Source organism: Microbulbifer sp. SE14, assembly GCF_059834885.1.
The window spans coordinates 1-56,427 of sequence record NZ_JCBAJA010000032.1 but is presented as its reverse complement, the minus strand read 5'-3'; the positions used below and the strand labels follow the sequence as shown (position 1 = coordinate 56,427).

The 56,427-nt window shown below is 60.3% G+C and carries 49 protein-coding genes; 14 read left to right on the top strand and 35 right to left on the bottom strand.

All coding sequences use genetic code 11. The annotated features are described in order from the left end of the window. Positions 1–138: 138 nt before the first annotated feature. Together AC6R19_RS18925 and metH are read right to left on the bottom strand one after the other, a co-directional pair. On the bottom strand, positions 139–357 hold the full coding sequence (locus AC6R19_RS18925) for a DUF2970 domain-containing protein (RefSeq protein ID WP_500581416.1): 219 nt from the start codon (positions 355–357) through the stop codon (positions 139–141). 4 nt (positions 358–361) lie between these two features. Continuing rightward, entirely contained in the window at positions 362–4,057 is a 3,696-nt protein-coding gene (gene metH, locus AC6R19_RS18920; protein WP_500581415.1) for a methionine synthase, read from the bottom strand. Between the two features lie 160 nt (positions 4,058–4,217). Between metH and curR the strand changes: the two genes are divergently transcribed. The 4 genes from curR to nfuA all read left to right on the top strand — a co-directional run bounded on the left by curR (position 4,218) and on the right by nfuA (position 7,379). Further along, entirely contained in the window at positions 4,218–4,811 is a 594-nt protein-coding gene (gene curR, locus AC6R19_RS18915; protein ID WP_500581414.1) for a TetR family transcriptional repressor CurR, read from the top strand. Between the two features lie 125 nt (positions 4,812–4,936). Continuing rightward, on the top strand, positions 4,937–5,971 hold the full coding sequence (curA, locus tag AC6R19_RS18910) for an NADPH-dependent curcumin/dihydrocurcumin reductase (RefSeq protein WP_500581413.1): 1,035 nt from the start codon (positions 4,937–4,939) through the stop codon (positions 5,969–5,971). Between the two features lie 28 nt (positions 5,972–5,999). Next, positions 6,000–6,680, top strand: a complete 681-nt coding sequence (locus AC6R19_RS18905; protein WP_500581412.1) for a type 1 glutamine amidotransferase domain-containing protein — start codon at positions 6,000–6,002, stop codon at positions 6,678–6,680. A gap of 108 nt (positions 6,681–6,788) precedes the next feature. Then, positions 6,789–7,379, top strand: coding sequence for a Fe-S biogenesis protein NfuA (gene nfuA / locus AC6R19_RS18900; protein ID WP_500581411.1), 591 nt, complete (start codon positions 6,789–6,791; stop codon positions 7,377–7,379). 74 nt (positions 7,380–7,453) lie between these two features. Here nfuA and AC6R19_RS18895 read toward each other — a convergent pair whose 3' ends face one another. The 4 genes from AC6R19_RS18895 to hrpB all read right to left on the bottom strand — a co-directional run bounded on the left by AC6R19_RS18895 (position 7,454) and on the right by hrpB (position 13,621). Beyond that, complete coding sequence (locus AC6R19_RS18895; RefSeq protein ID WP_500581410.1) at positions 7,454–7,753, bottom strand: antibiotic biosynthesis monooxygenase family protein; 300 nt, start codon at positions 7,751–7,753, stop codon at positions 7,454–7,456. 205 nt (positions 7,754–7,958) lie between these two features. Next, positions 7,959–9,473, bottom strand: a complete 1,515-nt coding sequence (locus tag AC6R19_RS18890) for a family 16 glycosylhydrolase (protein WP_500581409.1) — start codon at positions 9,471–9,473, stop codon at positions 7,959–7,961. A 241-nt stretch (positions 9,474–9,714) separates the two neighbouring features. Next, the gene (locus AC6R19_RS18885) at positions 9,715–10,710 is read right to left on the bottom strand and encodes a hypothetical protein (protein WP_500581408.1); all 996 of its coding nucleotides are present in this window, start codon (positions 10,708–10,710) and stop codon (positions 9,715–9,717) included. 364 nt (positions 10,711–11,074) lie between these two features. Further along, on the bottom strand, positions 11,075–13,621 hold the full coding sequence (gene hrpB, locus AC6R19_RS18880; protein ID WP_500581407.1) for an ATP-dependent helicase HrpB: 2,547 nt from the start codon (positions 13,619–13,621) through the stop codon (positions 11,075–11,077). Between the two features lie 107 nt (positions 13,622–13,728). Here hrpB and AC6R19_RS18875 point away from each other — a divergent pair, with 107 nt between their 5' ends. Continuing rightward, positions 13,729–14,172, top strand: coding sequence for a MarR family winged helix-turn-helix transcriptional regulator (locus tag AC6R19_RS18875; RefSeq protein WP_500581406.1), 444 nt, complete (start codon positions 13,729–13,731; stop codon positions 14,170–14,172). 19 nt (positions 14,173–14,191) lie between these two features. Continuing rightward, positions 14,192–14,935 carry a siderophore-interacting protein gene (locus AC6R19_RS18870; protein WP_500581405.1) on the top strand — a complete coding sequence of 248 codons (744 nt, stop codon included), beginning with the start codon at positions 14,192–14,194 and terminating at the stop codon, positions 14,933–14,935. 177 nt (positions 14,936–15,112) lie between these two features. On the opposite strand, the gene ccoG is transcribed toward AC6R19_RS18870, so the two are convergent. After that, positions 15,113–16,504 carry a cytochrome c oxidase accessory protein CcoG gene (gene ccoG / locus AC6R19_RS18865; RefSeq protein ID WP_500581404.1) on the bottom strand — a complete coding sequence of 464 codons (1,392 nt, stop codon included), beginning with the start codon at positions 16,502–16,504 and terminating at the stop codon, positions 15,113–15,115. Positions 16,505–16,617: 113 nt separating this feature from the next. Here ccoG and AC6R19_RS18860 point away from each other — a divergent pair, with 113 nt between their 5' ends. Then, positions 16,618–18,021, top strand: a complete 1,404-nt coding sequence (locus tag AC6R19_RS18860; RefSeq protein ID WP_500581403.1) for an aminotransferase-like domain-containing protein — start codon at positions 16,618–16,620, stop codon at positions 18,019–18,021. A 59-nt stretch (positions 18,022–18,080) separates the two neighbouring features. Here AC6R19_RS18860 and AC6R19_RS18855 read toward each other — a convergent pair whose 3' ends face one another. The 4 genes from AC6R19_RS18855 to AC6R19_RS18840 all read right to left on the bottom strand — a co-directional run bounded on the left by AC6R19_RS18855 (position 18,081) and on the right by AC6R19_RS18840 (position 21,838). After that, the gene (locus tag AC6R19_RS18855) at positions 18,081–18,224 is read right to left on the bottom strand and encodes a DUF3096 domain-containing protein (RefSeq protein WP_500581402.1); all 144 of its coding nucleotides are present in this window, start codon (positions 18,222–18,224) and stop codon (positions 18,081–18,083) included. A 292-nt stretch (positions 18,225–18,516) separates the two neighbouring features. Continuing rightward, positions 18,517–20,655 (bottom strand): prolyl oligopeptidase family serine peptidase, encoded by a 2,139-nt coding sequence (locus tag AC6R19_RS18850; protein ID WP_500581401.1) that lies wholly within the window; start codon positions 20,653–20,655, stop codon positions 18,517–18,519. A 168-nt stretch (positions 20,656–20,823) separates the two neighbouring features. After that, on the bottom strand, positions 20,824–21,279 hold the full coding sequence (gene trxC / locus AC6R19_RS18845) for a thioredoxin TrxC (protein ID WP_500581400.1): 456 nt from the start codon (positions 21,277–21,279) through the stop codon (positions 20,824–20,826). Positions 21,280–21,304: 25 nt separating this feature from the next. Next, positions 21,305–21,838: a hypothetical protein gene (locus tag AC6R19_RS18840; RefSeq protein WP_500581399.1), complete on the bottom strand. Its 534-nt coding sequence runs from the start codon at positions 21,836–21,838 to the stop codon at positions 21,305–21,307. 269 nt (positions 21,839–22,107) lie between these two features. Between AC6R19_RS18840 and AC6R19_RS18835 the strand changes: the two genes are divergently transcribed. Continuing rightward, positions 22,108–23,532 carry a hypothetical protein gene (locus AC6R19_RS18835; protein ID WP_500581398.1) on the top strand — a complete coding sequence of 475 codons (1,425 nt, stop codon included), beginning with the start codon at positions 22,108–22,110 and terminating at the stop codon, positions 23,530–23,532. A 430-nt stretch (positions 23,533–23,962) separates the two neighbouring features. Then, a complete protein-coding gene (locus tag AC6R19_RS18830; protein ID WP_500581397.1) occupies positions 23,963–24,199 on the top strand; it encodes a hypothetical protein in 237 nt (78 codons plus the stop codon). A 153-nt stretch (positions 24,200–24,352) separates the two neighbouring features. Here the strand turns inward: AC6R19_RS18830 and AC6R19_RS18825 are convergent, their stop codons facing one another. The 14 genes from AC6R19_RS18825 to murI all read right to left on the bottom strand — a co-directional run bounded on the left by AC6R19_RS18825 (position 24,353) and on the right by murI (position 40,901). Next, a complete protein-coding gene (locus tag AC6R19_RS18825; RefSeq protein WP_500581396.1) occupies positions 24,353–24,862 on the bottom strand; it encodes a DUF3592 domain-containing protein in 510 nt (169 codons plus the stop codon). A 224-nt stretch (positions 24,863–25,086) separates the two neighbouring features. Beyond that, positions 25,087–25,506: an acyl-CoA thioesterase gene (locus AC6R19_RS18820; protein ID WP_500581395.1), complete on the bottom strand. Its 420-nt coding sequence runs from the start codon at positions 25,504–25,506 to the stop codon at positions 25,087–25,089. 229 nt (positions 25,507–25,735) lie between these two features. Further along, positions 25,736–26,311 carry a hypothetical protein gene (locus AC6R19_RS18815; protein ID WP_500581394.1) on the bottom strand — a complete coding sequence of 192 codons (576 nt, stop codon included), beginning with the start codon at positions 26,309–26,311 and terminating at the stop codon, positions 25,736–25,738. A 3-nt stretch (positions 26,312–26,314) separates the two neighbouring features. Next, entirely contained in the window at positions 26,315–27,028 is a 714-nt protein-coding gene (locus AC6R19_RS18810; protein WP_500581393.1) for an AHH domain-containing protein, read from the bottom strand. Positions 27,029–27,144: 116 nt separating this feature from the next. Then, positions 27,145–28,140 carry a hypothetical protein gene (locus tag AC6R19_RS18805; protein WP_500581392.1) on the bottom strand — a complete coding sequence of 332 codons (996 nt, stop codon included), beginning with the start codon at positions 28,138–28,140 and terminating at the stop codon, positions 27,145–27,147. A gap of 395 nt (positions 28,141–28,535) precedes the next feature. Then, a complete protein-coding gene (locus tag AC6R19_RS18800; RefSeq protein ID WP_500581391.1) occupies positions 28,536–30,248 on the bottom strand; it encodes a hypothetical protein in 1,713 nt (570 codons plus the stop codon). After that, positions 30,245–30,571, bottom strand: coding sequence for a hypothetical protein (locus tag AC6R19_RS18795; RefSeq protein WP_500581390.1), 327 nt, complete (start codon positions 30,569–30,571; stop codon positions 30,245–30,247). The genes AC6R19_RS18800 and AC6R19_RS18795 overlap by 4 nt, the downstream gene beginning before the upstream one ends. Before the next feature lie 348 nt (positions 30,572–30,919). Next, positions 30,920–31,372, bottom strand: coding sequence for a dsDNA nuclease domain-containing protein (locus AC6R19_RS18790; protein ID WP_500581389.1), 453 nt, complete (start codon positions 31,370–31,372; stop codon positions 30,920–30,922). Between the two features lie 296 nt (positions 31,373–31,668). Then, a complete protein-coding gene (locus tag AC6R19_RS18785; protein ID WP_500581418.1) occupies positions 31,669–32,742 on the bottom strand; it encodes a 3-deoxy-7-phosphoheptulonate synthase in 1,074 nt (357 codons plus the stop codon). Between the two features lie 461 nt (positions 32,743–33,203). Then, the gene (locus AC6R19_RS18780; protein ID WP_500581388.1) at positions 33,204–36,647 is read right to left on the bottom strand and encodes a UvrD-helicase domain-containing protein; all 3,444 of its coding nucleotides are present in this window, start codon (positions 36,645–36,647) and stop codon (positions 33,204–33,206) included. 91 nt (positions 36,648–36,738) lie between these two features. After that, a complete protein-coding gene (locus AC6R19_RS18775; RefSeq protein WP_500581387.1) occupies positions 36,739–39,432 on the bottom strand; it encodes a PD-(D/E)XK nuclease family protein in 2,694 nt (897 codons plus the stop codon). Positions 39,433–39,443: 11 nt separating this feature from the next. Further along, positions 39,444–39,761, bottom strand: a complete 318-nt coding sequence (locus tag AC6R19_RS18770; protein WP_500581386.1) for a CcdB family protein — start codon at positions 39,759–39,761, stop codon at positions 39,444–39,446. Further along, positions 39,761–40,006, bottom strand: a complete 246-nt coding sequence (locus AC6R19_RS18765) for a type II toxin-antitoxin system CcdA family antitoxin (RefSeq protein ID WP_500581385.1) — start codon at positions 40,004–40,006, stop codon at positions 39,761–39,763. The genes AC6R19_RS18770 and AC6R19_RS18765 overlap by 1 nt, the downstream gene beginning before the upstream one ends. 76 nt (positions 40,007–40,082) lie before the next feature. Further along, on the bottom strand, positions 40,083–40,901 hold the full coding sequence (gene murI / locus AC6R19_RS18760) for a glutamate racemase (protein WP_500581384.1): 819 nt from the start codon (positions 40,899–40,901) through the stop codon (positions 40,083–40,085). A gap of 57 nt (positions 40,902–40,958) precedes the next feature. Here murI and AC6R19_RS18755 point away from each other — a divergent pair, with 57 nt between their 5' ends. The 3 genes from AC6R19_RS18755 to AC6R19_RS18745 are packed head-to-tail and all read left to right on the top strand — an operon-like array spanning position 40,959 to position 43,771. Beyond that, complete coding sequence (locus AC6R19_RS18755) at positions 40,959–42,371, top strand: DNA recombination protein RmuC (protein ID WP_500581383.1); 1,413 nt, start codon at positions 40,959–40,961, stop codon at positions 42,369–42,371. A gap of 6 nt (positions 42,372–42,377) precedes the next feature. Next, positions 42,378–43,307, top strand: coding sequence for an AEC family transporter (locus tag AC6R19_RS18750; RefSeq protein ID WP_500581417.1), 930 nt, complete (start codon positions 42,378–42,380; stop codon positions 43,305–43,307). Next, positions 43,307–43,771, top strand: a complete 465-nt coding sequence (locus tag AC6R19_RS18745) for a DUF2489 domain-containing protein (RefSeq protein ID WP_500581382.1) — start codon at positions 43,307–43,309, stop codon at positions 43,769–43,771. Before AC6R19_RS18750 ends, AC6R19_RS18745 begins: the two co-directional genes overlap by 1 nt. A gap of 87 nt (positions 43,772–43,858) precedes the next feature. Here AC6R19_RS18745 and trmA read toward each other — a convergent pair whose 3' ends face one another. Beyond that, positions 43,859–44,947 (bottom strand): tRNA (uridine(54)-C5)-methyltransferase TrmA, encoded by a 1,089-nt coding sequence (gene trmA / locus AC6R19_RS18740; protein ID WP_500581381.1) that lies wholly within the window; start codon positions 44,945–44,947, stop codon positions 43,859–43,861. A 65-nt stretch (positions 44,948–45,012) separates the two neighbouring features. Between trmA and AC6R19_RS18735 the strand changes: the two genes are divergently transcribed. Beyond that, positions 45,013–45,417, top strand: a complete 405-nt coding sequence (locus AC6R19_RS18735; protein ID WP_500581380.1) for a secondary thiamine-phosphate synthase enzyme YjbQ — start codon at positions 45,013–45,015, stop codon at positions 45,415–45,417. Between the two features lie 136 nt (positions 45,418–45,553). On the opposite strand, the gene AC6R19_RS18730 is transcribed toward AC6R19_RS18735, so the two are convergent. The 9 genes from AC6R19_RS18730 to AC6R19_RS18690 form a co-directional block, all read right to left on the bottom strand. Beyond that, positions 45,554–45,889, bottom strand: a complete 336-nt coding sequence (locus AC6R19_RS18730) for a TusE/DsrC/DsvC family sulfur relay protein (RefSeq protein WP_500581379.1) — start codon at positions 45,887–45,889, stop codon at positions 45,554–45,556. Beyond that, positions 45,889–46,170 carry a sulfurtransferase complex subunit TusB gene (gene tusB, locus AC6R19_RS18725; RefSeq protein WP_500581378.1) on the bottom strand — a complete coding sequence of 94 codons (282 nt, stop codon included), beginning with the start codon at positions 46,168–46,170 and terminating at the stop codon, positions 45,889–45,891. Before tusB ends, AC6R19_RS18730 begins: the two co-directional genes overlap by 1 nt. Before the next feature lie 2 nt (positions 46,171–46,172). Beyond that, the gene (gene tusC, locus AC6R19_RS18720; protein WP_500581377.1) at positions 46,173–46,535 is read right to left on the bottom strand and encodes a sulfurtransferase complex subunit TusC; all 363 of its coding nucleotides are present in this window, start codon (positions 46,533–46,535) and stop codon (positions 46,173–46,175) included. A 4-nt stretch (positions 46,536–46,539) separates the two neighbouring features. Next, positions 46,540–46,932 (bottom strand): sulfurtransferase complex subunit TusD, encoded by a 393-nt coding sequence (tusD, locus tag AC6R19_RS18715; RefSeq protein WP_500581376.1) that lies wholly within the window; start codon positions 46,930–46,932, stop codon positions 46,540–46,542. A gap of 65 nt (positions 46,933–46,997) precedes the next feature. Next, positions 46,998–47,675: a Bax inhibitor-1/YccA family protein gene (locus tag AC6R19_RS18710; RefSeq protein ID WP_500581375.1), complete on the bottom strand. Its 678-nt coding sequence runs from the start codon at positions 47,673–47,675 to the stop codon at positions 46,998–47,000. 76 nt (positions 47,676–47,751) lie between these two features. After that, a complete protein-coding gene (locus AC6R19_RS18705) occupies positions 47,752–50,196 on the bottom strand; it encodes an endonuclease/exonuclease/phosphatase family protein (RefSeq protein WP_500581374.1) in 2,445 nt (814 codons plus the stop codon). A 10-nt stretch (positions 50,197–50,206) separates the two neighbouring features. Then, positions 50,207–51,481: a glycosyltransferase gene (locus AC6R19_RS18700; RefSeq protein WP_500581373.1), complete on the bottom strand. Its 1,275-nt coding sequence runs from the start codon at positions 51,479–51,481 to the stop codon at positions 50,207–50,209. 8 nt (positions 51,482–51,489) lie between these two features. After that, positions 51,490–53,760, bottom strand: a complete 2,271-nt coding sequence (locus AC6R19_RS18695) for a glucosidase family protein (RefSeq protein ID WP_500581372.1) — start codon at positions 53,758–53,760, stop codon at positions 51,490–51,492. After that, complete coding sequence (locus tag AC6R19_RS18690) at positions 53,760–54,443, bottom strand: TVP38/TMEM64 family protein (RefSeq protein ID WP_500581371.1); 684 nt, start codon at positions 54,441–54,443, stop codon at positions 53,760–53,762. Before AC6R19_RS18690 ends, AC6R19_RS18695 begins: the two co-directional genes overlap by 1 nt. A 736-nt stretch (positions 54,444–55,179) precedes the next feature. Here AC6R19_RS18690 and AC6R19_RS18685 point away from each other — a divergent pair. After that, positions 55,180–55,920, top strand: a complete 741-nt coding sequence (locus AC6R19_RS18685; protein ID WP_500581370.1) for a TorF family putative porin — start codon at positions 55,180–55,182, stop codon at positions 55,918–55,920. The last annotated feature ends 507 nt before the right edge of the window (positions 55,921–56,427 follow it).

Below are 56,427 nucleotides of genomic sequence, written 5' to 3'. Positions count from 1 at the left end.
GCCTTGAGCGACCACGTAGAGAAGCCTGAAACTCAGTAATGGTTGGACAGCGGAAACCAGATTAGTGGTTGACATCAGGAGCCGCTTTAGAGAAGCGGCCCATGGCCGCGAACGGGGTAGGGGGTATTATCCAGAAGCTCAGCCCATACTGCCGAGCACCGTCTTGACCACCAACACCAGCGTCAACACAAACAGCCCGGTAAAGATAATTCCCGCGGCGATATAGGCCTTGATACTGCCGCCCTTGAAATCCCGTTCGCGGTTCCTGCTGCTCTGCACGCCGATGGCGGCGGCCAGGGTGCTGAGCACCACCTGGCCGAAAGAGGGTTTCTCGTTTTTATTGTTCTCTTTGCTCACCGATTCAATCCTCCAGGTTCGGGCGCAGCCAGCGCTCCAGTTCCTGTTCGCTGACACCCTTGCGCTCGGCCAGGCTCTGTAGCTGGTCGCGGCCTATCTTGCCCACATTGAAATACTTGGCCTGCGGATGGGCGAAGTACCAGCCGCTGACTGACGCCGCCGGCAGCATCGCGAAGTGTTCGGTCAGGCGCACACCGGCATTCTGCTCCGCATCCAGCAGTTTGAACAGGGTCGATTTCTCCGAGTGATCCGGGCAGGCCGGGTAGCCGGGGGCGGGGCGGATGCCGCGGTAGGCCTCCCTGATCAACTCCTCGTTGCTGAGCTGCTCGTCCGGCGCGTAGCCCCAGTAGTCCCTGCGCACCTGCTTGTGCAGGTATTCGGCGAAAGACTCCGCCAGGCGGTCCGCCAGCGCCTTGACCATGATCGCGCTGTAGTCGTCGTGCCGGGCCTCGTACTCGGCTGCCAGTTCGTCGGCGCCCAGTCCGGTGGTTACCGCGAAACCGCCCACGTAATCGGCAACACCGGAGTCCACCGGGGCGACGAAGTCCGCGAGCGACCGGCACAGGCCGTCGCCGCCGCGCTTTTGCACCTGCTGGCGCATATGGTGCAGCCGCGCCAGCTCCTCGGTGCGACTCTCGTCGGTGTAGACGATGATGTCGTCGCCGTCGCTGTTGGCCGGCCAGAGGCCGAAGACGGCGCGGGCCTTGAGCAGCTTTTTATCGATAATCTGCTGCAGCATCAGCTGCGCACTCTTGTACAGGTCGGTGGCCGCCTCGCCGACCACTTCGTCGTTCAGGATGGCCGGATATTTGCCGGCCAGGTCCCAGGAGATGAAGAAGGGCGTCCAGTCGATGGTGTCGACGAGTTTTTCCAGCGGGAAGTCGTCGATTGCGGTCACGCCCATTGTGTTCGGCACCGCCGCCGTATAGCTCTGCCAGTCGAACTGCGGTGCCGCCGCCAGCGCCTCCTCGTAGCTGAGGCGGGTGTCGTTGCGCTTGCGGTTGGCGGTGCGTTGGCGCACCTTCTCGTACTCTTCCTGGATGTTTTTCACAAACGCCGGGCGCAGCTCATCGGAAATCAGGCTGCTGGCCACGCCCACCGCGCGGGAGGCATCGGCCACGTAGACCGTCTGGTTGCGCTTGAATTGCGGATCGATTTTCACTGCCGTGTGCGCCTTGGAGGTGGTGGCGCCGCCGATCAGCAGGGGTATGTCGAAACCCTGGCGCTCCATCTCCGCGGCCACGTGCACCATCTCGTCCAGGGACGGGGTGATCAGGCCGGACAGGCCGATGATGTCGCACTGCTTTTCCCTGGCCGTCTGCAGAATCGTCTCCGCCGGCACCATCACGCCCAGGTCGATCACCTCGTAGTTGTTGCAGGCCAGCACCACGCCGACGATATTCTTGCCGATATCGTGCACGTCGCCCTTGACCGTCGCCATCAGGATGCGGCCGTTGGGTTTGCTCGCCTCGGTTTTCTCCGCCTCGATATAGGGCTGCAGGTAGGCCACCGACTGCTTCATGACCCGCGCGGACTTCACCACCTGGGGCAGGAACATCTTGCCGGCGCCGAACAGGTCGCCGACCACGTTCATGCCGTCCATCAGCGGGCCCTCGATCACGTCCAGCGGGCGCGTCGCCGCGGCGCGGGCCTCCTCGGTATCCTGCTCGATATAGTTGTTGATGCCCTTGACCAGCGCGTGCTCGAGGCGCTTGTTCACCGGCAGCTGGCGCCAAGCCAGGTCCTCCTTGCGTTCAGCGGCGGCGCCGTCGCCGCGGTATTTCTCGGCGATATCCAGCAGTGCCTCGGTGGCATCCGGGCTGCGGTTCAGGATCACGTCCTCGACCTTCTCGCGCAGCTCCGCCGGCAGCTCGTCGTAGACCGAGAGCATGCCGGCGTTGACGATACCCATGTTCAGACCGGCCTCGATGGCGTGGAACAGGAATACCGAGTGGATGGCCTCGCGCACCGGGTTGTTGCCGCGGAAGGAGAAGGAGACGTTGGATACGCCGCCGGACACATTGGCGCCGGGCAGGTTTTTGCGGATCCACTGGGTGGCCTCGATAAAGTCCACCGCGTAGTTGTTGTGTTCCTCGATACCGGTGGCGACGGCGAAGATATTCGGGTCGAAGACGATATCATTCGGCGCGAAACCGACCTTGCTCACCAGTATGTCGTAGCTGCGCTGGCAGATTTCTATCTTGCGCTCGAAGGTGTCCGCCTGGCCGTCCTCGTCGAAGGCCATGACCACCACCGCGGCGCCGTAGCGCAGGCACAGGCGCGCCTTGTCGATAAACTCTTCTTCGCCTTCCTTCAGGCTGATGGAGTTGACGATCGGCTTGCCCTGGATGCACTGCAGCCCTGCCTCGATCACCTCCCACTTGGAGGAGTCCACCATAAACGGCACCCTGGCGATATCCGGCTCGGTGGCGGCGAGATTCAGGAAGCGGCGCATGGCGGCAACGGAATCCAGCATCGCCTCATCCATATTGAAGTCGATCACCTGGGCCCCGTCCTCCACCTGGGCGGCGGCCACTTGCAGGGCGGTGTCGTAATCCTCTTCCATGATCAGGCGCTTGAAGGCCGCCGAGCCGGTCACGTTGCAGCGCTCGCCGACGTTGACGAACAGGGAATTCTCGTCGACGACGAAGGGTTCCAGGCCGGACAGGCGCAGGGCCGGCTTGATCTCGGGCAGTTGGCGTGGGGGAATGTCCGCCACCGCCTCGGCGATAGCGCGGATATGTTCCGGCGTGGTGCCGCAACAGCCGCCGAGGATATTGATAAAGCCGCTGCGCGCGAACTCGGCCACGATGCCGGCGGTTTCCTCCGGCGTCTCGTCGTACTCGCCGAACTCGTTCGGCAGGCCGGCGTTGGGGTGCGCGGATACGTGGCAGGCAGCAACGCCGGACAGGGCCTCCACGTAGGGGCGCAACTCGGTGGCGCCGAGGGCGCAGTTGAGACCGACGGACAGCGGCCTGGCGTGGGCCACGGAGTAGTAGAAGGCCTCGGTGGTCTGGCCGGACAGGGTGCGGCCGGAGGCGTCGGTGATGGTGCCGGAAATCATGATCGGCAGTTCGAAACCCAGCTCCTCGAACAGCTGCTGCAGCGCGTAGATGGCCGCCTTGGCATTCAGGGTGTCGAAGATGGTCTCGATCAGGATCAGGTCGCTGCCGCCCTCGACCAGCGCGCGGCCGGCCTCCACATAGTTCTCCACCAGTTGTTCGAAGGTCACGTTGCGCGCGCCCGGGTCGTTCACGTCCGGGGAGATACTGGCGGTGCGCGACGTGGGGCCTATGACCCCGGCCACGAAGCGCGGCCTGTCCGGCGTGGACAGGGCGTCCGCCGCGCGCCGCGCCACCTCGGCGGAGACCCGGTTCAGTTCCGGCACCAGGTCCTCCATGTCGTAGTCGGACTGGGACAGGCGGGTGGCGTTGAAGGTGTTGGTCTCGATGATGTCGGCACCGGCCTCGAGGTACTCCCGGTGCAGCCGCTCGATCAGCTCCGGCCGGGTCAGGCTCAGCAGGTCGTTGTTGCCCTTCAGGTCCCGGTGGAAGTCGGCGAAGCGCGCACCGCGGTAGTCGCCTTCGTCCAGTTTCTCCCGCTGGATCATGGTACCCATGGCCCCGTCCAGAATCAGGATGCGCCGGCCGAGGGCCGCGTAGAGCTGTTCGAGGCGTTGACTGCGGGACTGCTGGGACATGGACACTTCCTTTTAGCGGGATCGAGAGGGCGGCCATATTAACACGGGAGTTGTTGCGTGCAGCGCAGCGGCCATATGGGCCTGGGCATCAGTTTTTGTGGCATAGGCCTGTAACCAAATGTTCTAGACGACCGGTCTAATCCGGATTAAGCTGTGCGCCATGAAATCGAATTACGACGATACGCGCCAGCACCTGCTCGACACCGGCCACCGGGTGATGTCCACCAAGGGCTTTTCCGGAGTTGGCCTGAGCGAACTGCTGAACACCGCCGGCGTGCCCAAGGGCTCCTTCTATCACTACTTCAAATCGAAGGAACAGTACGGTCAGGCCCTGCTGGAGGACTACCTCAGGAAGTACCTGAAGGATATGGATCTGTGTTTGTCCGCGGAGGGCTACACAGCCGCTGAGAAGCTGATGCGCTACTGGAAGGAGTGGCTGAAAATCTACCGGGAACCCCAGGGCGACGAAGAGAAGTGCCTGGTGGTGAAGCTGAGCGCCGAGGTGGCCGACCTGTCAGAGCCGATGCGCGTGACCCTGCGCGACGGCACCGACCGCGTCATAGCGCGCATCGCAGCCTGTATAGAAGCGGGCAGGGCGGACGACTCCCTGCCACAGGGCCTGGAACCCCGGGAGATAGCCATCACTCTCTACCAGTTGTGGCTGGGCGCCAGCCTGCTGGCCAAGCTGCACCGCAGCAGCGAGCCAGTGGAACAGGCGATGGAGACCACCCGCAAGCTGCTGGGCCAGAACTGATCCCGATTTGATACCCGCCATGAGGCGGGTATTTTTGCAGATGAGTCTAGACGACTGGTCTAATAATTTTGACGAGAGACCTGTTCCGCGAAGAGCAGCCGAATAACACAACCGGAGATAGTGCCATGAGCCAAGCCACCGACAGAAACCGCCGCATAGTACTGGCATCCCGCCCCGCGGGTGCCCCCACCGATGCCAACTTCCGCCTGGAGGAAGTCCCGCTATCGAAGCCGGAACAGGGCCAGCTGCTGCTGCGCAGCGTCTACCTCTCCCTGGACCCCTATATGCGCGGGCGCATGAGCGACGCGCCCTCCTATGCGGATCCGGTACAGATCGATGAAACCATGGTGGGTGGCACCGTGAGCCGGGTGGTGGAGTCCCGCCACCCTGACTACCAGGCCGGCGACTGGGTGCTTTCCTACAGCGGCTGGCAGGACTATGCGCTGTCGGATGGCACCGGGCTCACCAACCTGGGCAGCAATCCGTCGCATCCCTCCTACACTCTGGGAGTACTGGGCATGCCGGGCTTCACCGCCTATATGGGCCTGCTGGATATCGGCCAGCCGAAAGCCGGCGAAACCCTGGTGGTGGCCGCGGCGACTGGCCCAGTGGGCGCCACCGTCGGCCAGATCGGCAAGCTCAAGGGCTGCCGCGTGGTGGGTGTCGCCGGCGGCGCGGAAAAGTGCCGCTACGCGGTCGAGGAGCTGGGCTTCGATGCCTGTATCGATCACCGCGCCGACGACTTCGCCGAACAGCTGGCCGCGGCCTGCCCCGATGGCATAGACGTGTATTTCGAGAACGTGGGCGGCAAGGTGTGGAACGGCGTGCTGCCGCTGCTCAACAACTTCGCGCGCATCCCGGTGTGCGGCCTGGTCTCCCAGTACAACGCCGCTTCACTGCCGGAGGGGCCGGATCGCTCGGGGCTGCTGATGGGTCAGGCGCTGATCAAGCGGCTGAAAATCCAGGGCTTCATCGTCTTCGACTACCAGGATCGTTTCGGCGAATTCCATCGGGACATGTCGGAATGGGTCGCCAGCGGCAAGGTCAAGTATCGCGAGGAGATCATCGACGGCCTGGAGCAGGCGCCGCGGGCGTTTATGGGACTGCTGGAAGGTAAGAGCTTCGGCAAGCTGGTCGTGCGCGTCGGCCCGGACGACTGAATATCCACATAGCAGAGGAATACATCCGATGAAAATTCTGATGGTGCTGACCTCCCACGACCAGTTGGGGGATACCGACAGGAAAACCGGTTTCTGGCTGGAGGAATTCGCCGCGCCTTACTACGTCTTCAAAGACGCGGGGGCCGAGGTGACCCTGGCCTCGCCGAAGGGCGGCCAGCCCCCGCTGGACCCGAAGAGCGACGACCCCGACGCACAGACCGAAGCCACGGAGCGCTTTCGCGAGGATGAGGAGGCGAAGGAGGCGCTGGCGAACACCCTGCCGCTCGCCGATGTCGAGGAGGCGGACTACGACGCTGTCTTCTATCCGGGTGGCCACGGCCCCCTCTGGGACCTGGCGGAGGACAGGCACTCCATTGCACTGGTCGAATCCTTCTACAAGGCGGGCAAGCCGGTCGGGGCCGTCTGCCACGGCCCGGCGATATTCCGCCATACCAGGGTGCACGCCCGGTCCCTGGTGCACGGCAAGAACGTCACCGGCTTCACCAACTCGGAAGAGGAGGCGGTCGGGCTGACCGATGTGGTGCCCTTCCTGGTGGAGGACATGCTGAAGTCCAGGGGAGCCAAATTCTCCAGGGCGGACGACTGGCAACCCTATGTGGTGGTCGACGGCAAGCTGGTCACCGGCCAGAATCCCGCCTCTTCCGAGGAGGCCGCCGAGACCCTGCTCGGTTATGTGAAGGAGCCCTGAAGTCGGACAGGGGCGACCACCGCTCGCCCCTGCGAAATCCCCTGGTTTAACTTGGCCGCAACTGAGAGTAAAATACCCGACAAAGGAACTCGGTTATTGAGAAGTCTTATGTCTGAATTGAATGTCACCATCACCGAATCCGCCCAGGAGTACCTGCGCGAGCTGCTGGAGAAGCAGGACTGTGAGGGCATCGCCATCCGCATGTTCGTCTCCAATCCCGGTACCCCGAACGCGGAGACCTGCATCGCCTACTGCCGTCCCGGTGAGGAGCAGGAGGAGGACGTGATGGTGGAGATGAACGGCTTCAAGGCCTACTTCGAGGGCCGCAGCGTGCCCTACCTGGACGAGGCGCGGGTCGACTACTCGACGGACAAGATGGGCGGCCAGCTGACCATCCGCGCGCCCAACTCCCGGATGCCCAGGATCACCGACGACAGCCCCATCGAGGATCGCATCAACTACGTGCTCTACAACGAGGTCAACCCGGGCCTCGCCGCCCACGGCGGCCAGGTGAGCCTGGTGGAGGTCACCGAGGACATGTTCGCGGTGCTGAAGTTCGGCGGCGGCTGCCAGGGCTGTGGCATGGTGGATATGACCCTGAAAGAGGGCGTGGAGAAAACCCTGAAGGAAAAGATCCCGGAACTGGCCGGTGTCAAGGACATCACCGACCACACCGACAAGTCCCAGGCCTACTACTAATTTCACCCCGGGCACTCAGCCCGATCCGTAGGGGCGAACCTTGTGTTCGCCCGTTCTGCACTCCCTCCCGTTCTTCACATGCCGTAATCACGTACCACTTGCGCGACGCGCAACCGGTAGTTTTCGAACAGCTCCGTCCTGCCCCTTTCCTGGGCCTGCCTGTGGGGAGGGTAATCTCTCCAGGCCGCCACCGATGCCTCGTCCCGCCAGAATGACAATGACAGGAAACGGTCGGGATCGGTCAGGCTTTGAAAGCGCTCGATCGATATAAAACCGTCCATCTGCACCAGGGATTCTTTTAATTGACTGGTTATCTCAAAGTAGGTGTCTCGCCCGGTTTCCCTCGGCTGTACCTCAAAGATGACCGCGATCATGTCGAAGACCTCGGCGGCTGTTTGTAGGTGTTGGGGACCACTTTCAGGAAGGAGCGCCTCTCCTCCAGGATGAACTATCCAGTCCCCGTAGAGACAAGCCTTGCGGCATTGCAAAAATAAGGGCGAACACAAGGTTCGCCCCTACAAAAGAGCACCTTTAGAAATCGTCATTCCCGCGAAATGAATTTTTAGAGGTACCAAAAAATTACTGGTAAACCCGCACGTAATCCACATACATTCGCTGCGGGAAAACACTCGATCCGTCCGGACTGCCCGGCCAGTTGCCGCCGACGGCCACGTTCAGCAGGATAAAGAAGGGATGGTCGTAGACCCAGGGGCCGTACTGCTCCACCTGTGCGCGGGACGCATTGTAAAAATTGTTGCCGTCCACAAACCAACTGATGCCACTGCTGTTCCACTCCACCGCATACACATGGTAGTCCGCATCCACGTTCTGGCCGACGTTGTAGGTGCCGGCGATCGGCGTATTGCCGGAATATCCGGGGCCGTGCAGGGCGCCGTGGGTGAGGGTGGGCTCGTAGCCGACGTGTTCCATGATGTCGATCTCGCCGGAATTGGGCCAGCCGACGCTGCCGATATCGTTGCCCAGCAGCCAGAAGGCGGGCCAGATACCCTGAGTCTGCGGCAGCTTGATGCGCGCCTCGATGCGGCCGTACTGGAACTCCTTTTTGCCGGCGCTGATCATGCGTGTCGAGGTGTATTCGCAGGCGCCGTACCAGCAACTGTGGCCTCCCTCCCGGCGCACCTCTATCACCAGTACATTGCTGCCGGCCTGGGCATCGTACTGGATGGAGGTGTTCTGGCCATTGGTGTAGTACTGCAGCTCGTTGTTGCCCCAGCCACCGCCGCCGGTCTCGAAGGTCCAGTTGCTGCCGTTGATGCTGTCGAACTCGTCGCTCCACACCAGCCCGCCGCTTGCCGCAGGGCTGATGACAACCGAGGACACCTCGTCATTGAAGCCCTCGTTGTTCAGGCAGCTGTCGTCGCCGGCCACGGTGACGGAGGTGCCGGTGAAGTTGTCGTGCTCGTAGAGGGTCGCCTGGTAGCCGGAAGAGACCCGGATGGAGGAGGCATCGTCGTTGACGAAGCCCAGGGCCTGCAGCGCGCCCAGGTTATAGGAGCCCACATCCAGGCCGGCCGCCCAGCCGCCGTAGTTGCAGTGCTGGTAGACGGTGGCAACTGAAGCTGATCCGCCGGCGGGAACCACCTCTATCCAGTTCAGGTTCCAGTCGCCGTTGGTGGCGTAGACGCCGAGGCTGTAGGTGCCGGCGTCGATGTGCACTGTGTGGGAGATGGTCTGCCAGTTCTGCCAGCCGCCGGTATTGGGCACATTCAGGCTGCCGAGCACTATGGAGCCGCCGTTCAGGTCGTTGGACAGGGTTGCGCCGACGGTGCTGGCGACGCGGAAGCGCACGGTGTAGTTGCCGGGGGCGGGAATATTCAGGTCGTTGAAGGCCAGCCATTCGCCGGCCGCGATCCAGCCGACATTGTATCCGCCGCCGCTGTCCTGGGTCGCCTCGATATCCACATCGTCACTGCGATAGGCGCCGCCGCTATTGCCGGGGGTGGTATCGTAGAAGGCGTCGTAGTCCTCCGCCTGGAAAACGGCGGCCTTGGCCCTGGTAAAGGCGAGCATCGCCAGCAAGCCGATGCCGAGCAGGTACAGCCCGGATTTCTCAGTGAGTCTGGAAGTGGCCATGGTTGTTGTCCTTTATTGTTTTTCCACTGGGTCTCATTACCACTGTGCGGGCTGCTCCCCGCGGGCAGCAGTTAACCGCAAGGTGGATTGTCGGACTTTCCGTCGGCGGGCGGCGACCCAGTAAGCGCTGGATCTTAAAGTGGCACGGGAGGCGGGGGTGATTTGGCGCGGGTTTACTTTTACAGGGGCAGGGGGCGAACCCGGTGTTCGCCCTCCGCAATTGCAGGCAGGGGTAAGCGGACTATTCCTCTTCTTCGTCTTCGAAATCCTTGTACACCTCGATGCCCTCCAGCAGAACGCCGTCGAAGCCGGCGGCCAGAATCCGGTCCAGGTAATCGTCGTCGTCCCCGAACAGGATATTCCGCCAGCCCTGCTGCCAGAAGTTCACGAAATATTTGCTCCCGGTATCCTTCTCCAGCAGCCAGGAGGGCGGGTTGGAGACCCAGTGGTTCTGCCAGTAAAAGCGGTCGTCCTCCGCCTGGCCGATATTCATGCTGGCAACCAGCAGGCGCCTGGCGCCGTTGTTCTTTACCTTCAGCTGCGCAATCTGCTCCTCGGTGTACTCCGCGCCGTCGAAGAAGAAATCGATGATGACCAGGTCGTAATCCGTATCGTTGATCTCATCGACCAGGTCCTGCGGGGAGGAGAAGGCCCCCGTGTTGGTCAGGACCAGGAAATTCCTCGCGTCGGCCAAGCGCTGGATAATGTTGTTGTTTACATTGTTAATTTCGGGCGGATAGTCGGGAATATTGTCGAGCAGCCGACTCTCGGCGACGAAGGAGATGTAGCCGGCATCTCCGGCCAGTTCGTAGGCATCGTCAATATTTCGCTCGCTGAAGGCGAAGTCGGTGACCAGGATGGTTTTGTCGTCGTCCAGGGCGATATCGAGGAGGGAGCGCAGCCGCTCCTCGTCGGCCTCCGGGGTCGGCTGGTCAACCGCAGTGGAGGGGAAACCATAGAAAACGCCATCCTGGTTGACGCCGTCGATGGCGTTCAGGTAGGCGGTGTCGGGTGATCCGTTCTCCCGTTCGTTGACCGTGATCAGTTCCACACCGTTGTGGGGAACAACGATAAAGTCCGAGTCGATGCCCTTGGCATAGCGGCTGATGTCCTGCACCAGGTCCCGCATCTCCTGCACGTGGTCGACAATGCTCTGGGGATTGAACTCCGGAAATTCATCGAGATCGCAACCGGCAAACAGCAGGGGTAACAGAAATATTGCGTTGAGGCGTTTCAAAATCCATCTCCAAATACGACATCCGGTGCCGTGCAAACTAGCAGGGATATCAGGGGCGGGCAAGCATCCGGGGGCTCATCCCCGCGGCGCTTCAGCCAATTTGCAACTATGGCGGGTTCAATCAGGGCGAACACAAGGTTCGTTCCAGCCGCTCCAGGTATTCGCGGCGCCTTCGGCCCCTACAAATTTACCACTGAACTCTGCCTGCAGATACTTTGTTTCAAATCAAGTCACCACTGGCTCGTCATACCGGCGAAGGCCGGAATCCAGTTCGGGGGCACCTGGATTCCGGCCTGCGCCGGAATGACGAGAAAGCTGATCTGTAGGGGCGAACCTTGTGTTCGCCCGCATTTGGCCGGCAGGATTATTCCGCCCACATCCGCTTCTTGGTCCTGTTGGTCGCCTGCGCCGTCAGCGGATCATCCGGCCAGAAGTGCTTCTGGTATTTGATCCGCAATTCCTTTTTTACTTCCCGGTAGGTATTGGCCCAGAAACTGGCCAGGTCGCGGGTCACCTGTACCGGCCGCCGGGCGGGGGAGAGGAGGTGGATCATCAGCGGGTACTGGCCTTTCAGGATCGCCGGCGTCTGTGCCAGGCCGAACATCTCCTGCAGGCGCACGGCCAGCACCGGCGGTTCCTCACCGTAATCGATCTGGACACGCGAGCCGCTGGGCACGACGAAGTGGCTCGGGGCCAGTTCGTCCATGCGCTGCTGGACGGGCCAGTCCAGCCGGCCCTGCAGAATACCGTGCAGGTTCAGCTGCCTGAGCTGGTCCAGTTTGCTGAAGCCCTGCAGGTGCGGCAGCAGCCATTCCTCCAGCGAATCCATCAGCGCCGCATCGCTCCAATCCGGCAGCGCCAGATCTGCCAGCAGTTTGGGGAATTCACCCGCGTTGCGGCGCAGGAACTCCACCCGCGCGCGCAGGGCATCGGCCTCCCTGCTCCAGGGCAATATGGCCAGGCCCTTCTGGCGGATCGCATCCAGCAGGGCGCGGCTCAGCAGTTCCGGGGAGATGTCTTTTGCCGGCTGTTCGTCCAGTACCAGGCGCCCGAGGGTCGTGCGCCGGCTGGCCACCGCGCGGCCGGCTTTGTCGTCCCAGTGCACCGATTCGTTTTGCTCGATCAGGTCGGCGAAGTATTCGCGCAGGGCGTTTTCGGAAATGCGCGCGGCCAGCTGGATGCGCGCATCGCGGCCCTGGCCGTCCAGTTCGGCGACCACCAGGTAGTCCGCCAGCGCCAGTTCGTCGTCGTGGGAGAAGTGGGCACCGCGGCCGCCGGAGAGCAGGAAACGGCGCTCACGGTCGCGGCGGCTCCGGGCGATGCGGTCCGGGTAGGCGAGGCCCAGGAGCACTCCGACGCGGTCCGGTTCGTCGGTATCGGCCCCGGCATCGCCGCGGCTTTTCTCCAGCTGTCCCTGCCAGATCTTCGCCTGCTGGCGGATACGCTGTATTGCGCCCCGATCCGCGCTCGAATTTTTGCGCTTGCCCTGAAGGACTTGCATCCGCTTGTGAATGTCCCTGTCCCAGCGCGCCTCGCCGCGGAAAATATCCCGTTCCGACAGCAGCGCCGCCAGCAGGCAGGCCTCGCCGGCGAGGCCCCAGTCCTGGCTGCGGATCATCATATGGGCGAGGCGCGGGTGCGCGCCCAGCGCCAGCATGGCGGAGCCGTGCCCGGTGATGCGTCGATCACTATCCAGCGCGCCCAGCTGTTGCAGCAGTTCCCGGGCCTGGGCCACCGGGCCCGGCGGGGGCGGGTCCAGCCAGCGCAGCTCATCCACGTCGCGCACGCCCCACTGGGCCAGCTCCAGCATCAGTGGCGCCAGGTCGCTGAGCAGTATCTCCGGCGTATTCTTCGCCGCCAGCTGCTGCTGGCGGGACTCGCTCCACAGGCGCAGGCACTGCCCCTGGCTCAGGCGCCCGGCGCGGCCGCAGCGCTGCACGGCGGAGGCCTGGGAGATACTGGTGGTGACCAGCCGATTCATGCCGGTATTGGGATCGAAGCGGGACTCCCGCATCAGCCCGGAATCCACCACCATGCGGATGCCCTCGATGGTCAGGCTGGTCTCCGCCACGTTGGTGGCCAGCACGATTTTGCGCCGGCCGGGCGGGGAGGGTGCTATGGCGGCGTCCTGCTGCTGTTTGCCCAGGTCGCCGTAGAGGGGCGCTATGGCAATCTCCTGCCGCTGCGCGAGTTGCTCCCGCAGCAGCGCCTCCACCTGTCTGATCTCGCCCACGCCGGGCAGGAAGGCCAGCAGGCTGCCCTCCTCTTCATTCATCCACTCGACGATCTTGCGCGCCATCAGTGCCGGCAGCTGGCGGCTGTCCTCGGGCAGCTGCTGGTGCGGGAGGTAGTGCACATGCACCGGGTAGCTGCGCCCCTCGCTGGTCACCACCGGCGCGTCGCCGAGCAGGCCCGCCACCGCCTCCGTCTCCAGGGTGGCGGACATCACCAGCAGCTTCAGGTCCTCGCGCAGGTACTCCTGGGACTGCAGGCACAGGGCCAGGGACAGGTCCCCCTGCAGATTGCGCTCGTGGAATTCGTCGAAGATCACCAGCGCCGTCTTCGCCAGTTCCGGATCGGATTGCAGCAGCCGCGTAAGTATGCCCTCGGTGACCACCAATATGCGGGTCCTGCTGCTCATCTTGCGCTCGGCGCGGATCTGGTAGCCGACGGTCTGTCCCAGGGGTTCGCCGAGCAGCTCCGCCATGCGCGCGGCTGCGCTGCGCGCCGCCAGCCGCCGCGGTTCCAGCACGAGGATGTTCCTGTCCCCCAGCCAGTCGCAGTCCAGCAGCGCCAGCGGCACCATCGTGGTCTTGCCGGCGCCGGGCGGGGCCCGAAGGACGACATTGTTGTGCCGGCCCAGTGCGGCCAGCAGGTCGGGTAGGGCGGATTGAATGGGTAACTCTGACATGGGCGCGATTATAGCGATATCGGGATTGGCGGTGGGGTTGCAAATTTGTTGACAGTGTCAACGTATTTGCCTATTGTTGACACTGTCAACCAAGTCGGAGGTCCCCCGTGCCATCCCCATCCATCAGCGAATCCCTGCACCGGCTGATGCACGCCTACAAATCCCGCATGCGACAGGCGGTGCAGGACAAGCAGATCGGGCTGCCCATCACCCATATCCGCGCCTTGAAGGGTGTCTGCAATAACCCGCAATGCACGGCGCAGTCCATTGCCCTGCGTATGCAGCGGGACAAGGCGCAGATCACCCGGGTGCTGAACGAGCTGCTGCGCGACGGCCTGATCGAAAAGCAAGACAACCCGGCCGATCGCCGCAGCCAACTGCTGGTCCCGACGGCGAAGGGCAGGGAAATCATGGGGCAGCTGCGCAACATAGAGCGGCAAACGGCCACTGTGATGACAAAAAACCTGAGCCGGGAGGAGGTGGATGAATTTGTCCGCCTCGCCACCGCCATGGCCGAGAACCTGGGCGGTCCGGCATGCCCGAAAACCTGAGCCAGAGGAGAGTTGCACTGTGGCCAAGCCGAAGACGAGAGAGCTGGAGGTACTGAACTCCGCCTATGTGACCCCGCATATGCTGCGCATCACCCTGGGTGGTGAGGAGATGGAAGGGTTTCCGGAGGAGCAGGAGAGCGCCTACATAAAGCTGCTGTTTCCGCAGCCCGGTGAAGCGCGCCCGCTGATGCGCACCTACACCATCCGCCACCAGCGCGAGGGTGAGATCGATATCGACTTCGTGATTCACCACCACGCCGGCCCCGCCTCCTCCTGGGCCAGGAGTGCACAACCGGGCGACCGTATAGCGGTCGGCGGCCCGGGTGCTAGGAAGCGGATCAACCCGGAGGCGGACTGGTTCCTGCTCGCCGGCGATATGACCGCGCTGCCGGCGATCAGTGTGAACCTGGAAACCCTGCCGGAGACGGCGCGCGGTTACGCCGTGATCGCAGTGGTTGACAAGGCGGACATACAGCCGCTCTCGCATCCGCCGGGTGTCGACATCCACTGGATAGTCGATAAGCAAGGGGAGTTGGCCGAGTTTGCCATTCTCGAGCATATCGAAACCCTGGCCTGGCCGGAGGGGCAGCCCTCTGTTTGGGCGGCCTGTGAGTTCAGCGAGATGCAGCAGCTGCGCAAATACTTCCGCCAGCGCGAGGTGCCCACCAGCCACCGCTATGTTTCCAGCTACTGGAAAAGGGGGCTCAGTGAGGATCAGCATAAGGCAGTGAAGCGGGAGGATGCGGAAGGAGAGGCCGGCTGATAGCAAACGGCCGCGAACCCCTAAGGTAACCAATGGGTAATTCTCGGGTTGGTGGGCGTGGAAAACCTGACCGGGCGCGGTTGCGGAGGCTCAGCCCTTACACGCGCCCAAGTCAGATTGGAATCAATTAACGGCTGGCTGGATTATCGCCCACCGGCACTCAGTGCTTCAGGCTGATCACCCTGCTCCGGCGCCGTCCACTGGTTTCTTTGGGGGCGTCGGGGCCAGGAAGGTCGTTTTCTTTTCAGCAGACACTGGTCCCCCTTTGAAGTTGAACGTCAACTCCGACCTTGCCAACTTCGGATTGCGGTGGCAGACCCGATAGGGAAGCCAGGTAGCGTTGTCTACGGCCAGGTCGATTTGCCGGGGGCCGAACAACTTATAATGGCCAGCGCCGGAAACCGAAACGTCAATAAGTCGTACCTCCTCATAAAATCCCTCGACTTTGACTAGGTAGACGTTGCACACCGTGTGTTGATCCACCTGCCTGAAAATGGAACCGCGGTCGCGCCTGATCTCCACTAGCAGGTCCGTGGTGCCGGAAAAGCCATAAAGTACTGCACTGAAAGCGAGCGCCATGACTGCTCCATAGCCAGCCAGCCGGGGGCGAAAAAAGCGGGAGTCGGTGCCCTGCAACTCTGCTTCGGACGCGAAGCGAATAAGGCCTTTGGGTCGTTCAATCTTTTCCATCACGGTATCGCAGGCGTCGATGCATGCCCCGCAGTCGATACAAGCGGCTTGCAGGCCTTTGCGGATGTCGATGCCAACGGGACAAACCTGGACGCACAGGCCGCAGTCGACACAGTCACCTCTGTTGGCAATTCCTTTCCTTCGGTTCGCACGCGGTTCCCCCCTGCACGAATCGTAACTGACCGTCTGTGTATCGTTGTCGAACATGACACCCTGGAAGCGTGAGTAGGGGCAGGCATGGAGGCAGATTTTTTCCCGTATAAGGCCCGCATTGAGGTAGGTCAGGCCGGCCATGATTGCCAGCCAGCCGGCAACGGCTGCCGATAGTTCCAGCTGCAGGCTGTCCGACACTATCTCCCGAATAGGGACGAAATAGCCCGTGAAGGTGACTGCGGTCACCAGGGCGAGCAGAGCCCAGAGCAGATGCTTCGCGATGCGCCGCAGGAGCCGTATTCCCCTGAGGGGCTCGCTGTCATGCCGGGCCCTTTTAATGGCGCTGCCTTCGATCAGGTCCTCGATTCGGATGAATAGCCAGGTCCAGATGCTCTGCGGGCAGGCGAAGCCGCACCAGACCCGCCCCCAAGCCACGGCGAGAAAGAACAGCAGGCAGGCGCCGGCAATCAGCAGTCCGGCCAGCAACGGGAGGTCGTGCCAGGACAGTGTGCTGCCAAAGAGGATGATGCGGTGCTGTTCGAACGAAAACAGCAGCCAGGGCTGATCGTCGAACTGTACCCACACCAGCCCAAAGAACAGGGCAATCAGGGGCCAGCTGACCAGGCGTCGCAGATTCTGGAAGCGGCCCTTGATGAGCCTGACGTGAATCTTGCCGTCTTGAGGAAGGACTGGCGTGAAGTCCTGTGTAACAGGAATTTTTTCCATGGGGCTAATCCGCTAGAAGTCCGATGGGGGCAGATTACGCCGGTGCAACTGATAGGGTCAGGCATAAAAAAAATAAATATAATAGGTACAGATTCTACTCAAGAGGTGAACCGGTGACCGCAGAGTATCGTTACCAACAGCTGGAGTCCTGGCTGTTGCAGGGCATCAGGGAACAGCGCTGGCGCCAAGGGGAGCGGCTACCGTCGATCCGGAGTCTGTGCCGGGAACATGGTGTTTCAAAAGCCACCGCACAGCATGCATTGCAAAGACTGGAAGCTCAGGGGCTGGTGGATGCCCGCCCCAAGGCGGGCCACTTCGTATCGGCGCAAGAGGCCGCTGTACAGCCGCCGGTCAGTCGGGCGCGAATCGAGGCACCAAGGCCGGTCACGGTCAGCGACCTGTTGCTGGATATCATGCGCAGGAGTGCAGCCTTCGACCTGCTACCGGACGTGCATGGAGGGGATCTCCCGCCTGGCATCGTCGCCCTGAACCGTTCTATCGGTCGTTCACTCCGACGGCAGAAAGGTGACAACTATCAATACTACGACGACCCGGCGGGTGACAGCGGACTGCGGGAACAGCTGGCGCTACACCTGTCCCGGCGCGGCTGTCGGGTCGAGACGGACCGCCTGTGCATAACGTCTGGCTGCCAGCACGCGCTCTTTCTCGCACTGATGGCATGTTGCAATCCGGGAGACGTGGTTGCGGTCGAATCGCCAGGGTTTTATGGGGTCATGCAGCTCATCGAGCAACTCGACTTGCAGGTGGTGGAGGTGCCCGCCTCCAGCGAAACCGGGATGGATATCGATGCGCTGGAGGAGGTGCTGCAGCGCTGGAAGGTAAAGGCCTGTGTGGCTTCGCCGGCATTCTCCACGCCGGGAGGCGCGCTGATGCCCGATGCGGCGAAAAGACGACTGCTGGAACTGGCCGAGCAGCACGACCTCGCTGTCATCGAGGACGATATCTATGCCGATACCGCTTTCGGAGCGATACCTGATCCGCTCAAGGCACTGGATACCGGTGATCGGGTGATACTGTGCAGTTCCTTCTCCAAGTGTCTGTCACGTGACCTGAGGCTGGGATGGATCTCCGGCGGTCGTTGGCATGCCCGTATTCTCCATCTCAAGTTGGTAACTCAACTGGCCAGCAGCCGCTATCTCCAACAGGGTGTCGCTGAGTTCATGGCGGATGGCAGCTTCACTTCTCACCTGCGGCGCCTGCGCAATGAGCTGCGCGAGCGACGGGACCAACTCGTGACGCTGTTGCACGCCTGGCCCGGCGATGTCCGGGTGAGCGCGCCGCAAGGCGGGTTGGCAATATGGATCGAGTTGGCGGAAACAGTGGACACGCTGGCAATCTATCCCGAGGCGCTGACACAGGGCGTTGTGATTACGCCCGGCCCCCTATTCTCCGTGTCTGGCCAGTTCAGGCATTGCCTGCGCATAAGTTATGCCCACCCCTGGGACAAGCCCCGTGTGGAGGCCCTCAATCGGCTCCGGGAGTTGTTGCCAACCTGATCGTCCGGGAGCGGATAGATTTCTTCCCGCGATAGGACCGCGCTACCGGTACCGAAATCCTAGACCTGAACGCCCAGGATCTGGATCAGCCCGGCAAGGATCAGATAGATGGCGACTATGTAGTTGAGCAGCCTCGGCCATATCAGTATTGCGATGCCCGAGAGCAGGGCGATGATGGGCAGCAGTTCAAGGTGCAGGGTCATATCGGTTCACCACTCGCTGTGTGATTTTCGATGTCAACTGGCGGGCATAAGGCCTGTCCGGCCCAAGCCGCCTCTTTCCCGGTCGTTGTTTTTAAGATAGTCGACGTTTCTCCCCGATACACCAGGGGCTGCGGGGTATTTCGCTGAGAGACGCTGGGGGCAGGTTCGACGGCAAGTTCATAGCCGCACTTTCAGTCTGTGCAGGGGGGGAGGGGGAGAATCCGGCCGGGGCACTGAGGCACAGCCTCCCGGGCGCCCGGGCCAGATTGGGATTGATTAGCTGCTGACTGGATTACTGGCCACCCGCACTCAGCGCCTCGCGCTGATCACTCTGCTCCAGCGCCGTCCACAAGTGCGCATACATCAGCGCAACCCGGTGCGCCAGCTGCTCGTGGGTGGCGCTGCCCTTGTGGCCGCCCTCGAGGTTTTCGAAGTACTCCACATGCTGCCCCATGGCCTTCATGCGCGCCGCCATCTTGCGGGCGTGGCCCGGGTGTACGCGGTCGTCGCGGGTGGAGGTGAAGAAGAAGATCGACGGGTAGTCGGTGTCCGCCTTCAGGTTCTGGTAGGGGGAGTACTCCTTGATAAACTCCCAGTCGTCGGTGTCCGGGTTGCCGTACTCGCCCATCCAGGAGGCGCCGGCCAGCAGCTTGTGGTAGCGCTTCATGTCCAGCAGCGGCACGCCGCAGATGACCGCGTTGAACAGGTCCGGGCGGCGGGTCATGCTCGCGCCGACGAGCAGGCCGCCGTTGCTGCGGCCCTCGATGCTGAGGCGCTGCGGGCGGGTGATGCGGCGCGCGATCAGGTCTTCCGCCACCGCGGCGAAATCCTCGTAGGACCTGATCCGGTTCTCGCGCAGGGCCGCCGCGTGCCAGGCCGGTCCGTACTCGGCGCCGCCGCGGATATTTGCCAGCACAAAGACGCCGCCGCGCTCCAGCCACAGCTTGCCGTAGGCGCCGTTCAGCGGTTCGTAGGAACCGGAGTAGGACGGCAGCAGGGCATTGCGGAAGCCGCCGTAGGAAAAGATGTGGGTTGGGTTGTCGCCGTCCAGCTCTATGTCTTTCGCCATTACCGCGAAGTAGGGCACTTTGGTGCCGTCGGCGGATTCGGCGAAGTACTGCTCGATCTTGAACCTGCTGCCGTCAAAGGTCGGGGACTGCACCAGGATGCGGTCCAGCTTGTCCGCATCGGCCCGGTAGCGGTACAGGGTCGGCGGGGAGACGAAATTCTCCCAGGTCAGGTAGGTGTTGCCGCTGTCGTCACTGAAAGTGGCGATGGCCAGCTTGCCGTTGTCGGGAAATGCAATCGGGGTCTTGGTAAAACCCTTGCCGCCGCGGCGATAGAAATAGGCGCGGCCCTTGACGTCGTCCAGCATGGTTACCAGCACGCCCGCTTCGGACACGGCGACCGACTCCACCACTTCGCTCTTGCCGGGCGTTACCAGCGCGGACACCCGGGTATCCCCCTTCACCAGCGAATCCAGGGATACCAGCACCAGGCTGCCGAGCGGCCAGTTTTTGCCGCCGGCTTTCCAGTCCTCGTTCAGCTTCACGACCAGCGAATCGCCCAGGGCGCCCTGGATCACGGCGCTCTCCGGCAATTCCAGCGGCAGCACCTTGCCGTCGCGGTAGACAAAGTTGCGGGCGTGCCAGAAATCCAGTCCTTCATTCAGGATGATGGTGCGCTGGTCACCGGTGCCTATTGCAACGGGATTCAGCCACACGGATTTCTCCGGCACTTCCAGCAAGGGCCTGGCCTTCGCCAGCGGCTCGCCGCGGCGCCACAGTTTCGTGGCGCGGGCGTAGCCGGAACTGGTCGCGGCATTCTCGCCCCTGGCGCTGGCGATCAGCAGGCGGTCGGCATCCAACCACACCGCGGACTGCTTGGCCATCGGCGAGAAGAAGCCGTTCTTTACGAATTTCCTGTCGCGGGCGTTGAACTCGCGCAGTTCCACCGCGTCGCCGCCGCCGGCGGACAGGGCCACCAGGCAGCGGGTCTGGGCCTCGTCCTGGCAGTTCATGCCCTTCAGCACCCACTTCTTGTCCTCGGCGCGGGACAGGGCATCGATATCCAGTACCGTCTCCCACTGCTCGCTGCCGCGGTCGAACTTGTCCGCGGAAATGCGGCGGTAGAGGCCGCGCGGGTTCTCTTTACTGTGGTGGTTCTCGTACAGCCAGTCGCCTTTCTGGGTGATCTCCGGCAGGCGATCCTCCGCGCTCAGCGCCGCCAGGGCGTCGGCGTAGAGGGATTTGTACAGGTCGCTCTCGGCCAGGTGGGCGCTGGTCTGGGCATTCTGCTCTTTTACCCACTCGATAGCGCGCTCGCCTTCCACCTCTTCAAGCCACAGATAGGGGTCTTCCTCTGCCCAAACTGCGGGTGCGGAGGTAAGTATCAGGGCCGCAACGGCCAGCTTTCGAAACTTTATACTCATAATTATTGAACCTGTAGAACATTATGTCGCGAGTTCTCGGTCGCGAATGGCCAGCGGGACAGGATATGTAACGGGGGTAGGTGTGTAAAGATTGTGCGATTGTCGGTTGAGATACGGCGCGTAGAAATTGCGATGAAAACGGGATGCATGTAAGGCTGGGCAGTACAGTTACTGCCCGAAACCACCCAGCTGCTGGTACAGCCATTGCTGAAACTGCAATTTCGGCAGAGCGCCGGACAGCCGCGCCACCTCGCGGCCGCGGTGAAACACCATCAGGGTGGGAATGGAGCGGATCTGGTGATTCGTGGCCGTGCCCTGATTGGCCTGGGTATCCAGCTTGATAAAAATTGCCCGCGTCGCCATCTCCGCCGCCACCTGGCTGAACACCGGCGCAAACTGCTGGCAGGGGCCGCACCAGGGTGCCCAGAAGTCCACCACCAGGGGCAGGTCGGTCTTGTCGATAAAACGGCGGAAATTCTGGTCGGTGGCGTCGACCGGCTGTCCGCCGAGCAGCGCGCTGCGGCACTTGCCGCACAGGGGCCTGTCGCCGAGCCTCTGCGGGGGAACCCGGTTGACTCCACCGCAGTTGGCGCAGACCAGTTGTATTGGGGATACGGTTGTCATTGCGAACCTTTGAGGGTGCGATCAGTTACCAGTTGGCCGGCTGTTCGATATTCAGGTCGAATTCCCGTTTGACCGCATCGATAATGGCGGCCTGAACCCGGGATGCCTCTCCCTCGAACGCGGCCACCTTTTCCATCATCTTAAGCAGCTTTTCAATGTGGCTCTGCCGGTACTCTGCCTTGCTGGGCGCCAGCACAAGGCGAACTTCCGATGGCATATCCAGCACATCCTTCAGCAGATAGGTGGAGGCGGAAAACAGCTCCAGCGAGCGGCCGCGGCTGATGCCAAATTCCTCCTCGAAGAGCCTGAGAATTCCCATCTTGGTATCGCGGGTGATCTCGCCCTCCGCCACAGCCACTGCAACCACCAGTAGCGCCGCCGCCTCCATGGAATCCCGCAGGCCGTGCAGCGGCTTGACGCCGAGCTGCTTCTCCCACTTCCGGCGCCGCGCCCAGGTGAAGGGGTTGAAAGCGTTCAGGTCCACGCCCGCATTCTGCAGGCTGTTCAGGGCCCAGAGCAGGCCGGCGATGGCGGTGATGATGCCGATGATGATGTGCATTCTTTGTCCTTGTTATTTCCGCGTCAGCATGCGGCCGATTTTGCCACAATCGGGTTTGAAAGGTCCCGCACCTGATATGCACGGCCCCGTTCAATATCTGCAGCCGCGACATTCGTCATCAAACTTTACGTGAGCGGTGCCGATGAGTAAGGCGTCATGCACTGAATCTGAGCACTTTAATCGCCCAAATCCTCAACAGGTCGCTTCCTGGCATACACTTAAATTACGGAGTGTAGTTTGCAAGGAGTCGCAACCACAGGAGGTGGGCAATGCAGCAAATCCGTATCGTCATCCAAATGATCCTGGTCTTCCTGGCTCTCGGTGTCACCCTTCCATCAATATCGGCTGCCGAACCGGATGGTGAAAGCCACGCGGGGCCTCCCGTCCGGCAGGGAGCAACCAGGGCCGGGCACCTCGAGAAAGCTTTCTGGCGCGGCCGGCTGCCGGGCAGGAACGAGCGGTATGCCGAGATATACGAGGCCATCATCCTGCGCGGCGTCAGGCGCACCAGCGATATCTTCCAGGTCAACGATATCATGACCACCGTGTTCGGCCCGGCCTGGGCAGATATCTGGACCGAACCCCAGAACTTCCTGGCATGCAGTCCGCCCCAGGGGCGCGAGTTTTCCTATGCGCTCTGCTACTACTCCGGGCCCGAGGATCCCACCGGCCAGTCGGCCGACAACCCGGCGCTGCCGTGCACCCTTTCCCCGAGCGGCCAGCTCGCCAACTGCAAGTGCTACAAGTTGTCCACCGACCAGGTACCCCCGAAGGTTCCCTATTTCGTCGACATACACGCAATCCTGAACAAGGACATCTACCAGAAAACCGTCGAAGCCTGTGGCCAGGACGGTTCCAAATGCGCGCCCACCACCAGTATCGAGGCGCCGGTATGCAGCTCCATCAACACCAACCAGCTGATCCCGGGCGCCGACCTGGTGTCCGTCTTCTCGCCGGTCAAGAAGCTCGACTACTTCTCCGGCTCCACGCCCTGCAAAGCGCTCTATGCCGGCTGCATGACCGCGCCCTGCTATGACACCGGCGAGACGGACGCCAACGGCAACCCGCTGGTGGACTGCAGCTGCCCGATCTTCGACGGGCCCTTCGAGATAGGGCAGGGCGCCGACCAGGGCGGCGGCAACCAGCTGCAGTGCGACCTGGGCGGCCGGAACGTCTGGTCTGCGGCGCACAACCCCAAGACCAACAACCCGATAGACCCGCAACCGCCGGAGGGCGCTTGCTTCCCCGACGCCCCGCCGGACTCCGGCTGCCCGCTGTATCCCGCGGGCAGCGGCAGCGTCGACCCGAACGGCGCCCTCTGCAGGGCCGTTTGCGACGCCTACAGAGGCGATCCCACCGCCGGGGGCCTTCAGGTCGGTTACACCTGCGACGCGGCGCTATGCACAACGCTCGGTCTGGGGCAGGATCTTCCGTGGAACGTCACCATGGGGGAAAGGTTCGGCATCATGGGGCAGGCGTGCAACGGCGTTCAGGATCTGGACGGGTTGGATTTGATCACGCAGGTCGAAACGCTGGCGGGGTGCAGCTGTTGTGCGAGCCAGATCTGTGGGTGTTCCGAAACGGATATCAGTGCGCAGACCAACAGCGAGATATTCAAATTGAATGCGGAGCAGCGGGCTGTTGGTATCGAGCCTCAGTGCGATATTAATGGCACTCTGTGTGGGGCGCCGTAAGCCAAATGGGTCTGCGCCGTTTTTGCGAGGGGAGGGCACTGCCTTCCCTTTGGGGTAGGTGCGACTGATCCTGCAGCTATTCGATGGTCTATTGCTGCGCTATCTCTCGGATGACTTTCCAGCAAGCCCGGGGATTTGTTTGCAAGATAAAATGGCTTCCCTCGACGTCTCTTATCGTCAAGTTTGAACAGATAGCTTTGAAACTCTCCACAGCTTTCGCGGAAACCAGATTGTCGCCTTGGGCACGAATGTATGTGCAGGGGATTTCGATCTTTGTGGTTGGCAGCTGAAGCGTTGAGATTTGCCTTAACCTGTGTCGCAGTACCGAGTTGTCGAGCCTTTTCAACGACTCTTTAAGAAGCCCGGTAAGTCTATCGGATCTGTCGCGGCCAAATGCGAGGCGCCCAATGATGGGGGAGGGAGTGAAACCGTGTTCAAGAAGCTGCAGCGGCAGAAGCGGGGCAATCCGGGCCAAAGTCGATGGTCTGGCCAGGAAGCTGGCTGCGAAAACTATGTGCTTGATACGTTCGGGCTGTATCTGGGCAACCTCGTAGGCGACTCTACCGGAATAGGATTCCGCAACAATGACGGTGTTATCACTTTCGATCCTGGAAAGTATATGCTTGGCCTGATCCGTATAGCTCAGGTGCGGCTCCTGCCTCAGTGACAGTGGAGTCATTTTGAATTCATCTGATGCATGGGCCATAAATGGCTCGAACAGCAAGCCGGTTCCATCCATTCCTGGCAATAAGACAAGATTCAAAGTGCGGGGTTTCCTATCTCAAATATAAGGCTTTACCAATCGACCAGGGTCGGGAGGTCACGGCTTGAATAGTGTTGTCAAAAATTGTACGCCCCAGCTCCATATTTCATTCAATTGCTCCGGTGTAGTAAATGCCAGAAAAAGGCCCAGCAACAGAAAGAGGCACGGAGGGAATAAGCGGCTGGGTAACAGGTAGGATCTTGCCGGGTTGCTCGGGTTGTAATAGACACTTCTGGTCGATCCGGAGATGACTGGCAACAGGTCTTGCGCTTTTATTGGCACGACGTTTATCGAGTAGAGTTTGGTGGAAGTGTAAGCCTTTCCATCCACCGTATAGGTATATTTCAATATTGGGCGGTAGGACACCGATTTGACTTTCCTGACGGATGAAAAATAATCGCCGATGTATGCGTGGTGGCTTTCGGAAACATCCCGATCTACCTTGCTCTCTTCCACCTTGGCAGATGCCTTTTTCCAATTTCGCCGAGTCAGGGCGATAACCAGATAAAAGGCAGAAAATAGTACGGTAACGTATCCTGTACAGTTGATTATCTGTATGTTTTCCACTGTTATCCTTGATTTTTCATAAGATGTTAATGAAATTCTCCACGAAGTGCGTAGTGATTCCTGGTTAAAAGCTTTCCACCAGGTTCTCGTCGAGATGCACACCGACCAGGCCGAATTCGTCCACGGCATCCTTTAGTTGTTGATTTCAGAATACAGTAAGGCAAGCCTCGTAGTTTAATTTAAAGGTCGTGAATGACTGAACCCGGTTTGCACACACCATATTGTCAACCTCCAGTATTTTTCTCGGTGAGTGCCTTGCGAAGCGCACTTGGAATAGCAACAGGGCGCCTCGTTTGGGAAGAAACACAGACTTGGGTGAGCTCAGCCACAAATGCCTCTTCCCCGGCAACTAAGCCCGCCACAGAGAAACAAATTGCATGCGTGCGCAATTCCTTAACATGCACGTGGATCTCAAGCTCATCGTCCCATGCCATTGGTTTTAGAAATTCGACGGAAAACGCTCGCGCAGGAGGGAATATGCCAAGATCGAGAAGGCGACGCTCAGCGGGTCCGCTTAGGCGGTCGGATAGGAAATCCAATACCGCTTCGACCACAAAATAGCCTATTCGAGGGGTGTAGAGCACGCCTCCAGGGTCGCAGTCTCCAAAGCGCACTCGTCTACGAACTACAAAACTGGTACTCATAGGTGGCTACCGCTGTAATAACCGATGACTGGAGCTGACGATGCGCGAAGGGCATAGCATAAGCCGTCCGGCGCGTCTATTGCGCAAGAAGTTCATTGCCTTGATTAACTTTTGACAGTTCCATGTGTAGTAGTGGGTAAGGTGTGATTATCTGGATGTTTTCCACTGTTATCCTTGATTTGTCATAAGCCGTTAAAAAGCCCTTCGCAGAGTACGTGGTGATGGTTTATTAGAAGTTCTCCACAAGGTTCTCGTCGAGACGCACACCGGTCAGACCGAATTCGTCCACGGAATCCTTTAGCCGTTGATTGCAGAATACAGTAAGGCAAGCCTCGTAGTTTGATTTAAAGACTGTGAGTGACTGGGCGGACTTCTTGAATCCTAGCTTGAGTAGTTGGACCGGTACGTCGCCCAACATTTCATACTCGCAATTATCCAGTTCCTCTTCTCCCAGTGTCAGGCAATTGAATATATAAAAGGTGTCATCACCGACGATTACAGGGAGTAATTCACCCGACTCTTTCAGGGTGTCGCCGAGATAGCGGTAAGCCCTGGGAGACAGCACTAGACTGGCGCCGATCCAGGTGCTGATATCCGGGATACCCTTATCCTCGACCCCTTCATTGGCAACAAAGCGCGTCTCGGGGGCCTGCCACCACCCAGCCAAGCGGCTGTTTTGACGGCTGAAATCTATCACCTGGTCCGGATTCAGGTTTTCCGGGGCAAAGCGGGCAATGTCCAGCAGTGTGAGGTCCAGGCTCTGGTACCCAAAACCATCATTACGTATGGCATAGATCTTGGTCATTTTTTAGATAGTCTTAATGGCTTCGATAGCGCCTTTGGGTTCATTTTCCTGCAGAATGCGGCCAATCACCTGAAGCTGGGTCTTTATCATATCGATGTTGTTCAGGCGCTGTACGCGCTGTGACATCCATCGCTCATACTCGTGCGTGTGATACTTCAAGTGGCCCCTTGAGTTGGGCATAGACCAGTGGGGTGTGTCTTTGTCTAGATGAACGAGAAAGACCCCATTGGCCGGATCATTTATCCGGATGCCGTGTTTGTGCAGGTGCATTCTGGTATTGGTAATCAGGACTTTTAGCTTACCCTTCCCAGGCACGATATGATGTGCGGTGTGTTGCGGGCTGGGTTTGGCCATTCCCTCGGCGCGCATATACTTTTCGAGTACCTCTGCCGGGTGATGCTTCTCGTTACTCATCATGCCGATGGCGTCGGCCCGCTCAGGCAGGGTGCCTTTGGTAGCCTTTAAACCCTGCTCTCGATAGGCTTCCAGTTGTGCTTGAACATCCGCCAAGGTGCTGATTCGGGCGCGCTCCCTCTCAAGACAATCCAGTGCCTTTTTGCATTCTTCCTGGCGCTGCTTTTCTGTTAATGTCCGGTCTTGAGTCTTGGCATAGTAGTCTTTGGCCATGTTTTCATAGTTCTGCAGCGCGGCCTCAAAAGGAGTCATCTCATGCAGAAATTTTGTGATCCGAACGCCGTTGTGATACTCAAGCTTCATAAATATTCCCTTATTTACAAATGGTTCCATGGGCAGAAATTTGTGCCATAAATAGATCTGTCCCTTTATGTTTAGGAAAAGCCTCTACGGAAAAGCTGTCGCCGTGCTTGGCTTCGTTATAAGCCATACACTACTCTACTTTTACAATAAACAGTTTCGTGAGATTGGTAGACTACATTTTTATTGTATCGAGATAAAACAGGTAGTTTGTTTTCAAAAAAATGAATCTTTACCTCGGAAGGCCTCTCTGACTGCATCCTTAAGATGCCTTCTACAACGTCCTTGCTTAGGTCGTTATCTCCTGTTTTTTTTATGTCTGTAAAAATGTAACTTATAAATGCATTGCAAGTTAAGTTGAACTCGTAGGCAAGGTGTTCTTCTTGATCTGTTAAAAGCGTAAAACCTCTGTCAGACAGTAGTGCACATTTGTCTTTATTAACTCCGGTATAGGAGTGTACATACACGTTAATAAATTGGCTGGTATTTTCAAAGAACTCTTTTACAAGAATGTCGACGAGGCTAAAGCTTTGTGTGCCTTTCGGTACTAGTAACATAAAGATGGATTTCATCCATTTTTTATACTTCTCTTCGGTTACCGAAAATCTATTTGCGATTTCTTGTATTAAAGACTGATTCCCACTATCTATTTTTCTGTAAATCTCTCTCAAGTGTCCATCGGTCGGACAATAGATTGCTAGATTTCCAATTGTATTGAGCGTTTTTTCAATGCAAAAAGGGTTTCTAAAAGTGTTAATAAGCTTCATTGCGAAGATATTTAAAATTTCACTTTTTAGATCTGAGCTATTCGATTTTAGTTTTAGTAGCAGGGATTGGGTTAGCGCGCTTACATTTTGCTCGTATCTACCAAAAAAGTCTTCTAAATTAATTCTTAGACGTTCATTCAGAATATCAATAGTAAACAAATCATCGAAACTCAATGTTTCTTTTATTTTTGTTCCATTAGGTGACTCTAGGTCAATCTTGTAGCTTTCCCGCTCTGTTATCGAAAACGAATATATTCTCTGGTTCTTTTTAGAAACAGTGGGGTTAATAGCATTAAGCCGCTGTTCGGCCTGAGATACAAAATGATGATTCCTTTTTTCATTAATCATGGCAGCTTTCTTCGTTTGGGTGGCTTGCCTTGTAGCCAGGAGCCGTCACCGACTTCCAGCGCCGTGCGGGTTTCCTCGCATACGGCTCAAGCCCCTCAAAGGCTCTGGGTGAACCCGGTGATTTAGTTAGCTCGTTATCAATTCCGTCTTGCCCGATACGACGCCACGCAGCTTCCTCCAATATGGTGAGTCGCTTCAGTGTATGGGCGTTGTTGTAACGCTTTTGCCAAGTCACCTTCGTGATACGCCGCTGTAGCCGGTAAATCTGATAACGGGCAGGCTGTCTCGATGGCCATTGCTGGTATACTGGGCTGGCTCGCCGTTCCGCTGGGTAATATCAGATATCTACTTATGGGTCCCTATGATAGGTGTTGTGCTAATCAAAGTTTATCATTTCATATAATGAATTCTTCACTAACTTCTAAGTTTTTAGACTCAAAATATCTTATTTCTTGAGCTACTTCATTATAGTGGTTTTCATCAAGAACAGAGTATTTTTTATCAAAAGTTAATGATTTCCCTTCGAAATCTACTCCTGCATCATCAACCAGTCCTAATATTAGCTGTTGATTTTTCGGGCGATTATTCTTGATGAAGTTAAGCATTCTTTGTAGGTTTTTGGAGTCTTGCTCTTGCTGGTTTGGGGCGTCAATGATTATTGGGAATGCCGTGGCATTCCCATTTTTCCTAATGGCATCTAATGTTGTAAAAAAATACGCTAGAATTGCCCTAGGGAGATCGCTGCCGCTTTCATTAATTGAAGAGTCAACTCTTTTAAATACATTGTCACTTAATGAGTGCACTCCGAGAATTGAAGTGTTTCTTCTTAAAGTTTCTCCATACTCTGATATGATGCGTTTTCTTCTTTCTGAATCATCTAGTTTTTCCATCTCTATCTGATTTTTGGAGATTTTGGAATTTATTTGTGCAATAGAACTTTCGAGAGTTTGGATTTCTGCATCTAAATGGCTGATAAGTGTTTTTTTGCTTTCAAGTCTAATTAAGTCTGAAAGTTTTACCTGTCCTTGTTTTATGGATAGAGAATTATCGATAGATTCTTGAGTGTCTCTGACTTCAGTTAATTCATTTTCTGCCATCGTTATTTCTTTGGCAATTTTAAGCGAATCTTCCCGAAGTGAGGCCAATAGGTCTGCACATGTTTCAGTATCTTTGGCGATTTCAAAACGTTCAGAAAAGGAGTTGTTATATTCTGCGCCGCAAGTCGGGCAATCAATAAATGATCTGCTAGCATCACATGCGAACTTATAGTCTTCGCTCAGTTCGTCATGCGTTCGTATAACTATTGCTATCTGGGCGTCAATCTTGATTTTTTCAGTTCTTAGGTTTATTATTTTTTGCTTAAACTTCTCTTCTTGATTCTTCAAGTTTTCACATTTTAAAAGCAGTGTTTCGATTTCACCTTTGAATTGATCTATGTCGACATCGAAGTCGACTTGCGTTAAGTCCCTATAGGATTTATCTCTAATCGCATTGATTGAAGAGATTTGTCTGGCAGGGTCTTCCTTCTCGGTTTCTAATTGTTTTCTGAGCGCATCTAACTCATACCACCTATCGGGCCTTAACCCAAAATGATAGCCAATTACCCTGTTTTTCCAATATGCAAACTGTGATAGGTTTGTAAAGGAGCTCCAGGTTTCTGACCAGCTTTTGTCCTGATCTAAATAAAAGGGAAGCATTAAGTAGGCAGGAGGGGGTGTGACAGGTACACCATCTCTATCAGTAAGCTTTAAATTAAAATCAAAGAGTTTTGCTAATTCGGGTGCCAATTCTAAGGTGATGCTGGAATATGTCCCTATTTTAATGTTTTGGGAATTAAAAAGAGAAAATGAATCTCTGTGCCGGAATATTGAATATTTGACATTGTCAATTGAGAAGCGAATAAGGGTTAAAATATCAGCATTTTTCCAATTCTGGTGTCTTTTATGTGGGTTGGCACCAAATGCAAATGGAATGCTCTTTATTACTGATGATTTCCCCGTATCATTTTCTCCTTGAATTATCGTTGTTTTCGGATGAAACTCGATTTTTCTTGCTTTCTTTTCCTTGTGAGAGACGAGAAGCATATTTTCTAACCGCAAGTTTTTCATTTTGCTTCTTCCTTAAGTTTCGAATCAATTTTCGATACTGAATCATCGGTTATTATCTCGTAAATGATTGCGGCTTCAATATATGACTCGTCATAAATGTTATATTTTGGAGCCTTTCTTATCAGATCCGTAATTTGTGAAATAATCTTTTTTAGTGTCAAGTTAGGATCATTTGGTTCAATAGATGAAAGCTTGGTTCGTATACTTTCTCTTAATGTCGATAAGAAATCAGCTGTCGCAGACATGCAGTCAACTATATATTTCTGCCACTGTAATCTTATCTCTCTAATCTTGAGGGGGTTGTATCCTTCCGTTGTGAGCATATAGCATGCATCACTCCAAAGTTCACTGGGTGTTCTACCTGCTGAAACAATCCCAAGAATCTCCTCAAAATCTGAATGTCCAATAGATTTATTTTTTCTTACTTCATGTTCTGTTGAGCATGGAAGCTCATAATTCGATTTGCGCTTTATTTCATCGGAGATAGATCTGTAAATAAGCGAGACATTGATGGTAGTTTCTGGATATTTCTTTTCAAAAAACTCAACAAGTTTTCCTTTTACCGTTGTTGAGTGATCATGTAGACCAAGATAGGTTTTCCGAGTTGTTAATTTTGATAATCCATATAGATCGCAAAAATTTTGGTCGCTGCTTTCAACGGCCTTTTGAATCTATTCTTTGTCTTTATGCGCAAGTTGAATAAAATCAACTTGGTGAAAAACTGATTTTGATTTGGCGTCACTTAACTTTGTAGATAGCCCTTGGTTCGAGATAAACGATAATTTCACAGCCTTGTCAGGAAATAGCAAGTGATTAGAGTAGAGCTTCTTTAGAATCGAATCTCCATTCTTGATAGGCTTTGTTAGAGAGTCAATAGTCCAATTTCCGCTGGACTTTGTTTTTATTTGATAAAAGATGGCAGAAGTAGGCGTGCTCTCAGAATTAAAAACAACTACGTCTTCGTGATGCTCGAATACCATCAAGTAATCACTTTTATACAGGTGGAGTTCAAGTAACTCACAAAAAGACCAGCTTTTCTGGTAGTCAAACCTGTTAGAAGCTGGAGCTCCGGAGTTCTCTCTAGGTTTCATTGCGCTAAATTGCGCTATGAAGTTATCTTCCATAATTTTCGATTGTTCTGATTATTATATGATCTATTTTGGAGGGGTATTGGCAAAAATTATACCTTCAATCTTATTGTTGTTGACTAAATTGTCAATATCTTTTCATTGATGTGCTAATGATTAGGTGTTGCTGTGATAACTGGTCTGACTTTCTTTGTGATTAGATGCGGTGCCCAATGAAATATCTATTATTGCCGGATTCTACATTTAAAAGCATCATCTAATCTGCAGGTACGGTATAAAGTACAAGGGCCGGCAATGCCGACCCTTGTTAGATAGTTACCAAGTCAAGCTGATCAAGAATTACGCACCTTCAACGGCTCCCGCAACTGCTCCGCCATCTTCAACAACAGCGATTCGGTCGTCTCCCAGTCGATACACTTGTCCGTCACCGACACCCCGTACTCCATCTGGCTGTGGTCGTCCAGGATCTTCTGGTTGCCGGCCTTGAGGTTGCTCTCCACCATGATACCGATAATGGACTTGTTGCCGTCCAGTATCTGGTGGGTAACGTTGTCCACCACCAGCGGTTGCAGTTCGTGGTTCTTGTTGGAGTTGGCGTGGCTGCAGTCGACCATGATGTTGGGGATCAGGCCGGCCTTGTGCAGTTCCTGTTCGCACACGGCGACGCTGACGGAGTCGTAGTTGGGCTTGTCGTTGCCGCCGCGCAGTACCACGTGGCCGTATTTGTTGCCGGCGGTGTGGATGATGGCCACCTGGCCCTGCTTGTTGATGCCCAGGAAGCGGTGCGGGTTGGCGGTGGACTGGAGGGCGTTGATGGCCACCTCCAGGCTGCCGTCGGTGCCGTTCTTGAAACCCACTGCGCCGGAGAGGCCGCTGGCCATTTCGCGGTGGGTCTGGGATTCGGTGGTGCGCGCGCCTATGGCGGACCAGGAGATCAGGTCCTGCAGGTACTGGGGCGAGATGGGGTCCAGCGCCTCGGTGGCGGTGGGCAGGCCCAGTTCGGCCACGTCCAGCAGCAGCTTGCGGCCGATATGCAGGCCGTCCTGGATCTTGAAGGAGTCGTTCAGGAAGGGGTCGTTGATCAGGCCCTTCCAGCCGACGGTGGTGCGCGGCTTCTCGAAATAGACGCGCATGACGATCAGCAGTGTGTCGGACACCCGGTCCGCGACCTTCTTCAGGCGCTTGGCGTAGTCGATGGCGGCGTCCACGTCGTGGACGGAGCAGGGGCCTATCACCACCATCAGGCGGTGGTCCTTGCGGTCGAGGATATCGCGCACGGCGGCGCGGCCGGCGGCCACGGTGGCCTCGGCGGCATCGCTCACCGGCAGCTCGGCCTTGAGCTCCTCGGGGCTGATCAGGATTTCCTGGGAGACGACGTTCAGGTCGTCGAACTGCTGTATGGTCATGTCGTTCACTGGTTCTCTAATCCTTACATCGCTTTGGGCCGCCCGGTTGCGAGTCAAATGGTTTGGCCGCCAAAGCGGATGTCTATCCTACTCACTGGTTTGGGGGAGGGCGAGGGTTTCATTTGTAACCAAATGGGGCTTTCCGTGCCTTGGGTTGTCTGCAAATGAGTTCCTACAGTTTGGCAGTTTGGGGGGATTTGGTTGCTGTAAGTGGGTGAGGTGGCGGGAAACTGTGGATGTGTGGGGAGGGTTCGGTGGCTTCGGCCTGGATACCGGCCTGCGCCGGTATGACGACGGTAGGGGTGGGGGATCAATCGGCATCTCGTCATTCCGGGCTTGATCCGGGATCCAGGCGGGCCTTTGGCCCGCCTTGCCGAGCTGGAGCTCGGCGTTCCCGGGGGGGGCGCCTGCAGGCAGGCTCCTACGGGGTGCTTTGTAGGAGCCTGCGTGCAGGCGAATGGTTAGAGCTCTGCGAGCTTCTTCAGCAGCGGGAAGTAGAGGGCGCAGCAGATATTGCGTTCGCCCCTGGCGTAGAAGAGTTTGCGGTAGTTCTCCAACTGGCCGCGGTAGCGCTCCAGTTGGGTGGCGATAAAGTCTTGCTCGGTTTCTCCATTGCCGGGCTCGGCGGTCTTGTAGTCGACGATCCAGCGCACGCCGTCCTCGTCGATAAATGTGCGGTCGACGATGGATCGGCGCAGCTGGCGGCCGCCGCTGTGGAGTTCCAGTTCGCAGGCGGATTCCCTGTGGCTGCCGTCCAGCAGCCAGCGGCCGGTTTCGCAGTTGAGGGCGTTGGTGACGGCCTGCTCGACCTTTTCCCGGGCCTTTTCCAGGCCGCTGCCGTAGAGGCCCAACTGGCCCAGGCGCAGCTGCCACAGGGGGCGTTGTTGCTGGAGCCGCTCGAAGTTCCACTCGTGCAGATCCGATTCCGCAATGGTGGCGAGCGTCTCGTGGGCGACGGTGCCGGCGTGGCGCAGCCAGCGCAGGGCTACCTGGCCCAACTCGGGAATATTCGGCTCTTCGCCCTCCCGCGCCTGGTAGTCGGGCATGCGGTATTGGGCCAGCCACTCCTGCTTCGGCATGGCCGGCGGCTGCCATTCCCGCGGCAGGCGCAGCAGATAGTCGCGGTCGCCGGTAACTTGTTCGGCTTCTTGCTCGCCATCCGGAGCTTCCAGCCAGTGGCACCAGTCGCTGGCCTCGCTTTGCCGGATCGACGGCCAGATGCCGGCGAGCAGGGCGGCGGCGCCCGGTGCCTTCAGCTCGCCTTTCTTTTCGTCGCGCTTGATGCAGGCGAGCAGGTGCAGGGAGCGGATGGCGCGGGTGCAGCCGACGTAGAGCAGGCGGGTGCCCTCCAAACGCTCGCGCTCGCTGTTGTCGTGTTTCAAATAGTCGAACAGCGGGTCGCTGTCGCCGCGGGCGCTCTTCGGGGCCAGCAGGAAGCGGGGCTCGCCGTCGCGGTTCAGCCACTCGGCCCAGCGCAGCAGTTGGTCGCCGCCGGGCTTGCCGCCCTGGTCCAGGCCGGGAATCAGCACATGCTCGAATTCCAGGCCCTTGGACTTGTGAATCGTCATCACCTGCACGCCGGCATCCTGGCCGGGGCGGGCGAAGAGTTTCTCCAGCGCGTTGTAGAACTGCTGCCAGTCGGCGATGGCGCCGCCGCTGTCGAAGTGCTCCAGCAACTGGAAGAAATCCTGCACATTGTCGAGATCGTTTTTGTCCGCGACTGTGGCCGGGCCGCCGAGGGCCAGCCACAGGCCCTCGATCCAGGCGCGCAGCGGTTTGCGTCCGCGCTGCTGCCAGGCATTGAGAAGCGGGCCGGCGGCGCGCTTCAGTCGCGCGTGGCCGTCTTCGCTGAGCAGCTGTATATCGTCGATTTCCCGCAGCGCCAGCAGCAGGGGGCGCGCGCCGGTGTCCGTCGCCGGTGTGTCGCCGTTGCCCCAGTTGGCCAGCGTATAGAGATCCGGCAGCTGTAACCCGCACCAGGGCGCGCGCAGCAGCGCCAGCCAGCTGATGCGGTCGCTGGGGTCGAGCAGGGCGCGGGTCAGGCTGAGCAGGTCCAGCACCACCATCTTGCTGGCCAGCGGCGCCAGGTCCGGGGCCTGGAAGGCAATGCCGGCGGCGGCGAGTGCCGGCAGTATGCGGCCCAGGTGTTTTTTCTTGCGCACCAGTATCGCGATGCGGCCCTTCGGGTCCTTGGCCTGCAGGTCCCTGACCAGTTCCACCGCCTGCCGGGCCTCGCGGCTGCGCTCCTCGTCGTCGACGCAGCCGTAGAAATTCACCGCCGGACCCGGCCATTTGACGCCCTTGAAAGCGTGGGACTGCAGATAGCGCACGGCGCCGCGGCCGATATTGTCCTCGACCGGGAAGGCCTGCTGGAAAATGTCGTTGACCCATTCCACCACCGCGCCTTCGGAGCGGAAGTTCACCTGCAGGTCCAGGGCCTGTAATGGAACCTCGCCAATACCGCGGGCGCGGGCGTCGAGGAAGATGCCCACGTTGGCGTTGCGGAAGCCGTAGCAGGACTGCATGCCGTCGCCGACGATAAACAGGGTGCGGCCGTCGCCGGGTTCCCAGCCGGCGGTGAGTTTTTCCAGCAGCTGCAGCTGCATCTGCGAGGTGTCCTGGAATTCGTCGACGAGGATGTGCTTTGTCTGCACATCCATCTTCAGCGCCAGGTCGGTGGGCTCGTCGCTGCTGCCCAGGGCCACCAGTGCGGCCTGGGCGACTTCGGTGTAGTCGGTGGCGCCCAGCTGCTGGAAAACCAGTTTCAGCTCCGCCACCAGTTTCGGCAGCACCTGCGCCAGTGACTGCAGCAGCTGCCACTGGCCCTGTTGCAGGCCGGACGGCAGTTTGCGCACCTCGTTGATCGCCGCGAGCAGGGATTCGTCGCCGCCCAGCTCCGCCAGCAGGTCCTTGATGCGCGCCTTGTATTCGTTGGCCAGTGCCGTTTCCGGGTCCTTCTTGTCGACCGGTGGGAAGCCTACGCGCTTGTCCACGGTTTTGCGGAGCTCGCCCTTGCCGGTCACCAGCAGTTCGGTCAGCGCCAGCCACTGGGGCAGGGCGCTGTTGTCCGCTTCGGGCAGTGCATCCAGGTTCGCGCAGGCGCACAGCGGGTGGGAGGGATTGTCCTTCTGCAGGTTTCTGCCGGCGTAGCCGGCCAGTTCCACCAGCTCGCCGGCGTAGCCCTGCAGTTGCATTGCGAGTGCCTGCAGGTTTTCCGCCACCAGTTCGTCGATGGTGAAGTGGAAATAGTCCTGCGCGTCCTGATGGCCGACGCTCAGCAGTGGGCCCAGCCACTGGTCGCGTTTTTCCAGCAGTATCTGCAACAGTTTGTTCAGCTGGCCCAGGTCGTTGTCCAGGTGCAGCAGCAATTCCTGCAGGTCACCGTCCGGATTCTCGCCGTCCAGGTGTTTGAGCAGGTTGACCACTGCCATCTCGAAGGCGACCTGCGTCTGCTCCAGCGGCTCTCCCGGCGCGCCCAGGCCACTCTCGATCGGCAGCTGGCTGGCGAGGCTGCGGCAGAGGCCGTCGATGGTCTGGATGCGCAGGCGCTGGGGCATCTGCAGTAGTTGCCAGTTCAATTCCGTATCGCGGGCCAGCAGTTGCCTGGCCAGGTCCCAGGTGATGGCGTCGTGCGGATTTTCCGGGCGCCCGGTATCGCGCGCACTGTGCAGCGCCTCGATCAAGCGCTCGCGCATCTCCCCGGCGGCCTTGCGGGTGAAGGTGATCGCCAGCACTTCCTCCGGCTGCTGGCAGGCGGCCAGCAGTTTCAGCACCCGCTGGGTGAGCAGGCCGGTCTTGCCGGAGCCGGCGGGGGCGGAGACGGCGAAGCTGCGGGTGATGTCCAGCGCGTGGGCGCGGGCTTCGGCGTCTACGGGCTGGCGGATTTGTTCGATCACTTCGGTCATAGTGAAAACATTGTTTTATTTCGTAGGGTGCGCCGTGCGCACCTCTGGAACCGGTTAATGCGTCCGAGGTTTTTGGTGCGCGCGGCGCACCCTACGGGGTTTCTCGTTCCGGCCAGCGGTTTAGCGGCCAGAGTTCGCTGTTGTTGTCCGCGGGGCGGTCGAAGCTGAGTGTGGCGACACCGCTGCGGTATTCGTCGGCCAGCAGTTGCAGGCCGCGCTGCCAGTGTTCGCTCAGGTCCTGCCAGGTCGCGTAGGGCGAATCCTTCTGGGTATCCGCTACCGCCCTGATGCCCTTGACCGGCTGTTCCAGTTCGCCGCAGCCGCTCCATTTGCAGTCACCGTAGCGCACCTGGCCGAAGGCGATGGCCTGGGCCTTGGGCTGGAAGAGGGCATAGAGCGGCAGTTGGGGTTCACGGATGCGCTCGCCGAGCCAGTCGTTGATGCTGGTCTGGCCGGTCTTGTAGTCGATCACCAGCTGTTCGCCGCCGGCGAGCTGGTCGAGGCGGTCCAGGCGCAGGTTGAAATTCAGTCCGCCGATTTCCACCTGCTGTTCCCACTCGATTTTTTCCACCGCGAAGCCGGGGCGTTCGGCTTCCAGTTGCAGCCACTGGTCCATCAGGCGCAGCAGGCGCTGCTGCTCCATGGCCCAGAAACCGGCGGGCAGGTGGCCGTGCTTCTTGCGCACGCTGCGCAGGGAATTTTTCACCGCGCTTTCGATATTCTGCTGGCGAACTTCGTCACCCATGGATTGCAGCTGCGCGAAGTCGCCGCACTGTTGCCAGAATTCCGCCAGCACCTGGTGCACGATATTGCCGCGCTCGGCAGGGCTGAGGCCGATATCCGGCGGCATAATGCCACTGGCACCGAGACGGTAGCGCAGCTGTGCGTTCAGCGGGCACAGGGCCTGGGCCTTCAACACCGAGGCGCCGCCGCGCACCCGCTCGCAGTCCGCCGGGGCCAGGGGTGGCAGTTGTTTATCGGCGATCTTTTCCAGTTCGGTGGCAGTGGCCAGCTGCGCGCAGTGATCGCGCAGGGCGTCGGTTTCTATCGGTGCAACGGGTTCCGGGTTGCCGAACAGGCTGCTGAGGCCCTGCTGCACGCCGTCCTCCTCGCTCGCGTAGCTGACGACGATATCGGTGCTGGCATTGAGCAGGTCGTCGGTCAGTTCGCGGGCCAGTTCCAGTTCGCGTTCGGCGCTGGCGCGGGGCATCTTCCAGTGTTTCTGCCACTGGATCGGCAGCAGCGGATTGGGATTCGGTGCGGTGGGCCACTGCTGCTGGCCGAAGCCGACCAGGCGCAGGTGGTCGAAGGTGAGGCCGCCGGCCTCCAGCACGCCGAGAATCTGCAGCGGGCCGTCGCGGGTCTCGGCCTGGAAGGGGGTGCGGCTGGCGATCTGTCGCAGCTGCTGCAGCGCCTGGGCCAGGGGCAGGCTGCCGGCGAATTCGGACAGGGTGGCGAGGCTCTCCAGCGCGCTCTCCCAGTGCAGCAACTGCTGGTATTCCTGGCTGTCCGGGTTGCGGCTGCCGGGCCAGCCGAGGAGGGCCAGCACTTCGGAGAAGCGCGCGGCCCAGATCTCCGCCGGGGCCCGCTGCCAGCGGCGCTGGCGGTCGCCGACCTGTTCCAGCTGGCGTGGCAGCTGCGGCGCTTCCAGGTTCAACTGCTCGGCAGTACGCTCGGCCCAGTAGCGCAATGTGGCGCCGTCGATGCGGCGCAGTTCCAGTTTCTGCAGGCGGCGGAAGAGGGCTGTTCTCAACCAGATCTCGTCCTCCTGGCCCCAGAAGGGGCTGAATAGCAGGTTGCGCAACTGGGAGTAGTCCCAGTCGTCGGCGAGCAGTTCCAGCAGTTGCAGCGCGCCGCCGCCGATCGCTGTCTGCGCCAGCGGCGTGCCGGCGGAGAAGTTGAACGGCAGTGTGTAGCGGTGCTGTTCGGGATCCAGGAACTGCGGTTCCAGCACCCGGGCGAAGATGGCCTCCACCTGGGCGCGGCACTGACCGAGGTTGTTGACCACTATGCCGACGCTGGCGCTGGGATCCCGCTCCAGCCTCGAAGCGGCCCAGCGGGCGGCCTGGTAGAGCTCCTCTTCCAGGTTCCGGCAGGGGGCGCTGCGGATTACCGCCTTGCGTTTGGTTGCCGGTCGCGCGACTATCTTTTTTGCGGCGCTTTGAATGATCGCGTCGGCCAGCGGGGAAATCTGCGCGAAGCCGGCGGTGTCTATCTGCGGCAGCTCTTCCAGGGCGCGCTCCTGGAAGGCTCGCAGTAGCAGCTGGTCGCGCTGGTCCGGGGTGATCGCGTTGTGGGTGTGCAGCTGGCGGGTGAAGGCGCGGATCATTGCGAACAGCGGGAATTCGTCTTTGTTCAGTGTCAGCGCGAACTGATCCAGCAGTGGCTCCACCGCGGCATCGAGATCGTCGATATCCGTTACCAGTTGCCACTGCAGCAGCTGCGCCAGGGCGCCGTCGGCGTCGCGGCACAGCTGTTGACTGTTCAGCAGCTGGCGCTCCAGGGCCTCGTCCAGGGCGCGCTGCCACAGCAACTGGCGCTGCTCGCGGTTCAGCACCTGTTTCATGGCCGGCTTCCAGCCGCGCTGCTGCAGCTCGAACCAGAGCCTGTCGAGCCAGCCGGACAGGGACTCCACCGGCGGCGGCGCCCAGCAGCTGCTGGCGTCCTGCTGCGCGGCGTAGACCTGCTGGCAGCGATTGCGCAGGCGGTTGTTCGGGGTCAGCAGCAGACCTCCCGGGGGGAGTTGCGCGAGGATTTCCAGGGCGGGGAATGCGGGTTGGAGCATTTTAATGGTTATTAAATTCCTGTAATCAGAAAATCTATCGCATTAATAATTTCGTCGCGAAAGAACTCGAGAGAGATGACAGGTTTCTTCAAGATGGAGGTGGGAGCGCTTGTCATTTGGTGAGTAAGCAGAGCGTACTCGGTTTCATCCAGCTTAAAAACCGGGCAAAGCTTTTCTGGAGCCGATTTTTCCATCTGAGACGCGAGAACGACAGGTATCACCATCCTGGAATTCAGTACGGAAACCAAGTCGCTCTGCACATTTAGGAAATAGGGGTACGCCTTCCTTGTAGCTTTATCGGTATTTTCGAATAGCGTGAACTGGCTCATCAGAACTCCCTGAAGGAATCAGAAAATAGCCCGTGCTTTTCTACGAAAGCGTTGCATGCCTCGAGAGATTCGCGGTTGTTCTCCAGCCACTCCTGCTCCTGGCGGGCTTTTACCTCCGCGGCCAGGGCTCTTTCCAGTGTTGCGGACAGATTGATTTTGAGCCGTTTGGCTTCGGCGAGTAAATCTTGGTTAAGGCTGAGGTTTGTTGGCTTCTTGGGTGCGGAGTGATCGTAGGCTTGCGTCACGGCATATCACCTTTATCGAGAATGTGTATGCGCATTAGTAGTGCGCATCGACTAAGTGTATGTGGCGGATGGGGGCTCAGACAAGCTGTTCTAGCAGGCTGAATTCCGCAAAAGCCTGACCGATTTGGCTATTTGAGTCAGGAGCGCTGGTCAGCAGTAACCCCTGATAAGGTTCTTCGGGCAGCTCCAACTTCAGCTCCCCCAACCACCAGCGCACCCGCCGCGCTATGGCCTCGCCGGAATCCAGCCATTGAATGCGCCGTGGCGCGAATCGGTCAAGTTCTTCCCGCAACAACGGGAAGTGGGTGCAGGCGAGCACGGCGATATCCACGACGTCGCCGCCGGCGGTGTGGAAGATGCGGGCCAGCACTGGCTCCAGGTCTTCGGCGGTGACCGTCTCGCCGCGCAGCTTGGCCTCGGCCAGGTGCACCAGCTCCGGCGCCGGCACGTTGATCACCCGGTTGCCGTTGGCGAACTGCTCGATCAGGTCGCGGGTGTAGTTGCGGTTGACGGTGCCCTCGGTTGCGATGAGGGCGAAGGTGCGTGTCCGGGTGGCCGCGGCGGCCGGTTTGACCGCCGGCACCACGCCGACCACCGGCTGGCTCAATACCTCCCGTAACTGGGGCAGGGCCAGGGTGCTGGCGGTATTGCAGCCGACCACCAGGATATCGGCCCCGCTGCGGGCCATCATTCTGCCGGCCTGCTCGACGATGCGCGGGCGCAGTTCCTCCTCGCTCTTGGAGCCGTAGGGGTAGAAGCCGTTGTCGATGCCGAAGTGCAGGGTCAGGCCCGGCAGCAGGGCACGCAGCTCCCGCGCTATGCTGATGGCGCCCACGCCGGAGTCGAAGACCAGCGCGCTGGGGTGCTTGCTGTTAGAATGTGCGGCTTCCGTCATTGGTTCGTAAATAGATCCCGACTACAAATCCAGTCAAAGAAGAATACCCCAAATCCCATGCAATTGTTCCCCCTGCAGCTGACCCTTGAACACGCCGTCCTGGCCGCCGTTGCCCTGCTGATCCTGTTGTCCCTGGCCGCCTGGCTGGCCCGGGCGGGGGTGCAGCGCAAGCTGGCCGAGGCGGCGGCGGAGCTGCAGGCCGCCGGGGCGGAATTGAAGATTGTGGAGGCGCGCCTGGGCTCCAGCCGCGAGCGGGAGGCCCAGCTCTCCACCGAGGTGGAAAAGCTGCGCTCGGAACTGGCGGACAAGCTGCAGCGCCTGACCCGCAGCCAGGTGCTGGTGGAGAAGAGCGAGGCGGCGCTGGCGGAGCAGCGCCAGCTGCTCGACCAGACCCGCAAGGCCATGGCGGAGCAGTTCGAGAACCTGGCCAACCGCATCTTCGAGGAGAAGCAGCAGGCCTTCGTGCGCCGCAGCGAGGACAGCCTGCGCAAGAGCCTGGACCCGCTGGAGCGCCAATTGGGGGATTTTCGCAAGCGGGTGGAGCATGTCTACGACCGCGAGAACGCCGAGCGCAACAGCCTGCTGGGCCAGATCAAGGCATTGAGGGAACAGACCCAGCGCATCAGCGACGAGGCCCTGAACCTGACCTCGGCCCTGAAGGGCGACCGCAAGATCCAGGGCAACTGGGGCGAGGTGGTGCTGGAGCGGCTGCTGGAGGAATCGGGTTTGCAGAAAGGGCGCGAGTACGAAACCCAGGTTACTCTCAATTCTGGCAACCACGACGGCCGCCGCCGCCAGCCGGACGTGATTGTGCGGCTGCCGGAGCACAAGGACCTGATTATCGACTCCAAGGTATCCCTGGTGGACTACGAGCGCTACAGCGCCGCCGAGACCGACGAGGAGCGGGCCCAGGCACTGAAGCAGCATGTGAATTCCCTGCGCGCCCATATCACCGGCCTGAACAAGAAGGCCTACGAGCAGCTGGAGGGCGTGCGAACCCTGGATTTCGTCTTCATCTTCGTGCCCATCGAGGCCGCCTATATGCTGGCGATGCAGGCGGACCCGGAGCTGTTCCGCTTCGCCTACGAGAAGCAGATAGTGCTGGTAAGCCCCACCAGCCTGATGGCGACCCTGCGCACGGTGGAGAATATCTGGCGCTACGAAAAGCAGAACAAGAACGCCGAGAGGATCGCCGAGGAGGCGGGCAAGCTGCACGACCAGTTCGCGATGGTGCTGGAGTCCCTCGATGAGCTGGGCGGGCGCCTGCGCCAGGCGGAGGAAGCCTACCAGCAGACCTACAAGCGCCTGGCCACCGGCCGCGGCAACGCGGTCAAGCGCATCGACAGCCTGCGCAAACTGGGGGCCAAGACCCGCAAGCAGATAGCCGCGGACCTGCGCGAGCAGGCGGAGTCGGCGGATCTCAAGTCCCTGCCGGAACCCGAAGTGGAAACCGAGGCTGAAGGCGAATAATTGCCGATGGAGACCTTCGCCTTCGCCCTGTCGGTTACCGGGCCTATCTTCCTGACGCTGATTGTCGGCTACTGGCTGGCGCGGATAGACCTGCTGCGGGAGGAATTTGTCGACGATGCCTCGCGGCTGGTGTTCCTGATTACCCTGCCGGTGCTGCTGTTTATCAATATCTTCACCGCGGACGCCGAACTGGGGCAGCAACTGCCGCTGCTGGCGGCAGGGCTGCTGGGCACCGTCGTCACCATACCGCTGGCCTGGCTGGCGGCGCAGCCGCTGGTGCGGGGCGACCGCAGCGCCTTTATCCCGGGCGCCTTCCGCGGCAACCTGGGCATTATCGGCCTGGCCTGGGCGGCCAACGCCTACGGCAGCAGCGGTCTGGCGCAGGCGGCGCTGCTGATGGCGGTGGTGACCATTCTGTACAACCTGGCGGCGGTGGCGCTCTTCGCTGTCTACAGCCAGGAAGTTAAATTCAGTTGGGGCAAGCTGGGCAAGGATATCGCCCAGAACCCGCTGATTATCGCCATAGTGGCGGCGCTTCTCTGCAAGCAGTTGGGCCTGCTGCTACCGCAGATACTGCTGCAGACCGGCGACTACCTGGCCTCCATCACCCTGCCGCTGGCCCTGCTGTGCATCGGCGCCAGCCTGGATTTCAGCCTACTGCGCCGCAGTTCCCTGACCGCCCTGGGCGCGGTGGGTTTCAAGCTGCTGCTGGTGCCGGCGGTGCTGCTGGCCTTTGGCTGGCTGTTCCGGCTGCCGGCGCAGTCCATGGGCGTGCTGCTGTTGCTGGCCGCCGCGCCCAGCGCGACAGTTTCCTTTATCATGGCGCGCGCCCTGGGCGGCAACAGCAGGCTTGCGGCCAACATAGTCGCGCTCAGCACGCTGCTTTCCATTGTCACCGCCAGTCTCGGGCTGGCGCTGTTAGAGGTACTTTACTGATGACTGTTTTCCCGACCTGGCTGCTGGTGGTGGCCGCGCTGATCGTATTTGCGCTGGCCGTGGTGGCCGGCTATTACCTGCGCAAGCTGAATGCCGCGCAGAAACAGCAGGCGCGGCAGCTGGCGGAGCTGGAACAGGCCGCGGCGGACCAGCGCCAGCGGGTCAACGACAGCATCCAGATTATCGCGCGCACACTGCTGGATGATGGCGTGGGGCTTACCGAGGCCTCGATCCGCATCCGTGTACTGCTGGATGCACTGCAGGTGGGGCAGGGCGTGCGCGAGGAGTTCGTGGCCTTCTACCAGGTGGCCGAGAAGACGAGCCATATCCCGATTCTGCAGGACTGGAAGAAGCTACCGCGGAAGAAGCAGTTCCAGTTTGAGATGGAGATGGCGAAGATCGAGGAGGAGTACAAGGATTTTGCGTTGGATGCGGCGCGGCGGATTATCGGCCGCGCGTTCTGAGTATTCGGGAGTTTTGATCGCGGCCAACGGCCGCTCCTACAAAGATTACTTCACCACCTGTAGGAGCGGCCGTTGGCCGCGATCGATTTATTTGCGAACCAGCAAGAGCCCGGATTCCGTGTGATCCGTATAGGGAAACTGATCGAACAGCGCAAACCGCTCAACTCTGTGCGTCTTGCTCAATTCCTTCAGGTTTTCCAGCTGCGTCTGCGGATTGCAGGAGATATACAGAATCCGCGGAAAGCGCGCGACCATGGCGCAGGTGTCGGCGTCCAGCCCGGCCCGCGGCGGGTCCACCAGCACCGTTGAAAAGTCGTAACTGTCCAGGTCGATATCCTTCAGGCGCCGGAAGGGGCGCACCCTGTCGATGGCCTGGGTGAATTCCTCGCTCGACAGCCGCACTATATCCAGGTTGGTGACGCCGTTCGCGCGGATATTTTCCTGGGCCGCGTTGACCGAGACTTTTGAAATCTCCGTCGCCAGCACCTTGCCGAAATGCTCGCACAGCGGAATGGTGAAATTGCCATTGCCGCAGTAGAGTTCCAGCAGGTCGCCCCCGCTGCCCCTGCACACATCCTTGGCCCAGCCGATCATCGCGCGGCAGATTTCGCCGTTGGGCTGGGTGAAGCTGCCCTCCACCTGTTTGTAGCTATAGGTCTTATCATTTATCTGCAGCTGCTCGGTGACATAGTCCCGCTCCAGTACGATCTTCTGCTTGCGCGAGCGGCCCAGGACCGGGAAGCCGAGTTTTCCCTGCAGTGCGCGCGCCTCCGTCTCCCACTCATCATCCAGCTTTTTGTGGTAGATCAGCGTGATCAGGGCGTCGCCGGTCAGGGTGGTCAGGAACTCCGCCGAGAAGAGGCGCTTTCTCAGTACTTCACTGCCGTTTACCGCTTCCAGCACCTGCGGCATCAACCGGTTGATCAGCTCAGCGCCGACCGTGAACTCCTCGATGATAAACGGCTTCTTGTATTCGCCCTGGCGGTACATGGCGTAGTGGGCGCGGCCCCCTTCCTGCCACACCTTGAACTCGGCGCGCAGGCGGTAGTGGCTCGGCGGCGATGGGAAAACTTCCGGTTCCAGATCGGTGTATTCGCTGTAGGCCTGCTTCAGGCGCTCGGCCTTCTGCTGCAGCTGTTCGCGGTAGTCGTCGGTGTTAACCCTGTGTATGGCCATATTAGAATGCAGTGATGAATCGATTTGCGGCTGCGCATTGTATAGGAAAGCGTTGAGGAATCCCTATGGCGATAGGTGAGATCGGAATAGTAGTACGGGGCCAGGGGCTGCACGAGTTCACCGACCAGGTGACCAGCTGGCTGGCCGGGCAGGGCGCGGACGAGGGGCTCTGTACCCTGTTTATCCAGCACACCTCCGCCAGCCTGCTGATCCAGGAGAATGCGGATCCGTCCGCGCGGGTGGACCTGGAGAACTGGCTGAACCGGCTGGTGCCGGAGGACGACAGCCTCTACACGCACACGCTGGAGGGGCCGGACGATATGCCGGCGCATATCAAGGCGGCGCTGACGGCGACCAGTCTGTCGATTCCGGTGAAGGACGGGCGGCTGATGTTGGGAACCTGGCAGGGGATTTATCTGTGGGAGCATCGGCATCACCGGGGCAGGCGGCGGGTGATACTGCACGTGTAGGGTGGATAAGCGTCAAGCGCATCCACCGGCCGGAGCGGCGGATGCGCTTGACGCTTGTCCGCCCTACGAATAACTGGCCTTCAGTGCGGACGGCGGGATCGATCGCGGCCGAGGGCGGATGGCCGCCCCGCCGCTCCTACAGGCAGTGGGTGGGCTTGGGCAGGCCGGCAATCCTGCTCGCCACCTTGGCCGGGCTCGGTGGAAACAGCTGCATCAGGTAAATGCTCTTTCCCTTGTCCGCCCCAAGGTGCTGGCCGATATATTTGACCAGCGGCCGCATCGCCGGCGACAGCTCGAACTCCCTGTAGAAATCCTGCAGCAGCCGGATTACCTCCCAGTGTGCCTCCGTGAGTTCTATGCCCTCGGCGCTGGCCAGTTGTTCGGCCACCGCCGGGCTCCAGTCGTCCAGATTGCGCAGGTATCCTTCCCTGTCCAGTGCGATCTCGCGGCCTTCGACCCAAATGCTGCTCATCACTTAAACCAGCTGACAATGGGATTGTGGCGGGTGCAGAGTTCCACCCAGCGGGCGTCGTCTATCGCCTCGATCTTGTCCGGCACCGGCAGGCCGCGGGCCTCGGCGTCGGCCTTGAGGCAGTAGACGGGGCCGACGGCGATATTTTCCGGCATGCGGCCGCTGAGCGCGTAGACACCGTCCTCGATCAGCAGCAGCGCGTCGCCCTCGGTGAAGGTGCCGATACAGTCGGCCAGCGCGTTGGAGCTGTAGGGGGACTTGCTGACGATATGCAGGGTCATGCTCAGAAACTCAAGACGGTGTCGTAGGCGGCGATAAAGCTGCCGGTGTCGGGCACCAGCTCCACTTTGGCGCCGGGTATCTCTATCTGCCTGGCGTCGATGCCGCGCTCCAGCAGGCTGCGCTCGCAGACATGGATGCGCTCGACACCGAACATCGGCAGCGCCTGCAGATTCCGCTGCAGGCTTTTCTGGCGGATGGTCTCGGGCGACTGTTCGCCCAACAGCTGGAAGACGCCGTCGCGCAGGAACAGCAGGTCCGGCGACTGTTCCATGGCCGCGGCGGCGAGTACCGCCTCCAGTCCCTCGCGGGCCAGGGCGCTGCCGTAGGGCGGCTGGCGGCAGAGTGCCAGTGTGCTTTTTTCCACTTCTCTAATCCCCGAAGGTTACCAGCCGGTCCGAGTTGGCCACCGCGTCCGCCAACTGGCCGAGGCCGGCCAGCTCGAAGCCCGGCGCCAGGTTGGCCGCGGGCTTTTCCAGCCGCTCCGCCTCGCGCTCACTCAGGATACCGCGGCGTTGGGCCGCGGCGATACAGACCACCAGGTCCAGCTGGTGATCGCGCTGCAGCGACTGCCACTCGCCCACCAGATCGGCCTCGTCCTGCGGCGGCGCGGCAATGGCGCTGCCGTTGTGGACGCCGTCGCAGTAGAAGAATACCCGGTAGAGCTGGTGCCCCTGTTGCAGCAGCGCGCGGGCAAAGCGCAATGCGCTGGCCGCGGACTGTGACGAATGGGGGGCGGAGTAGACGGCGAGGGAGAATTTCATCGGTGTCCAGATATTAAAATGCCCCGCAGTGCGGGGCATTGATCATACGCAGACGCTGCCGGTGATTAATCGTCGGACGCAAAGCCGAAGATATGCAGCAGGCTGGTAAACAGGTTCAGGATATCCAGGTACAGGGCGGTGGTGGCCATCAGGTAGTTGGTCTCGCCGCCGTGAATGATGCGGCTGGTGTCGTAGAGGATAAAGCCGGAGAACAGCAGGGCGACCACGCCGCTCAGCACCACGCTGGCCAGCGGCATGTAGATGCCGAAGAAGCCGGCGATCACCATACCCAGGGCGCAGACCAGTACTGCGATCAGGCCGACGAACAGGAAGCCGCCCATAAAGCTGAAATCCTTGCGGGTGGTCAGCACATAGGCGGACAGGGCGAAGAAGATCAGCGCGGTGGTGCCCAGCGCCTGCATGACGATCTGGCCACTGCCGGCGGAAATATAGTAATTCAGCATCGGCCCCAGGGAGGCGCCCAGCAGGCCGGTAAAGGCGAAGACCACGCCGATACCCGCTGCGGAGTTGGCGGTGCGCGGCAGTACGAACCAGACGAGCACTATGGCGGCGATGGAACAGATCAGGCCCATGCCACGACCCATGCCCAACGCCAGCGCGATACCGGCGGTAACGGCGCTGAAGAGTACGGTCATCGCCAGTAGGGCGTAGGTGTTGCGCAAAACCTTGGCCGTTTCCTGGCGGTCCAGCGCTCCGGCGTGTGTATAGACTTGCGGCTGCATTAGCGACTCCTGCTAGTGAACAATTGGATGAATCATATAGGCGGGGGATCGGGTCATCAAGTCAACCTGTCGTCCTTCAGTCCCCATCGGTCTTTCTCCAGGGCCTGGACCTGGGTAGCTGGATGTCCGCGATCAGTGGCAAGTGGTCCGAGGTGATGCGGGTCAGTTCGGTGCGCGGCACCAGGATCTTTTTTACCTGCAGGTGGCGCTCGACAAAGATGTAGTCGATGCGTACCTGTGTCATGCGGCTGGGAAAGGTACCTTGGGGTTTGTGGCGCGGAGCGTGCAGCTGTACATCGTGCAGCCGGCCGCACAGGCGCTTGTACTCCATCGAGCTGGGCAGGGCGTTGAAGTCCCCCAGCAGCATCTTGGGACCGCGGCACTCGGGGTGTCCCAGCCACTCGGGGCCCAGCAGGGCGTCCACCTGGCGCAGCCGCTCGGCCTTGTTCAGTCCCAGGTGGGTGTTGAGTATCTGCAGTTTCTCGCCGTTCAGTTCCACCTCGATCCAGATGGCGCCGCGGGGTTCGTCCACGGTAGGCACGAAGCGGACGCGGCTGCGGGGCGGGGGGCCGGGCAGTATGTCTTTCTTTACCAGGCGCATCGGCAGGCGCGTCAGTATCGCATCGCCGTAGAGTTCCTCCTCCATAAGGATGGCCGGGTGGAACTGGTACTCCATGGCCAGGTACCTGGCGATCTGTTCCGCCTGGTCCACGCCGCCGCTGCGCCGCCGGGTCACGTCCAGCTCCTGCAGCGCGACGACGTCCGGCTGGTAGCGGGCGATGATACGGGCGACGCGCCGCGGCGAGTACTTGCCGTCCAGACCGAGGCAGCTATGCACGTTGTAGGTCATCACCCGCAGGGTCCGGGAACCCTGCGGGCGCGGCATCGGCGGTATGGGTTCCATCTCCTGCAGGAAGGCCTGGGCGGCGCGGCGCAGGTCCTCGGCGCGCCAGTGGCCGTGCTCCGGCGGCGGGAAATCCGCCGGCAGCAGAGCGAAGGCGTGGGTCTCGTTGGGGCCGGGGCCGCCGTGGCTGCCGTTCTCCACTGCAAAGCTCATGGGCGTCTCGCCGGCGCACCAGGCGCACATCACGAACTCGCCGGCGTCCGGATGGCGGCACAGCTGTGCCAGGTCTATCGCCGTCTCCTCTACGAAGGGGTGGTCCTCGCCGAGCAGGCGCGGGCCGTCCTCCGGCAGGCGCACCGGCCCCTCCTTGCTCCAGCCGAGTACCGGGGCGTCCTCCTCCGGACCGGATCTGTATAGCACCAGCGGCACCCCGGCCTTCTCGACGATCAGCCGCGCCACGTCGGCCGGCGGCGTACCGTTCAGGTGCAGGTTGTAGAGCATGGCCACCGGGCCCAGCCCGGTCAGGGCCAGGGGGGACTGGCTGTGCGGGTACTCCGGGTCGTCTCCGGGAATGAATTTCTCGATCCACTCGGCGCCGAACATGCGCGCCGGCTCCAGCTGCACACCGCGGCGGCCGGCGGAGCGGTAGTCGCTGGGTAGATTGGGCAGCTCCGCCAGCGCCTCGGTCAGTGCGGCACCGAGGCTGCGGCCGTGGCGGACTTCGTAGGGTTCGGTTTGCTCCTGGCCGTGGTCGGAGAAGATCCACACATCGTAGTGGCGCCGCTCGGATCGGTGCGCGGCGCGCCAGATACGCCCTATGGCATCGTCTATGCCCTTCAGGGTCCAGTGGGCGAAGGCGGAGTCGGGGCCCCGCCGGTGGGCCTGTTCGTCGTAGCCGAGCAGGTTGACATAGATCACCGGCAGGCCGCGGGCGATATCCATCTTGACACCGAAGGTGCACAGCTCGCGCATCAGTATGGTGACCGCGACCCGGGTGGGCACGAACATCAGTTCGCGCCAGAAATCCTGCCCCTGGATGACCCCGCGCACCAGGTCCACCAGCGCCAGTACCGTCTCCACCAGCAGCAGGGTGAAGGTGCGCAGCAGCCCCCACAGATTGCTGAGCAGCAATGCCAGCACTTTCCACAGACTGGCCTCGCGCAGGGCCGGGCCCCAGCCCTGGGACGACGGGCAGAAGTGGGCCTCTCCGTCCTGGGTGCCGGCGCGAAACAGGCTCAGGTAGCAGCTGCCGTCCTTCAGCAGCGGATCGGCGGCGATCTTTTTCAGGCGCTCCTCCACCCGCGTGGCCGCCTCGGGGTCGTACATGCGCACCAACTGCTGGGTGTCGCGCATCATGAACGCGAAGGCGGGCACCACGGCGCGCAGGCCGTAGAAGAGTTCCGCCTGCACCGCCGGGGTGGTGGAGGGGACGCCGGGAAACAGATGCTCCAGGTGGTAGTGCTCCTTGCGGATCAGCCGGCGCAGGAAGGGCATGCGCTTATTGGCCAGCGCCCTCTGCAACTGCGGATGGGCGAGGCCGTCCACCTGGATAAGCACCAGGCCGTGGGCGCTGGGATGGCTCTCGCTGGTGGGCAGCTTCAACAGGCGCGCCATCCACTCGCTGCGGCTGAAGCGGCGGCGCCAGCGGCGCAGGGCTGTCTCTATCTGTGTCAACATCTCCGCAGGCTCACCGCTGCTGGGTATTCTGGAAGGCGGCTCCGGCGGCGGCACCCACGCCCTCGAGGATTTCCCACTGGGCACCGATCAACTTGCCGAGGCGCTGCCACTGGGCGTAGAGGGAGTCGTCCAGGGGCCAGTTGTGCTTGAGCAGGGGCGCGTAGAGTTCCAGCGCGCGGGCGGCGCAGTTCTCCATGGAAAAGTTCTCGGCGGTGCGGAGTGCCTCCCGGGAGAGTGTGTGACGGCGCGGCCGGGATAGCTCGTAGAGCCACTGCAGTGCGGCGACGAAATCGCCGCGGTCCTCGCGCTGGAGCAGGCGGCCATTGATACCGTCGCGCACCACCTCGCGGGTGCCGTTGGCATCCAGGGCGATGACCGGCACGCCGGCGGCCATGGCTTCGGTCAGCACCATGCCCTGGGTCTCGCTGGTGGAGGCGAATACGAAGCCGTCCATGGCGGTGTAGGCATCCCGTTGGGGCTCGCCCTGCAGGGTGCCTGGCATATGGAAGCGCGCGCCCAGGCCGCGGCTGGCGAAGAGGTTGCCTATCTGCATGCCGATGGGTCCGCTACCTATCAGCAGGAAGTGCACGTCGGGATGCCCCTGCATGAATTCCGCCACCGCGGTGGCGAGGAATTCCAGGTTTTTCTCCGGCGCCAGCCGGCCCAGGTGGCCGAGCACGAAGGCGGATTCCGGGATGCGGTATTTTTCCCGCGCTTTTTTGCCGTCGCCGCCGCTGAATTGCTCCAGTTGGACGCCGGTGGGGACTTCGGCAATCGGTGTCTTGACCCCGCGTTCCCGTAGCAGCTCGGCGATGCTGGCGCTGGGGGCGAATACCAGGCTGGCCAGGTTGGCGTAGCGGGTGGCCAGCTCTATCACGAAGCGCTTCAGCGCCTTGGAGTCAGCCGGTACATAGTGGGTGTAGCGCTCGTAGAGGGTGTGGTGGGTGAATACCAGTGGCATTTCCCGCGCCCGGGCCACCCGCAGCGCGGTCATGCCGAGCAGGAAGGGGTGGTGGGCGTGGACTATGTCGGGGCGGAAATCGTCGAGCTTTTCGCTCAGGTGCCCGGAGAAGGGCAGGGCCACGGAGAAGTCGCTGCCGTTGAAGTTCTGGATGGCGTTGATGCGAACTACATCCTGTTCATCTTTGATCTTCTCCGGAAACTCCGGTGCCACCACCAGCACCCTGTGCCCGCGCCTGCGGTACTCCTCGGTAAAGGCGGACACCGAGCGCGCCACACCGCCCACGTGGGGCAGATAGGTGTTGGTGAGCATCACGATATTCATGGGGCGGTTCACTGGGCTGTCAGCTCCACATGGTCCACTTCAGGCACTGCGGTGGCCGGCTTGAAGCCGAGGGCGCGCACCTCTATCGGCGGTGCGCTGCGGTACCAGTCCGCAGTCCAGGCGACCCTGGGCTCGGCGCCGGGGATTATCTCCAGGGTGATCCTGCCGAAGCGGGTCGGGGCCGGGCCGAAGCGGATCGGCTCCCGGGCCGACTCGTCCGCCAGCCCCTCTCCCCTCAACCATTGGGGCGGCAGGCCCGATGCCAGCACCAGCGAGTCGCCCTCCTCGCGCACGAAGCAGTTGCGCTGCATCGCCACCCACTCGGCCGCGGCCCAGGCGTGCTGACCGTCGCCCATGCAGCCGCCGAGGGAGTGCGGGTGTATCGCCTCCGGCCACTGGCCGGTGGGAGAGGCGAGCCTGGCCACATTGCGCATCAGGTCGATACAGCGGGGGTCGCCGGCGCGAAGCAGCAGTTGGGCGATATGCAGGGTCAGGTAGGCGTTGATGCCGGAGTGGATCATGTCCTGGAAGAAGCCGCCGCTGACGAAGCAGTTCTCCATCAGGTATTCCGCCAGGTCGGTCAGGCGCGGGTCGTCTGCCGGGTACAGCTGCAGCGGGTAGCCGGCGGCGACGGAACCTATGGCGCCGGCGTCCAGGCGCCGGTTGGGGGAGGCGGGCATGGCCGGGCGGCCCAGGCGCTGCTGGGCCGCGGCCAGGCTCTCGTCGATGGTCTGCTGAAAGTCGTTGGCCTGGGCGTTGAAGGCGCGGGCGTCATTGTCGAGGCCCTCGCGCTCACAGATGTTCGATGCGGCGCGCAGGCCGGCCACGCCCCAGAAGTCGTCCCAGTAGTAGCAGTCGTTGGGGCCCAGGTGTTCGGCGCTGAAGCCCGCCGGCAGCAGGCCGCCGCAGCGGCTGCCGTCCTTGGGCAGGCGCTTGCCGGTGATCCAGCTGGCGCCGCGCAGCACCGGGTCGCGCCACTCCTTCTTCAGGGGGCGGTTGGTCAGCTGGCAGTAGAGATCGAAGATCCACAGGGCCTCACCGTTGGAGTCCCACTCGCCGTCCTGGGAGTGGAAGAAACCGTCGCGCTTCTGCCGGTGGGGGAACTGGTCCAGGGCCCGCTCGGCGCGCTCCACCAGGCCCGCCTGCAGCAGCGACTGGATCATGAAGGCGGCGTCCCGGAACCAGAAGCGCTTGTAGGTGTAGGGCCCCGGGTAGACGTCCTTCGGGGAGTGCAGCACCAGGGTGCGGATAGCGGCGTCGTAGAGAAACTGGAACTTCTTGTCCGGCACCGACAGGGCACAGTGGTGCTTGAGGTTGTCCTGCCAACTGAGCGGCAGGTGGCTCTTGTGCCTGCCGCTGTACCTGTCGCTGTGGAGGGGAATCCTGACGCCGATCCGCAACGGCACACCCGCCTCCATCCGGAACAGGGCCGCGGCCGAGGCCATGCCCACATTGCACTCGCCGTGGACCCTGCCGCCCGGGTCCTGCAGGTGCAGGTAGATATCGCCGTGGCGGTAGTCGGAAGCCAGGTGTTTTTCCACCGGTTGGTCGAAGTCCACCGCCAGCTTGTCCTCGATCAGCCAGTGGCGGCGATTGTCGTCCAGGCGCACATGGTGCACGAAGCTGACACCCTCCGGGTTGCAGGGGCGCAGGGCCACCACCAGCCAGCCGCCGTCGCCGCTCTCGGCGATCAGGTCCAGCAGGCAGTGGCTGTCGCTGCTGTCTCTCTCCACCTTGGCGCGATTGTGCAGCTTGAGGTCGCCCAGCGCCGATTCAGTGACGACGGAAATATTTTCGTCCATTTCCAGGCGCTGCTCGCACTCTTTCAGCTTGGAAGGAATCAGCTGTTGGCCGTTTTCGCCGACCACCCAGGCGTCAAGGGACCAGCCGTCGTAGTGAGGGGTGAGCAGGCCGCGGGGGTCGACCACCGGCATTTCCTCGCAGTCCGGCACGCCCACGGCGGTCCAGTTGCGGTGGCTGAGGTTGCAGTGGCTGATGGAGAAGGCGCGGGGGATAAAGGATTCGTCGCGGGGGTCGAACTGGCGCTCTACCCAGTAGGGCCAGACCCAGTCCAGGTTGTGCTGAATCACCTTGCTGTTGATCAGTGCGCGCGCGTGGAATACGGCCCCGGCACGCAGCAGCTCGATCGGTTCGCTGACCTCCGAGGGTTCGGCGAAACGCTGCAGGCGCGCCATCAGCGCGAGGGGATCGAGGAAGCCGTGCGCGGTGGCGAATCGGCGCACGAAGTAGCGCCAGGGAAGCCATTTCATCCAGGGCATCAGAGGTCCTCCCTTTCTATTTTTCGCGCCAGTGCGCGCCGCGCCATACGCGTAAGGCCGATTACCGCGATAACCGCGAGCAGGAAACCGACACCGTAAAAAGTCCACTGCAGCGGCGTGCGCTCTTCCATCTGGCCGAGGGTGGTCAGGTCGGCGGCGATGGAGCCCAGGTAAACATTGTGCAGGGTGATGGGAATGATCCCGATCGCATTGCCCAGCACGAAATCCCACAGGCGCACCGGTGTCAGGCCGAAGAAATAGTTGGAGAGCTTGAACGGAAACAGCGGCACCAGGCGGGTCAGCATGATCATGCGCCACCCTTCCTCCCTCAGTACCAGGCCCAGGTGGGGCGGCTTGATGTGGGACATCAGCCAGCGGGACGGGCGGGGCCCGAATACGTAGCGCGCGATCAGGAAGGCGAGGGTGGCCCCCAATACGGTGCCGGCAAATACCAGCAGCGTGCCCTTGACCACACCAAATACGAAGCCCGCGCCCATGGTGAAGATCACCCCGGGTGCCAGCATGACGATGGCTGCCGCCACAATCAGGATAAACAGGAGGCTGGCCTGCCAGCCCTGGGCTTCCAGCCACTGCAGTACAGCGATGATGCGGTCGTCCAGATCGAAATAAAGCAGCAGGCAGATCGCAGCGGCCACCACCAGGGTGCAGGCCAGGATGATCAAGACAGGGGAATACCTTACCGCCATAGTTCCGCTCGGGAGCACTGTCGTACCACAGTTTTAATAGTCGCCAGTTTATAGCCTAGCCAATCGGCGGCAGTGCGCTATGGGCGTCCAGATGCACCTCCGCAGCGGTTTGCGTGTAATCTGCCGCCACGTTGGCAGCACAGGATGACGATCCCCTTGTAATCTTTCGCAACACCGATGAAGCTCCTGCCAGCATCCCGGTACACGGTTGTGGCGGCCGCTAAGGCGGGTTGAGGGCGTCGGCGTGGTGGGCCGCAATCTTCCACTTTCCAGCTTCCCTGGCCAGCACCGAAGTCTCCCGCACCCGGTGCTCGGGTCCATCTGCGCACCATTTCCCAAATGTTCGCGCCAAGTAAGTCCAGCTGCCTGGAATCATAGAAGTGTAGCCGGCGGCGGTTCGATATTTGGCCTGCATTGCATCACCTTATTTCCCAAGGGCTCTATGTTTAATCGATGCTCCCAATTTACCGGTAAATATCGATTATCTGGAGATAAGGCCGTGCGGTCGTCAATGGAAGTGGGGATTCCCTTCAATAAGGGAATTTCAGCAAGACTGGCGGAAGCCCTGCAGGCATTTATTGCCTCTGCGCAGCCGGAGGCGGTATAGGGCCTCCGGTGGCACCGCTTTCTGCGCGATGGATAGCCAGACTGTGGTATGCGGCGGCTGCAGATTCACGATTCATTGACAGTGTTGGTACACAGGGAAGGTCGAATGAAAAAGCCAGGAATATCTTCAGCCGTTTGTCTCGCACTCGCCGTTTACGGCAGCGCGGCCCAGGGCGCGGAAGAGGAGAAAGAGGAGACATTTGGAACCATCGGTGGCAGCATGCTTCTGGCCACCAACTATATGTTCCGCAGTATCTCCAATTCCAATAACGGACCGCAGGTGAACGGTGACCTGAACTGGTCCCACGACAGCGGCTTCTACATCGGGGTCTGGGCCTCCAACACGGACTTTGGCGGCGCCGGCAACAGCATGGAACTGGACCCCTATATCGGGATAGCGGGAGACATCGGCGAAACCAATTTCAGTTACGATATCGGCTACTGGTCCTACAACTACCCCAAGTCCGAGCTCGACCTGGATTACGCCGAGTTCTATGTCACCCCGAGCTACTCCGTCTGCGACTTCACCATTTCCCCGAGTTTCTGGTATGCGGACAACTATTTCGGCAAAGACTTCCTCGACGGCGTCTGGGCGCTGGCATACGAAGTCACTGTCAGTGCCGATTTCCAGCGCGATATCTCGCTGTCGGTGCGGGCCGGTGAACAGACGTTTGAATCGGACTTCGATGAACTGGACTACACCTATTGGGATTTGGGTGTCAGCAAAAACTGGAAGGATTTCACCCTGGATCTGCGCTGGTACGATACCGACGGGGTCAACCCGTTTCTGGCAAACCCCAAACTGGCGAATGGAAATATCGTTTTTAGCATCAAGCGGAATTTTTGATCCGTCCCCGCCGTGCATACGCTAGGGCCTGTTCCGGTTACTTGGAGCCGGCAAGCGTAGCGTAGCTGTTCATCAGGTTCCGGGCGCTCGCTGGTCTCCGGCGCTGCGCGCCTAGGGCTCGAACGGGGGTTCTCATCCAAATCTACCCCTCCGCCATACGAAAAAACCGGCAAGAAGCCGGGTTGTGTATGGCGGAGGGGCAGGGATTAGCTCGCTGCGCTCGCTGGTCTCCGGCGCTGCGCGCCTAGGGCTCGAACGGGGGTTCTCATCCAAATCTACCCCTCCGCCATACGAAAAAACCGGCAAGAAGCCGGGTTTTGTATGGAGGAGGGGCAGGGATTAGCTCGCTGCGCTCGCTGGTCTCCGGCGCTGCGCGCCTACGGCTCGAACGGGGGGCTCATCCAAATCTACCCCTCGCCATACGAAAAAACCGGCAAGAAGCCGGGTTGTGTTTGGCGGAGGGGCAGGGATTAGCTCGCTGCGCTCGCTGGTCTCCGGCGCTGCGCG

Excerpts from the sequence above, each read along its gene's own strand:
- metH (WP_500581415.1), bottom strand. The coding sequence starts at position 4,057 with ATGTCCCAGCAGTCCCGCAGTCAACGCCTCGAACAGCTCTACGCGGCC.
- curR (WP_500581414.1), top strand. The coding sequence starts at position 4,218 with ATGAAATCGAATTACGACGATACGCGCCAGCACCTGCTCGACACCGGC.
- curA (WP_500581413.1), top strand. The coding sequence starts at position 4,937 with ATGAGCCAAGCCACCGACAGAAACCGCCGCATAGTACTGGCATCCCGC.
- AC6R19_RS18905 (WP_500581412.1), top strand. The coding sequence starts at position 6,000 with ATGAAAATTCTGATGGTGCTGACCTCCCACGACCAGTTGGGGGATACC.
- nfuA (WP_500581411.1), top strand. The coding sequence starts at position 6,789 with ATGTCTGAATTGAATGTCACCATCACCGAATCCGCCCAGGAGTACCTG.
- AC6R19_RS18895 (WP_500581410.1), bottom strand. The coding sequence starts at position 7,753 with ATGATCGCGGTCATCTTTGAGGTACAGCCGAGGGAAACCGGGCGAGAC.
- AC6R19_RS18890 (WP_500581409.1), bottom strand. The coding sequence starts at position 9,473 with ATGGCCACTTCCAGACTCACTGAGAAATCCGGGCTGTACCTGCTCGGC.
- hrpB (WP_500581407.1), bottom strand. The coding sequence starts at position 13,621 with ATGTCAGAGTTACCCATTCAATCCGCCCTACCCGACCTGCTGGCCGCA.
- ccoG (WP_500581404.1), bottom strand. The coding sequence starts at position 16,504 with ATGGAAAAAATTCCTGTTACACAGGACTTCACGCCAGTCCTTCCTCAA.
- AC6R19_RS18855 (WP_500581402.1), bottom strand. The coding sequence starts at position 18,224 with ATGACCCTGCACCTTGAACTGCTGCCCATCATCGCCCTGCTCTCGGGC.
- AC6R19_RS18850 (WP_500581401.1), bottom strand. The coding sequence starts at position 20,655 with ATGAGTATAAAGTTTCGAAAGCTGGCCGTTGCGGCCCTGATACTTACC.
- trxC (WP_500581400.1), bottom strand. The coding sequence starts at position 21,279 with ATGACAACCGTATCCCCAATACAACTGGTCTGCGCCAACTGCGGTGGA.
- AC6R19_RS18840 (WP_500581399.1), bottom strand. The coding sequence starts at position 21,838 with ATGCACATCATCATCGGCATCATCACCGCCATCGCCGGCCTGCTCTGG.
- AC6R19_RS18835 (WP_500581398.1), top strand. The coding sequence starts at position 22,108 with ATGCAGCAAATCCGTATCGTCATCCAAATGATCCTGGTCTTCCTGGCT.
- AC6R19_RS18820 (WP_500581395.1), bottom strand. The coding sequence starts at position 25,506 with ATGAGTACCAGTTTTGTAGTTCGTAGACGAGTGCGCTTTGGAGACTGC.
- AC6R19_RS18815 (WP_500581394.1), bottom strand. The coding sequence starts at position 26,311 with ATGACCAAGATCTATGCCATACGTAATGATGGTTTTGGGTACCAGAGC.
- AC6R19_RS18810 (WP_500581393.1), bottom strand. The coding sequence starts at position 27,028 with ATGAAGCTTGAGTATCACAACGGCGTTCGGATCACAAAATTTCTGCAT.
- AC6R19_RS18805 (WP_500581392.1), bottom strand. The coding sequence starts at position 28,140 with ATGATTAATGAAAAAAGGAATCATCATTTTGTATCTCAGGCCGAACAG.
- AC6R19_RS18800 (WP_500581391.1), bottom strand. The coding sequence starts at position 30,248 with ATGAAAAACTTGCGGTTAGAAAATATGCTTCTCGTCTCTCACAAGGAA.
- AC6R19_RS18795 (WP_500581390.1), bottom strand. The coding sequence starts at position 30,571 with ATGCTCACAACGGAAGGATACAACCCCCTCAAGATTAGAGAGATAAGA.
- AC6R19_RS18790 (WP_500581389.1), bottom strand. The coding sequence starts at position 31,372 with ATGGAAGATAACTTCATAGCGCAATTTAGCGCAATGAAACCTAGAGAG.
- AC6R19_RS18785 (WP_500581418.1), bottom strand. The coding sequence starts at position 32,742 with ATGACCATACAGCAGTTCGACGACCTGAACGTCGTCTCCCAGGAAATC.
- AC6R19_RS18780 (WP_500581388.1), bottom strand. The coding sequence starts at position 36,647 with ATGACCGAAGTGATCGAACAAATCCGCCAGCCCGTAGACGCCGAAGCC.
- AC6R19_RS18775 (WP_500581387.1), bottom strand. The coding sequence starts at position 39,432 with ATGCTCCAACCCGCATTCCCCGCCCTGGAAATCCTCGCGCAACTCCCC.
- AC6R19_RS18770 (WP_500581386.1), bottom strand. The coding sequence starts at position 39,761 with ATGAGCCAGTTCACGCTATTCGAAAATACCGATAAAGCTACAAGGAAG.
- murI (WP_500581384.1), bottom strand. The coding sequence starts at position 40,901 with ATGACGGAAGCCGCACATTCTAACAGCAAGCACCCCAGCGCGCTGGTC.
- AC6R19_RS18755 (WP_500581383.1), top strand. The coding sequence starts at position 40,959 with ATGCAATTGTTCCCCCTGCAGCTGACCCTTGAACACGCCGTCCTGGCC.
- AC6R19_RS18750 (WP_500581417.1), top strand. The coding sequence starts at position 42,378 with ATGGAGACCTTCGCCTTCGCCCTGTCGGTTACCGGGCCTATCTTCCTG.
- AC6R19_RS18745 (WP_500581382.1), top strand. The coding sequence starts at position 43,307 with ATGACTGTTTTCCCGACCTGGCTGCTGGTGGTGGCCGCGCTGATCGTA.
- trmA (WP_500581381.1), bottom strand. The coding sequence starts at position 44,947 with ATGGCCATACACAGGGTTAACACCGACGACTACCGCGAACAGCTGCAG.
- AC6R19_RS18735 (WP_500581380.1), top strand. The coding sequence starts at position 45,013 with ATGGCGATAGGTGAGATCGGAATAGTAGTACGGGGCCAGGGGCTGCAC.
- AC6R19_RS18730 (WP_500581379.1), bottom strand. The coding sequence starts at position 45,889 with ATGAGCAGCATTTGGGTCGAAGGCCGCGAGATCGCACTGGACAGGGAA.
- tusB (WP_500581378.1), bottom strand. The coding sequence starts at position 46,170 with ATGACCCTGCATATCGTCAGCAAGTCCCCCTACAGCTCCAACGCGCTG.
- tusD (WP_500581376.1), bottom strand. The coding sequence starts at position 46,932 with ATGAAATTCTCCCTCGCCGTCTACTCCGCCCCCCATTCGTCACAGTCC.
- AC6R19_RS18710 (WP_500581375.1), bottom strand. The coding sequence starts at position 47,675 with ATGCAGCCGCAAGTCTATACACACGCCGGAGCGCTGGACCGCCAGGAA.
- AC6R19_RS18705 (WP_500581374.1), bottom strand. The coding sequence starts at position 50,196 with ATGTTGACACAGATAGAGACAGCCCTGCGCCGCTGGCGCCGCCGCTTC.
- AC6R19_RS18700 (WP_500581373.1), bottom strand. The coding sequence starts at position 51,481 with ATGAATATCGTGATGCTCACCAACACCTATCTGCCCCACGTGGGCGGT.
- AC6R19_RS18695 (WP_500581372.1), bottom strand. The coding sequence starts at position 53,760 with ATGCCCTGGATGAAATGGCTTCCCTGGCGCTACTTCGTGCGCCGATTC.
- AC6R19_RS18685 (WP_500581370.1), top strand. The coding sequence starts at position 55,180 with ATGAAAAAGCCAGGAATATCTTCAGCCGTTTGTCTCGCACTCGCCGTT.